We start from the raw sequence: 55,424 nt of genomic DNA on the forward strand, positions 1-55,424 counted from the left end.
AGTTGGTAGAGCAGTTGACTTTTAATCAATTGGTCGCAGGTTCGAATCCTGCACGACCCACCAGTTTTATACTGGTGACGAGTGAAGAAGAATTCAGACAGTACCCGAGCGGGTCGTTAGCTCAGTTGGTAGAGCAGTTGACTTTTAATCAATTGGTCGCAGGTTCGAATCCTGCACGACCCACCAGTTTTATACTGGTGACGAGTGAAGAAGAATTCAGGTAGTACCCGAGCGGGTCGTTAGCTCAGTTGGTAGAGCAGTTGACTTTTAATCAATTGGTCGCAGGTTCGAATCCTGCACGACCCACCAATGTAAAAAAGCGCCCTAAAGGCGCTTTTTTGCTATCCACGGGGGACAAAATTCGCACCTGCAGCAGGTTCGGGTCGAACGTAGTGAGACAACGGAGCCGCTTGCGGCGACGGCCCGTAGGGCGAGGCGAAGCCGGGTCATCCTGCACGACCCACCAATGTAAAAAAGCGCCCTAAAGGCGCTTTTTTGCTATCCACGGGGTACAAAATTCGCACCTGCAGCAGGTTCGGGTCTCACGTAGTGAGACAACGGAGCCCTTGCGGCGACGGCCCGTAGGGCGAGGTGAAGTCGGGTCATCCTGCACGACCCCATGGAGGATGCCGCTTTTTGCTATCCGCTGTTTTTCCACCACAAAAATAGCTCCCTCTTTCTTTGGCTTCATTCAGGTATAAATTCCTCACGACAATTTCTGTACAATCGGCTATCTTGTTTAGCATATAAAACATCATGACCGTTATGATGCCCTGTGTGGGCATATTTACGGTTTTTGAGTTAAGCCAGTAAAACGAGATTGCATGATGAGCGTAATGTTTGACCCTGAAACGGCGATTTATCCATTCCCGCCTAAGCCATTGCCCTTAAGTCGCGATGAAAAGCACTTTTATCGGGAAAAGATTAAACGTCTGCTGCGTGAGCGCGATGCGGTGATGGTCGCCCACTACTATACCGATCCTGAAATTCAGCAACTGGCAGAAGAGACCGGCGGCTGTATTGCGGACTCTCTGGAAATGGCTCGTTTCGGCGCTCGCCACACGGCATCAACATTGCTGGTTGCCGGGGTCCGCTTTATGGGAGAAACGGCAAAAATCCTCAGCCCGGAAAAAACGATCCTGATGCCCACGCTAAACGCCGAGTGCTCTTTGGATCTGGGCTGTCCAGTTGATGAATTCAATGCTTTTTGCGATGCGCATCCCGATCGCACCGTGGTGGTCTATGCCAATACCTCGGCGGCGGTAAAAGCGCGCGCTGACTGGGTTGTTACCTCCAGTATCGCTGTTGAACTTATCGAACATCTGGATAGCCTGGGCGAAAAAATTCTTTGGGCGCCGGATCGTCATTTAGGGCGTTACGTGCAGCGACAAACCGGCGCGGACGTACTCTGCTGGCAAGGGGCCTGTATTGTCCACGATGAGTTTAAAACTCAGGCGCTGACGCGAATGAAGGCGCTGTATCCCGATGCTGCCATACTGGTGCATCCTGAGTCGCCACAGTCGATCGTTGAGATGGCCGATGCGGTCGGCTCGACCAGCCAGCTGATTGCCGCCGCCAGAACGTTGCCTCAGCGCCAGCTTATTGTCGCCACCGATCGGGGGATCTTCTACAAAATGCAGCAGGCGGTGCCGGAAAAAGAGCTGCTGGAAGCGCCGACGGCGGGAGAAGGGGCGACCTGCCGCAGCTGCGCCCACTGTCCGTGGATGGCGATGAACGGCCTGAAGGCCATCGCTGAAGGGCTGGAGCACGGAGGCCTTGAACACGAAATCCAGGTGGATACCCAGCTGCGCACCGGGGCATTAATTCCGCTTAACAGAATGCTGGATTTTGCAGCTACACTACGGGGATAACTGACAAACGGCGTCATCATACGCTCTGGGGAAAATATGGATTTTTTTAGTACACAGAACATTTTGGTACATATACCCATTGGGGCCGGGGGATACGACTTATCATGGATTGAGGCGGTCGGCACCCTTGCCGGGCTGTTGTGTATCTGGCTGGCGAGTCTGGAAAAGATCGGCAACTATGCTTTTGGGCTGATCAACGTGACGCTGTTCGCCATCATTTTCTTTCAGATTCAGCTCTATGCCAGCCTGCTGCTCCAGGTATTTTTCTTTGCCGCTAATGTTTATGGCTGGTACGCATGGTCGCGGCAAACCAGCGACCATGAGGCCGAGCTGCAAATTCGCTGGCTACCTTTGCCCTGGGCGCTCGGCTGGCTGACGGCTTGCGTGGTGGCGATTGCGCTGATGACGGTGTTCATCAACCCGGTCTTCGCATTCCTGACCCAGATTGCGGTGACGGTGATGCAGGGCCTGGGGCTGCAGGTGACGATGCCGGAGCTCCAGCCGGATGCGTTCCCGTTCTGGGACTCCTGCATGATGGTGCTGTCGATCGCGGCGATGATTCTGATGACCCGCAAATATGTCGAAAACTGGCTGCTGTGGGTGATTATCAACGTCATCAGCGTGGTGATTTTCGCCCTTCAGGGGGTGTACGCGATGGCGCTGGAATATCTGCTGTTGACCTTTATTGCCCTCAACGGCAGCCGCATGTGGATGAACAGCGCGCGTGAGCGAGGTTCTCACGCGTTATCTCGTTAATGATGGTGCTGATGGCCATGCCCGGCGTGCGTCAGGTTAAGACGGCATTCCGGGCCGCTACAGGGCTGATACTCCATCTGCACGGTGACATGTTCAATAGCATATTTATGCTGCAGAAAGGTTTGAATACGATTCAGCAGGCCGTCGTGATCGTACGGCGGTACCACCTGAACATGCAATGTCATCACCGTTTTTTCGCCGACCAGCCAGACGTGAACATGATGGACATCGCGAACCTCCGCAACGGAGCGATGCAAATCGCGTTTTAGCCCCTCGACATCTAACGAGCGCGGGGCCCCTTCCAGCAGCTCGTTCATGCTTTCCTGCAACAACCGCCAGGCGCTACGTAACACCAGGCATGACACCAGTACCGACAAAATCGGGTCAATCGGCGTCCAGCCGGTGGTCAGAATCACTATCGCGGCAATAATTGCCCCAACCGAGCCCAACAGGTCGCCGAGGACATGCAGCGCGGCGGCGCGAACGTTGAGGTTCCGCTCCGCGCTGCCGCGGTGCAGGATCCAGAACGCCAGGATATTGGCCAGCAAACCGGCAACGGCAATGACCATCATCGTGGCGCCGGCGACAGGTTGGGGATGGTTAAAGCGTTGCACCGCTTCCCAGACGATAAGAATGGTGATCGCCACCAGCGCAATCGCGTTGACGAAAGCCGCCAGCGTTGTCAGACGCAGCCAGCCGAAGGTATGGCGGGTGTTGGGCGGGCGGTTGGCGAAGCGGACCGCCAGCAGGGCGAACAGCAGGGCGGCTGAATCGGTCAGCATATGGCCGGCATCGGCCAGCAGCGCCAGCGAGCCAGAGAGTACTCCGCCGATGGCTTCAACCAGCATAAAACCGGCGGTGACGATGAAAGCCTGCAGCAGCCGGCGGGCATTATTATCTTCCGACGGTGAAGGAGAAGTATGAGAGTGCGCGTGGGCCATGGTGCCATCCCCTGATAATTATCATTATTACTGTATGACATCATACCGCTTTTCGGTTAACAAAATGAAAAAGGAGAGCCGTAGCTCTCCTGATGTTAAACCTGGGGGTTACTGGGTAGTACCGTCGGTTTTGCTGCTGTCGCCCTGGGGACTATCCGGGCAGCGGCCGTCTTTGCACATCGAGTTTTTATGCGCTTCGTCGCTGGTCATCCCGCCGCTATTGGCAGGTGAATCTTCGGAATGGAGCATCGTCCCGCCGGAGTTGATTTTATTGTTATCAACGTTATTCGGCGCTACGTTTTCACGGGCATCGGGGGCGACCTGCCCGGCATCGGCGGCGGCGTTTGCCTGCCCGTTATTGGATTGCGCGCCGCTATCTGCCGCCAGGGCAGCGCCACTGGCCAGAGTGAGGGCGGAGGCTAAAAAGAGGGTGGTGAGTTTGGTCATTTTCATCGGATGCTCCTGTTATGGTCGAATTGTCGGATAACCGCTTCCAACAGTGCATTTGCCTGAGTGGTGACACGCTCTGGTTAAAGACCCTACATCAAAGAGTTACACCAGCATGGAATACTAATTATTTGCGTAAAATATGGCTTTAACAGTTAAAAATTATAGCTTAAGGATTATTATTCGCTACTTTATGGCGTTTTTAACCCTATTTCCAGGATTAATCTGTCGCGACTGTAAAATCATGTTTACACTTTTTCGGCGAAGAGATAGATTGGAGGGATTGCATTTAAATAGATAAGATGGCAACGCTGGAAAGAACATGAATTATCAGAACGACGATTTACGTATTAAAGAGATCAACGAATTATTACCTCCCGTTGCGCTCCTGGAAAAATTCCCCGCTACCGAAAACGCCGCAAATACCGTGGCTCATGCGCGTAAAGCGATCCATCAGATCCTCAAAGGCAACGACGATCGTCTGCTGGTGGTGATTGGCCCGTGCTCAATTCACGATCCTGCGGCGGCAAAAGAGTACGCCGGGCGTCTTCTGGCGCTGCGTGAAGAGCTGAAAGGGGAACTGGAAGTGGTGATGCGCGTCTATTTTGAAAAACCGCGTACCACCGTCGGCTGGAAAGGGCTGATTAACGATCCGCACATGGATAATAGCTTCCGCATCAATGACGGTTTGCGTATTGCGCGTAAGCTGCTGCTGGAGATTAACGACAGCGGGCTGCCTGCGGCGGGTGAATTCCTCGATATGATTACCCCACAGTATGTTGCCGACCTGATGAGCTGGGGAGCTATCGGCGCGCGTACCACGGAATCGCAGGTGCATCGTGAACTCTCTTCCGGCCTCTCTTGCCCGGTGGGCTTTAAAAACGGCACTGACGGGACCATTAAAGTGGCTATCGATGCGATCAACGCCGCCGGCGCGCCGCACTGCTTCCTGTCAGTGACCAAATGGGGCCATTCGGCGATTGTGAACACCAGCGGTAACAGCGATTGTCATATCATTCTGCGCGGCGGTAAAGAGCCGAACTACAGCGCGAAGCACGTCGCGGAAGTGAAGGTCGGTCTGGCGAAAGCGGGCCTGCCGGCGCAAATCATGATCGACTTCAGCCATGCCAACTCCAGCAAGCAGTTTAAAAAGCAGATGGAAGTAGGGGCGGACGTTTGCCAGCAGATTGCCGGCGGTGAGCAGGCGATTATGGGGGTGATGATTGAAAGTCACCTGGTGGAAGGGAATCAGAATCTGGAAAGCGGCGAGCCGCTGACCTACGGTAAGAGCGTGACCGATGCCTGTATCGGTTGGGAAGATACCGATCTCATCCTGCGCCAGCTGGCGGACGCGGTGAAAGCCCGCCGCGGCTAATGCGTTGCGTCGCCCGGCCCGGCGTCGCGACGCCGGGCTGAGGGCAATAAAAAAGCGTGGACGACTCCACGCTTTTTTTATGGCTGGCGAAAATTACTTCGCTTTACCCTGGTTGGCTACCGCTGCGGCTTTGGCGGCGATTTCATCCGCGTTGCCCAGGTAGTAGTGTTTGATCGGTTTGAAGTTTTCATCGAACTCATAAACCAGCGGCACGCCGGTCGGGATGTTCAGTTCGAGGATTTCATCTTCGCCCATGTTGTCCAGGTATTTCACCAGCGCGCGCAGGGAGTTACCGTGAGCGGCGATAATCACGCGCTCACCGCTTTTCAGGCGCGGCAGAATGGTTTCGTTCCAGTAAGGCACAACGCGCTCAATGGTCAGCGCCAGGCTTTCGGTAAGCGGCAGCTCTTTGTCGGTCAGTTTTGCATAACGCGGATCGTGACCCGGATAGCGCTCGTCATCTTTGGTCAGCTCCGGCGGGGTAATGGCAAAACCACGACGCCACTGTTTTACCTGCTCGTCACCATATTTTTCCGCAGTTTCCGCTTTGTTCAGACCCTGCAATGCACCGTAGTGACGCTCGTTCAGCTTCCACGATTTTTCTACCGGCAGCCACGCTTGATCCAGTTCGTCCAGCACGTTCCACAGAGTGTGGATGGCACGTTTCAGCACAGAGGTATAAGCAAAGTCGAAGCTGAAGCCTTCGTCTTTCAGCAGTTTACCTGCCGCTTTTGCTTCACCAACGCCTTTCTCGGACAGATCGACGTCGTACCAACCGGTGAAACGGTTTTCATTGTTCCATTGGCTTTCGCCATGACGGACCAGTACCAGCTTAGTTACAGCCATTCTCTCACTCCTCAATACACGCCATCTTCCGCGCTGCCTCAACGCTGGCAACCGGTGCGCTCCAGGATGGCATAGATGTCTATGCTCCCAGGAATTCACCCGGCTGCCGGCCCGACGCAACCCGAATGCTGTGGTGTATGCGTTTTATTGATTGATTACTATTCTCATTATATTGCCGTAATTTGAGCCACGGCAACGCTTATCCCTAACCATAGCGAAAATAGTGGCTCAGTGTAAGATGCTTGTAAATCGGCGGTTATCTTTTTGTCTGTAAGCGGCGTAATTTGCAGCAAAATGGCGAAAAAAAGCCCTCCGACAGGAGGGCTGGGGCATTATCCGGCGATGAACTGGTATTCAGTCAGGCTGACGTATTCCTCGCCGGGGCGCAATACGCAGTCTGGCTGTGGCCATTCCGGGTGATTGGGAGAATCCGGCAGGAATTCGCTTTCCAGCGCCAGACCCTGCCAGTCGGCATAAGGCCGATCCGTGCGCGACGGGGTGCCGCCGAGATAGTTACCGGAATAAAACTGCAGGGCGGGGGCGGAGGTATAGACCGTCATCTGCAGTTTTTCATCCTGCGACCAGACATGGGCGGCCGCCTGGCGAACATCGCCTTTGGCCTGCAGCAGGAATGCATGATCATACCCTTTCACTTTCTGCTGATCGTCATCGCGGAGGAAGTCGTCCGCCAGCACTTTCGGCGTGCGGAAATCAAAGCCGGTCAGCGTGACGTTTTGCAGCTCGCCGCCCGGGATGCCATCGCTTTCGACCGGCAGATATTGGTCGGCGAAAATTTGCAGCCGATGATTGCGGACATCGCTCAGCTGACCATCCAGATTGAAGTACACGTGGTTGGTCAGATTGACCGGGCAAGGCCGATCGACGGTGGCACGATACTCAATGGCGATGCGATTATCTTCGGTCAGACGATAGTGCGCTGTGGCGTTGAGGCTGCCCGGAAAGCCCTGATCGCCATCAGCGGATGCGAGGGCAAACAGCGCCTGATGTTCGTCCGCGCGGACAATCTGCCAGCGGCGTTTATCAAAGCCATCCGGCCCGCCGTGCAGCTGGTGGCCGGCTTCGCTCGTGGGCGTCAGGGCGATAGTCTGGCCATCCAGCGTGAAGCGGCTGTTGGCAATTCGGTTGGCATACCGGCCCACCGAGGCGCCGAGATAGGCCGCCTGATGGTTATACTGTTCCAGGGTCGCGCAGCCGAGCAGCGCTTCGCGAACCTCGCCATCGGCCAGCGTTATGCGGGCCGATAACAGCGTGGCGCCCCAGTCCATTAGCGTCACTTCCATCCCGGCGTCATTACGCAGGGTGATCAGATTCCACGGCTGGCCGTCCGGCGCGCGTTCGTTGGTTTGATTCAGCACTGGCCAGCCCCCTGTGACGGTTTGCAGACGTAGAAGGTCTCTTTAATGCCGGTTTCCGCTTCATACCGGGCCGCGACGGCCTGCTGAACGGTATCCACCAGCGCTTCCGGTACCAGCGCCACAACACAGCCGCCGAAGCCGCCGCCGGTCATGCGAACGCCGCCTTTATCGCCAATGGCGGCTTTGACAATCTCGACCAGGGTATCAATTTGCGGGACGGTAATTTCGAAATCATCGCGCATTGAGGCGTGAGACTCGGCCATCAGCTCCCCCATACGCTTCAGGTCGCCTTTCTCCAGCGCGCTGGCGGCTTCGACGGTGCGGGCGTTTTCGGTCAGTACGTGACGAACGCGTTTCGCTACCACCGGGTCCAGCTCATGGGCAACGGCGTTGAACTCGGCAATTTTGACATCGCGCAGCGCCGGCTGCTGGAAGAAACGCGCGCCGGTTTCGCACTGTTCACGGCGGGTATTGTATTCGCTGCCGACCAGGGTACGTTTAAAATTACTGTTGATGATCACCACCGCGACGCCCCTGGGCATCGATACGGCTTTGGTACCTAAAGTACGGCAGTCAAGCAGCAGCGCATGATCTTTCTTACCCAGTGCAGAGATCAGCTGGTCCATGATGCCGCAGTTACAGCCCACGAACTGGTTTTCCGCCTCCTGACCGATGAGGGCGATTTGCGTCCCGTCCAGCGGCAGATGGTACAGCTGCTGGAAAACGGTACCGACCGCCACTTCCAGCGAGGCGGAGGAGCTTAAACCGGCACCCTGCGGCACGTTGCCGCTGATCACCAGATCCGCGCCGCCAAAATGGTTATGGCGTTTTTGCAGATGTTTCACCACGCCGCGCACATAGTTTGACCACTGCTGGGTGTCGTGGCTGACAATCGGCTTATCCAGGGAGAATTCATCGCTCTGATTTTGGTAGTCAGCGGCAATCACCCGCACGATACGGTCAGCCCGCGGCGCGCAGCTGATGACCGTCTGATAATCGATCGCGCAAGGGAGTACGAAGCCGTCGTTATAGTCGGTATGCTCACCGATCAGATTGACGCGACCCGGTGCCTGAATAACATGGCTGGCGGGGTAGCCGAATTTTTCAGCAAACAGGGTTTGGGTTTTCTCTTTCAGACTCATTGTTATTCTCCGGATTCGCGAAAATGAACGTCGCTGACGGCCCGCAGGCGCCCGGCGGCTTGTTCCGCCGTCAGATCGCGCTGGGTTTCGGCCAGCATTTCGTAGCCGACCATAAATTTGCGCACCGTCGCGGAACGCAGCAGCGGCGGATAAAAGTGGGCATGTAGCTGCCAGTGATTATTGTCTTCGCCATTAAACGGCGCGCCGTGCCAGCCCATGGAGTAGGGGAATGAGCACTGGAACAGGTTGTCGTAACGGCTGGTCAGCTTTTTCAGCGCCAGCGCAAGGTCGCTGCGCTGCGCTGCGGTTAAATCGGTAAGACGTTGCACGTGCGCTTTCGGCAGCAGCAGCGTCTCAAATGGCCACGCCGCCCAGTAAGGCACAACGGCCAGCCAATGTTCAGTTTCGACCACCGTCCGGCTGCCGTCGGCTAATTCACGCTGCACGTAAGCCACCAGCATTGGCGAACCCTGTTCGGCGAACCAGGCTTTTTGCAGGCGATCTTCGCGTTCGGCTTCATTGGGCAGGAAGCTGTTGGCCCATACCTGGCCGTGCGGGTGCGGGTTGGAGCAGCCCATCGCCGCTCCTTTATTCTCAAAAACCTGCACCCACGGGTAGGTTGCGCCCAGATCGGCGGTCTGCTCCTGCCACGTTTTAACCACCTCTTCCAGCGCTTCGACGCTCAGCTCGGGCAGCGTTTTGCTGTGATCTGGCGAGAAGCAGATGACCCGACTGGTGCCGCGCGCGCTCTGGCAGCGCATCAGCGGATCGTCGCTTTCCGGAGCATCGGGGGTATCGGTCATCAGTGCCGCGAAGTCGTTGGTAAACACGTAGGTCCCGGTGTAGTTCGGGTTGGTGTCTCCCGTGACGCGGGTATTACCCGGGCACAGGAAGCAATCCGGATCGTGCGCCGGCAGGGTTGACCTGGCCGGCGTTTCCTGCGCCCCCTGCCAGGGGCGTTTGGCGCGATGCGGTGAAACCAGAATCCACTGCCCGGTTAACGGGTTATAACGACGATGCGGATGGTCGACGGGGTTAAATACGTTCATGACGGTTCCTTAGTCTGGATAACCCTGCGGATGACGAGACTGCCAGTGCCAGGTGTCCTGCGCCATTTCGTCAAGGTTGCGGGTCACGCGCCAGTTCAACTGCTGGTCAGCTTTTTGGGCGTCGGCCCAGTAGGCCGGGAGATCGCCATCGCGACGCGGAGCGAAATGGTAGTTTACGGGTTTGCCACAGGCTTTGCTGAAGGCATTAATGACGTCAAGGACGCTGCTGCCAACGCCTGCGCCGAGGTTATAGATATGTACGCCAGCTTTGCCAGCCAGTTTTTCCATCGCCGCGACGTGGCCGTCGGCGAGGTCCATGACGTGGATATAGTCGCGTACGCCGGTACCATCAGGGGTGGGGTAATCATTGCCGAAGACGGCCAGCGATTCGCGACGGCCCACGGCCACCTGGGCAATGTAGGGCATCAGGTTGTTCGGAATACCCTGCGGGTCTTCACCCATGTCGCCTGATGGATGCGCGCCGACCGGGTTGAAGTAGCGCAGCAGCGCAATGCTCCAGTCGGGCTGGGCTTTTTGCAGGTCGGTGAGGATTTGCTCAACCATCAGTTTGCTTTTGCCATATGGGCTTTGCGGCGTACCGGTGGGGAAACTTTCGACGTAAGGGATCTGCGGCTGATCGCCGTAGACGGTTGCCGAGGAGCTGAAAATAAAGTTCTTCACGCCGGCGGCGCGCATGGCGGAGACTAATTTTAGTGTGCCGGTTACGTTATTGTCGTAGTATTCCAGTGGTTTGGCGACGGATTCGCCGACGGCCTTCAGGCCGGCGAAGTGGATCACTGCTTCTATCGCGTGATCGTGCAGGATTTCCGTCATCAACGCTTCGTTACGAATATCGCCTTCGATAAAGGTGGTTTTAGCCCCGCCGAGACGCTCCATGACCGGTAATACGCTGCGCTTACTGTTGCAGAGATTATCGAGAATAATCACTTCATGCCCCTGCTGTAACAGTTGCACACAGGTATGACTTCCAATGTAACCGCTACCACCCGTAACCAGTACTTTCATGATTCGCTCCAATAGGCTTATCGTATGTGAAGAAGATAGCATACCAAAGAAGTCAAAAGTGTGACACAGGGCAAATTGGTGGAATCGTTTACACAAGGGTGAGAAACAGAAGGTTTATGAGTATTTTTGTTTTAAAACATTACTTTATGCGGTGTTCCTGACATTTTTCTGAAAAAAACAGGGAGCCGCGGACCCCCTGTTTTGCTTTAGTGCACGAGTGGACCGACCTGATAAGTGTAACCGTCTCCACTCTTCACAAACTCCAGACGATGGGTAATGCAGTCCGGCGCGTCTTCCGCATGATGGGAGACAAACAGCAGCTGGGTGGCCCCTTCGCTAATCAGCACATCGACAAAACGGCGCACCAGCTGTCGGTTGAGCGGGTCCAGACCCTGCAACGGTTCGTCAAGAATCAATAGCGTCGGGTGTTTGACCAGCGCCCGGACGATCAGCGCCAGCCGCTGCTGCCCCCAGGAGAGGCTGTGGAATGGCGCATCGGCGGTACGCTTGTCGATACCGAGGATATCCAGCCAGTTTTGCACCAGATGGCGTTGCTTATCGGAAACGGCCTGATAAATGCCGATAGAGTCGAAATAGCCCGACAGAATCACGTTGCGCACCGTGGTGCTGACGCGGTATTCAAGGTGCAGGCTGCTGCTGACGTAGCCAATATGCTTTTTGATATCCCAGATGGTTTCACCGCTGCCGCGACGGCGGCCAAACAGGGTGAGATCGTTACTATACCCCTGCGGATGATCGCCGGTGACCAGGCTAAGCAGGGTCGATTTTCCGGCGCCGTTGGGGCCGACGATCTGCCAGTGCTCGCCGGGATTAACCGTCCAGCTCAGGTGCTCAATGATCGGCCGATCGTTATACGACACCACGCCGTCATTGAGGACGATGCGCGGCGCGTCGGCTTCAAGAGCGTGGCGGGCGGCGGGGGCATCCGGCTCCGGCAGGGTCATGCCGTCGAGTTTTTCGCTGTGCGCCAGCTGGGCAATCAGCGCCTGTTGCAGCAGCGCCTGCTTTTCACCGGTTTCGCTCAGGGTGCAATCCGCCAGTACTCCGGCAAACTGAACAAATGGCGGTATTTCATCGAACCGATTGAGCACCAGCACCAGCGTGATGCCCGCGTCGTGCAGCGTTTCAAGCAGCCCGGCAAGCTGTTGACGGGAGGCGACATCAAGGCCGTCAAAGGGTTCGTCGAGGATCAGCAAATCCGGCTGCGCCATCAGCGCCTGGCATAGCAGCGTTTTACGCGTCTCGCCGGTAGAGAGATATTTAAAGCGACGCTGGAGCAGGCTGGTAATGCCAAACAGTTCGGCGAGGCGTGCGCAACGGGCGGCGTCTTTGCACTCATCCTGGATGATCTCTTCCGTTGTGCGGCCGGTGTCTTCTTCGCCGGGACTGAGCAAATCCGTATTGTTGCGCTGCCACTCGTCGCTGACCAGCTTCTGCAGTTGTTCAAATGAGAGGCGGGTCATGCGGGAAAAGCGGCTTTCACGCTGGCCGGAGAGCAGGGTGAGTTCACCGGACAGCGCGCGGGCCAGCGCGGATTTCCCGCTGCCGTTGCTGCCGACAAAAGCCCAGCTTTCGCCAGCGCCAACGGCGAGGTGTTCAATCGTTAACGTTTTTGTGTCGCTCAGGCGAAACGTGCCTTGCGAAATTTGCAATGATGACATTGTGTATCCCACTTTTTGCAGCGATTTACCACAGGGATACGACGTCACGCGCGGGTTGTCAATCCCGTCAGCATAACGTGGCGAGAATGATGCGATCCGCATTGAAATATGCTATCGCCTCAGCACCTTCTGCCAGATCACGGGTCTGATCCACGGGTAAGGTTGCGCACAGGCTCTGACCATCCGGCAGCGCCATCAGGACTTCACACTGTTCAGGCCCATATTCAATATGGCTGATGCGCCCGGCGAGCTGATTGTCGGCTGCTCCGGCGACGGCCGGATCCTGAGTGATGCCCACCCACGGGGCTTTTAGCAGCACCAGCACTTCCTGACCCTCGTCGAGGCCCAGGCGATCGGCGCTTTGGGCGGTGATGGCAACTTTGAAGCGGGTCTGGCGATCGGCGAGTAGCACTTCGACATGCTGCTGCACCTGCTGGTGGTCGCGGCCGGTGATGGTGCCGAACCACTGGTTACGCGCGCTGGTTTGCAAAGAGAAGCGCGAGATGGCGGCCAGCAGGCTGTCGAGGGGCAGGGCGTCGTCATCGCTCAGCACGTCGAAGGCTTTCTGTTGAATTTGCGCCAGCAGATCGTAAAGCTGAATCAGCCGCTGGCCGTAACGGGTCAGCACCGCGCCGCCGCCGCCTTTACCGCCGGTGGCGCGCTCGACCAGCGTCTGCTCGCTGAGCTGATTCATTTCATTGATCGCATCCCATGCGCTTTTATAGCTGATGCCCGCGTTTTTCGCCCCCTGGCTAATGGAGCCGGTACCATCGATCTGCTTTAGCAGGGCGATGCGACGGGGATCGGCGAACAGGCGCTGCTGTAACTTAAGGGTCAGAAGAATTTCGGCCTGCATAATAATATCCTGGCAAAAAAGGGTATTGTGACCGATAGCGGTCATCTTGCAAGATACATCTGTCGCCCGGCTCCGCCGGCCACCGCACAAATGGGGCGTGTTTTTCCAGCTGAAACGGTTACAATAAACTATTCGTACTTTCTGGAGCCCATTATGTTAGAGCTATTGAAAAGTCTGGTTTTTGCCGTTGTCATGGTCCCTGTGGTGATGGCGATCATCCTGGGCCTGATTTACGGTCTGGGCGAAGTGTTCAACATCTTCTCCGGCGTCGGTCACAAAGATCGCGGCCAGCACAACAACTGATTTCCCAACGCCCGGTTTTACCGGGCGTTTTTATATATCCCGCTCTTTTGATCCTCCTCTACTTACCACCAATTCGCGCTGGGAAAACCCTTGTCTTATCGTTATATTAGCCCCTACATAACGCACTCACAGGAGTTTCAGATGGCACGTCAATGGTTACGCTTGTTTGCCGGAGCGACATTAACGCTCTCCGTTGCTGGTCACGCGCTGGCGGAAGAAGGAAAGATCACCGTTTTTGCCGCGGCATCGTTAACGAATGCAATGCAGGACATTGCCAAAGAGTATAAGAAAGAAAAAAACGTCGAGGTGGTCTCCTCGTTCGCCTCTTCATCGACGCTGGCCCGGCAAATCGAAGCGGGGGCGCCTGCTGACCTGTTTATCTCTGCTGACCAGAAATGGATGGACTACGCGGTCGAGAAAAAAGCGATTGATACCGCCTCGCGTGAAACGCTGCTCGGCAATAGCCTGGTGGTGGTGGCGCCTAAAGCCAGCGCTCAGGGAGAGATCGCCATCGACAACAAAACCGACTGGACCAGCCTGCTGAAAGGCGGCCGCCTGGCGGTTGGCGATCCGGAACACGTCCCGGCGGGCATCTACGCTAAAGAAGCGCTGCAAAAACTGGGCGCCTGGGAAACGTTGTCGCCTAAACTGGCTCCGGCGGAAGACGTACGCGGCGCGCTGGCGCTGGTTGAACGTAACGAAGCGCCATTGGGGATTGTTTACGGCTCCGATGCGGTTGCCAGCAAAGGGGTGAAAGTGGTGGGGACCTTCCCGGAAGATTCGCATCAGAAAGTGGAATATCCGCTGGCTATCGTCGATGGGCATAAAAATGCGACGGTGAGCGCGTTTTATGACTATCTGAAAGGGCCGCAGGCGGCAGCTATCTTCAAACAATACGGATTTACGACCCGCTAATGTTCTTAAGCGATCCCGAATGGCAGGCGGTATTGCTCAGCCTGAAAGTCTCCTCCCTGGCGGTGGTATTAAGCCTACCTTTTGGGATCTTTATCTCCTGGCTGCTGGTCAGGCGTAATTTCCCCGGCAAAGCGCTGCTCGACAGCGTTATCCACCTGCCGCTGGTGCTACCGCCGGTGGTGGTGGGCTATCTGTTATTGATTGCAATGGGGCGGCGCGGGTTTATCGGCAGCTGGCTGTACGACTGGTTCGGTCTGACCTTTGCCTTTAGCTGGCGCGGCGCGGTACTGGCGGCGGCGGTGATGTCGTTTCCGCTGATGGTGCGGGCCATTCGTCTGGCGCTGGAAGGCGTCGACGTTAAGCTCGAGCAGGCGGCGCGAACCCTGGGCGCCGGGCGCTGGCGGGTGTTTTTCACCATTACGCTACCGCTGACGCTGCCGGGCATTATCGTCGGTACGGTGCTGGCCTTCGCCCGTTCGCTGGGGGAATTCGGCGCCACTATTACCTTTGTCTCCAATATTCCCGGTGAAACGCGGACCATCCCTTCGGCGATGTATACCCTGATTCAAACCCCGGGCGGTGAAAGCGCCGCCGCGCGTTTATGTCTGATTTCGATTGTGCTGGCGCTGATTTCGCTGCTGGTTTCTGAATGGCTGGCCCGTCTCAGCCGGACGCGGACGGGGAAATAGCGATGCTTGAACTCAATTTTACCCAGACGCTGGGCAACCACTGCCTGAGGATCAATGAAACGCTGCCCACCAGCGGGATTACCGCCGTTTTCGGCGTTTCCGGAGCGGGAAAAACCTCGTTGATTAATGCCATCAGCGGCCTGACCCGCCCGCAGCAGGGGCGGATTGTACTCAACGGCAGGGTGCTCAATGATGTCGATAAGCGTATCTGCCTGGCGCCGGAAAAACGGCGTATCGGCTATGTTTTTCAGGATGCGCGCCTGTTCCCACACTATAAGGTTCGCGGCAATCTGCAGTACGGCATGGCGAAAAGCATGGCAAGCCAGTTTGATAAGCTGGTGGCGCTGCTGGGGATTGAGCATCTGCTTGAACGCCTGCCCGGCGGGCTTTCCGGCGGTGAAAAGCAGCGGGTCGCCATCGGCCGGGCGCTATTAACCGCCCCCGAGCTGCTGCTGCTCGATGAGCCGCTGGCATCGCTCGATATTCCGCGCAAACGTGAACTGCTGCCATACCTTCAGCGCCTGGCGCGTGAAATCCATATCCCGATGCTTTACGTCAGCCACTCGCTGGACGAGATTCAGCATCTGGCGGATAACGTGCTGGTGCTGGAAGGGGGCGTGGTGAAAGCTTTTGGCGACCTTGAGGCGGTGTGGGGCAGCAGCGTGATGCATCCCTGGCTGCCGCAGGAGCAGCAGAGCACGATTCTCAACGTCTCGGTTGCCGCCCGGCATCCGCACTATGCGATGACCGCGCTGGCGCTCGGCGAGCAGCAGCTGTGGGTCAATCACCTTGACCGGCCGATCGGCGAGGCGGTGCGCATTCGTATTCAGGCGTCCGATGTATCGCTGGTCCTGCGGCCGCCGCAGCAGACCAGCATTCGCAATATCCTACCGGCGCAGGTGGTGCAGTGCATGGAAACGCACGGGCAGATCGAGGTACAGCTGAACGTCAGCGGCCGTACGCTATGGGCGCGCATCAGCCCGTGGGCCAGAGATGACCTGGGGATTACGCCAGGCCAATCGCTGTATGCGCAGATTAAAAGCGTGTCGATTACCGCCTGATCACAGCAGATGGCGGTTGATAAAATCGGCAATACTGTTGCTTTCGTTGTCGCCGATGACGACGTTGGCGCGGGCTTTGACTTCGTCAACCGCATTGCCCATCGCCACCCCGGTACCGGCGGCTTCCAGCATGCTGAGGTCATTATAGTTATCGCCGAAGGCCACCACCTCCTGCATCGACAGCCCCTGAGCTTCCACCCACTGCGCCAGGCGCTTGCCTTTACTGTTGCCGGCGCGGGCGATATCGACCTGATCGTGCCACGACCATTCGCACTCCAGACCCAGCGTCTGCCCCACCTGCAGGGCGAACCGCTGCAGTTTAGGAATGTCCTCATCGGTGAGGGCAAACTTCCATACCGCCTTGACGTCGCGTGCGGCCTGCGCCAGCGAATCGACCTGGGTAAACCCCGGGCGTTGCTCGGCGGGCAGCGACTGCGCCCAGCGGGTCGTGCGAATAACGTGCCCGGTCGGGCGTTCATACAGCATCGCGTCGTCAACGTACATCAGGCCGTGAATATCGTGCTCGGCCAGCATCCCGGTCAGGCTCAGCGCTTTATCTACCGGCATCGGATCGGACTGCAGAACCTTTTTTGCCTGATAATCATACAAATAAGTGCCATTACAGCAAATTGCAGGTGTATCCAGAGCCAGTGCCTGATAAAAAGGATGGATAGCGACGTGATGTCGGCCAGTGACGACGATCGCCTGGAACCCTGCCGCTCTGGCGCGCGCCAGCGCTTCCAGCGAGGCGGGCAGGATCGTTTTGTTGGAGGTGAGCAGGGTGCCGTCTAAATCCAGTGCAATCACGCGTGGGGTCATGTGTTGTTTCCGGTTAATGGTGAAAAAATTGCCTGGCATGATGGTACACCGCTCTCTCTCAGGGGCAAATTTTTCAGCATCTACCGTTAAAAGAGTCTATACATTGCATCAAAGAAGCAGCTTGATGAATGAAATGTATACGTTTTTCCATGTGCAGTGAGGAAAGGAGCAGTCATGAAACAAACCGTTTATACCGCCAGCCCGGAAAGCCAGCAGATTCATGTCTGGAGCCTGGATCTTGAAGGGCAGCTCAAACTTGTGCAGGTTGTTGACGCCCCAGGCCAGGTTCAGCCGATGGTGGTGAGCCCGAATAAAGAGTATCTCTACGTCGGCGTGCGTCCGGAGTTTCGCGTCCTGGCTTACCGCATTGCGCCAGATAACGGCGCGTTGACCTTCGCCGGCGAGGCGGCGCTGCCGGGCAGCCCGACGCATATTTCAACCGACCATCAGGGGCGTTTCGTGTTCAGCGCCTCCTACAACGCTGGTTGCGTGAGCGTGACGCCGCTGATTGATGGCCTGCCGGGGGAAACGGTGACCGTTGTTGAAGGGCTGGAAGGCTGCCACTCGGCCAATATTTCCCCGGATAATCGTACCCTGTGGGTACCGGCGCTGAAGCAGGATCGCATCTGTCTGTTTAACCTCAGCGATGACGGTTTCCTGTCCGCGCAAGACCCGGCGGAAGTGACCACCGTTGAGGGGGCTGGCCCACGTCATATGGTGTTCCATCCCAATCAGCAGTACGGTTACTGTGTGAACGAACTGAACAGCTCCGTCGACGTGTGGGAGCTGAAAGATCCGAATGGCAATATTGCGCGTGTACAAACGCTGGATATGATGCCTGCTGATTTTACCGATGTACGCTGGGCGGCGGATATTCACCTGACGCCGGATGGCCGCCATCTTTATGCCTGCGACCGTACCGCCAGCATTATTACCGTCTTCAGCGTATCCGAAGATGGCAGCGTGTTGTCGGTTGAAGGCTATCAGCCGACCGAAGCGCAACCGCGCGGTTTTAACCTCGATCACAGCGGTAAATACCTGATCGCCGCCGGGCAGAAATCGCATCATATCGCGGTCTATGAGATTAGCGCAGAGCAGGGGCTGCTGACCGAGAAAGGGCGTTACGCCGTGGGCCAGGGGCCAATGTGGGTGGTGGTTAACGCTTATTAAGCCGCGCCTCGCCGTGGCTAATGCTGGTCACTTAAGGTGGCCAGCAGGTTTTTGGCGTGATGCCGGTAAACGGCGGTTTGGGCGAAGTGCGTTTGTCGTTCGTGCTGTGGAATATTCCACCGCCCGAGTGATGAGACCGTGCTTTCGCCTCCTAAAAAGAAAGCCTTGCGGCATGCTATGAACATGGCGGATGGCCCGACCGGACATCGTTGCTGAACGTGCAGATAACGTCAAAAAATTATCTCCGTAGCGGCGACCCGCCACCGAAAACGCGTCTACTCCAGCGCCACCCAGCGCCTGCCGACAATGACCGTCAGCGCCACAATCGTCGCTATCGCCGCCAGATGCGTGACAAAATCCAGCGCATGCAGATGTACCGGATGGCAAAACGCCAGCAGGCTGACCGCCAGACAGGCAATTCCCAGCCCCGCCATCGCCAGGCTACGCACCGGATGCAGCGACCGGCTACGACGCAGGCTGGCGATCATCAGCGCCATCATCGGCGTACTGACCACCAGTAAAAAGATAAAGCAGGGCACGCTGTCATTATCCGCCGTCAGCGGTGGCTGATGCGGGATGCTGCTGATACTCAACCCCAGCCACATCACCCCAATGGGGAGCAGGGCTTTCCAGCTGAGGTGGCGGCGGCCGGCAATACTCATATTGAAGGCGCTGAGAATGGCCAGCGTGCCGAGTAAAAAAGCCAGCAGCAGCTGGACCACCGCCCACGGGGCGCCGGGCTGCGACCAGTCGGTCGGGCTGCGTTGGACCAGAAAACTGGCGGCGATGGCGCAGGGAAGCGCGGCGGCCAGCCATGCCAGCACGCGCCAGCCGGTAGGGCGCAGCCGTTTTACCGGCCGCATGCCGCGCCCCAGTTTTTCAATCAACAGGTCATGATCGGTCATGATGAGCTCCAAAGCGGCGCAGATTTTTCAGCGCCCGATGCAGCAGCGATTTCACCGCTGCGACACTCAGATTGTGATGCGCGGCGGCCTCCGTCAGGCTCATTTCGCGCAGATGAACATGCTCCACGATAGCTTTCTGGCGAGAGGGGAGCTGGTTCAGGTACCCCGCCAGTTCCTCCCGACTATCCCACCGCGGCGGTTCCGGGGCCGTCGCCGTTTCCGGCAGCGTCTCTTCAGGGATTTCCCAATGCTGATAGCGCCCGCGGCGGCGCAGCGCATCAATGGCGCGCGCCGCGATAATCGCCATCAGCCAGGGTAAAAAAGGGAAGGCCGGATCGTAGGTATGGCGCACCCGATGCACCGTCAGCAGGACATCCTGAATCACGTCTTCGACTAAGGCCTCATCGGCGATGCGTTTACGTATCTGCGAACGAATCACCGGCACCAGCGCCTTAAGTAACCGGGTGTAGGCGCGCTGATCGCCCGCCTGTGCCTGTGCCATTAGCGCGGGCCAGCTTTCGCGCGCGCTATCGTTGGTTTCCATAATCCGCCTTGTTGCGTTTACACCTTTTTGCTGGTCGCCTGATTCAACGCGTTTACGACGATGCCCGGCGTCAGGACCTGCGGCAGTACTTTGGGCGGCCCGCCGTCGGCCGGATAAACCACGTACAGCGGCAGACCGCCCTGGCCAAACTGATTCAGCGCATCATCGACATCCGGGTTAAATTTAGTCGAATCTGCGATCATATACAGCGTGCCGGTTTTTGCCAGCACCTCTTTGACCGCCTGAGTCGAGAGCGAGGTTTTCTCGTTTACCTGACAGGTGATGCACCACGAGGCGGTGAAGTTAACAAAGATAGCCTGGCCGTGGCCGCGCCGGGACTCAACCGCCTGCGGCGTCCATTTTTCCGCGGCGACGTCGGCGCTAGTCCGGGCGCCCGGCTGCGCTGAGTCCGGATCAATCAGGCCGACCAGCGGGGCGATGACCGCCAGCGCGAGCGCCGCCGTGACGCCAAACAGAACCTTATGCCCTTTGCCCTGATAGCGCCGCTGCTGCGCGATACCGTATAGCCAGGCGGCAAAGCTTAGCACCACGGATGCCGCCAGCAGCGTGGCCAGCGCGCCGCTCCCGGCCTGCTGCGCCAGAACCCATACCAGCCAGGCGTACGCGCTAAACATCGGAAACGCCAGCACGCGTTTGAGTATATCCATCCACGCGCCCGGACGCGGCAGGAGAGTGGCCAGCGCCGGAAACAGCGAGACCAGGGTGAACGGTGCGGAAAAACCCAGCGCCAGAGCGAAGAACACCGCTAATGCCGTGGCCGGGGGCTGCACCAGCGCGTAGCCGATGGCGCTGGCCATAAACGGTGCCGCACACGGGGTGGCGACGATAATGGCCAGCGCGCCGGTTAACGCCGAGCGGATAAAGGCGCCGCGTCCCATCTCCAGGGCGCCAACGCGCTGTGCCGCCAGCCCGACCTCGAACACGCCGAGCAGGTTGAGCGCCGCACCGAGGATCACCAGCGCAAGCAGGGCAATCACCAGCGGAGACTGCAGCTGGAACCCCCAGCCGACGGCGAGGCCCCCGGCGCGGGCCGCCAGCAGAATACCCGCCAGCGCCATCATGGTGATCATCACGCCAAGTAAAAATGCCAGCCCTTCGCGACGGGCGCTGGCGGCATTATCCGGGTGACGCAGGAGCCCGAGCGCTTTCAGGGAGATGACCGGAAAAACGCAGGGCATAAAGTTGAGTATAATGCCGCCCATAAAGGCGGCCAGCATGGCGGTTATCATCGCTGGCCTCTTCGCTTAATGAGTTTGCGGATGTGCAGCGTCGTACTGTTTCACCGCCGCCAGGGTTTTCTCGATATGAGTCTCCGGGTTTCGGTCCGTGTAGCTGAGCAGAATGTTGCCATCGGGGGCAATCACGTACGAGGTCCGGTCGGACAGGGTCTTGCCTTTCATCTCCATCAGCGTTTGATACTGTGCCGCCACTTTGGCGCCCGGGTCTGCGGCGACCGCGAACTTATCGCGGCACTCCAGTTTCGAGAAATCACTCACCTGGTCGGTGTTACCGGCGGTCACGCCAATCACGGTGGCCCCCATTTTTGTAAAGTCATCGGTGGCTTCGGCAAAATCATGAGCTTCAATGGTGCAGCCCGCGCTGAAGGCGGCCGGGAAGAAATAGAGCACCACCGGACCTTTTTGTAATGCCTGCTGCAATGAGAAAGTGATCGGTTTACCGGCTAAGGCGCCCTGCAGTTCGAAAGCGGGGGCCTTGGCGCCGACGGGCAGCGCCGCAGCGGCGTTGAACGCGGTGGCGGACAGGCCCAGCGCGACGGTCATGGTCAGAGTACGAGCGAGGTTTTTCATACGTTTCATTATCAGCTCCTGCGATGTAAGGGAGTTCCGGTTGGGTGACTCCACTATTCAGTTCGCCGCAGTGAGGGGAAAAGTTTCGCTGGGGAAAAAATATTTAGCAGGTCACCGGGAGGGCGGGTTACGCCAGCAGACGCTGTAACTGGCGCGCGTTCGTGTGCAATTGCGCGCCAGGGTTGCGGCCAAGCAATACGAACTGATACCCCCGGTTGCGCCACCAGGCGATATTCATCCCGTGCCGCTGCTCAGCGTTAATCGCCGCGCTGCTCTGCTGACGATCCGGCGAGATACACAGCGCCATCGGGCCATATTCGGCGTGAATCCACGCAATTTGCGTAATGGTGGTGCTGTCATAGCGCAACATGCGAACCATTTTCAGCTCCGCGCCCGGCAGGGTGAGCTGCTGCTCGCTGAGAGTTAAACCGATGTCCTCGGTGGTACGCGCCAGGCCTCGTTGCAACACTGCGGGTGAACTGTCCATGTCGAGCAGCGTTTCCGTGCTGTAGAGCGACATGTAGCGGGCTTCAAGATCGCGAATATTTTCACTGTCGTCAGGCGCGCTCGCGCCTGGCCGCGCCAGGTAGCCTAATCCGCTGCCGATCAGCAAAAAACTGAGCGAGGCGGCAATCATGGCGCGGCGGCTAAACTGCGGATGGGCAACGCCGCCATCCGCGGCGGGCAGCGCCGCCAGCTGCGCGTCGAGCCGGCTCTGCATCCGTGCCACCGGGGCTTCATCGAGCAAGGGGGCAAAGGCCTGCGGGTAATGTTGATTGTTGCCCATCAGCTCGGCGATGCGCCCGGCCAGCAGCGGGTCGTCCCGGAATGCGGCTTCGAACCGGCGCGCATCGGCCTCACTCATTTCGCCATCCAGCCAGGCGACGATCGCTTCATCGCCGTAAGGCGGGGTAAAACATAACGATTTCAAGAGGGTATCTCCTTGGCTGAGGGTGGGGCCGCGACCGTTTTTGCCAGCGTAGCGCGCGCCGCCGCCAGCCGGCTCATCACCGTGCCGATGGGGACTGACAGCGTGTCCGCCGTCTCCTGATAGGTAAATCCTTCAACATACACTAAGAATACGGTATTGCGCTGCGCCTCAGGGAGTGCGGCGACCCGTTGCATAATCTGCTGATAATACAGGCGATCCTCGCTCATTTCGCGGCTGTCGGGCGCCGTCAGCTCTTCACTATCCACAAATCCCTGCCCCATGCGTACGTGGCGCGCGCGTAGCTCTGAGATCCAGATGGAGTGCAAAATGGAGAATAACCACCTGTCTATACGCGTCCCGGGGGTAAACTGCGCGCTCTTTTCGAGCGCGCGTACGCAGGTCGACTGAACCAGCTCTTCAGCAATATCGCGGTTGCGAGAGAGGATCAGTCCATAGCGCCAAAGGCGCGACAGATGAGCGGCAAGCTGTGAGCGAACTTCACTGGTTGTAATTTTCTTACCCTCGCGGCGCTATTCAGGATTCAGGATGTCCGTCGATCGCGGCGCGTAAATCCCGGTACTCCTCGCAGCCCTGTCCGCAAATTCCGGCGATGACCTGCAGCTGTTCCTGCGCCAGATCCCGGCGGCCTTTAATCATCCAGGCCTCGCCAAGATATTCGCGCGCTTTCGCGTAATTGGGCGCCAGCGCCAGCGAACGCTGATAATAGCCGATACCTTCATCCGTACGTCCAAGCTTGCGGGTCGCATAGCCGCGGTAGTTCCAGGCCTCGGCCGTATTGCGGTTCTTCAGGGAATCCAGCAGGTTTAACGCCGCCTGATATTCGCCTTTTTTAGCCAGGTGGTAGGCGTAGTTGGTCTTATCCTGATCGCTAAGGCTGCTGGTTTTTGCCGGTACGCATTTTTTACTGACGCTGTCGTAAATCTGTCCATTGGGGCAGTCCGGGGTTTTGCTCTCGGTGCTATTATCGCCCATGGCAAAGGTCTGCGATGCATAGAATAAACATAGCAGTGCCGGGACCATTAAGCGGCGTGCTGTGGGCAGGAAGGGGGAATATAGGGTGTTCATCTTCGTCTCCGTGGCGGCGAAACAGGGAGCCAGGCCACATCCGGCGTAATACGGCGAATGAGGGCGACAGGCCATGATGTTCTGACAATGCGTAAACGTATGAGCGGGGATTTTTATTCGTTCACCCGCAGTTTTTTTTGCAGCCAGCAGAGAAGAGGGGGCGGCAGGCCAGGCGGTCGCCGCTGGAGGAAGCCAAGGGGGAGTGCCTCCCCCTTGATCAAACGTTACTGCCTGGGCTCAGCAACAATGACGCTGCCCACGCCGCGGTTATTGTATTCCCACATGCGGTTGAAGCTGGCGTCGTTGAGGTTACGCTGCGGATTGCCTTTTTCATCCGCGGTGCCGGTATTAGCGCTGAACGCGCGGTTAGAGACCGCCGCATCGGCCCACGGCTTAGCCACATTGAAGCCTTCATTGATGACGCTATCGCGGATCACGACCTGACCATTGGTCGCGCTGTCGACATCCAAAGAGCGCCCCAGCTGCGCAACGCCATCGCCGGAAGCGGTAAAGCGGCTGTTCACCGCCAGGAAACCGTAGGTGACGCTTTTCAACGTCGCCGGTGCGAAGACATAGCCTTCTTTCTGCGTGCGGGAATTCACCACCCGGAAATCGGTGTTATCAAATACGACGGCGCCGCGGCCGGCAACGATATCGACGTCGCCTTCAATATAGCTGTTGCTCACCAGGGTTCGGGTCTGGCGATCGTTCTGCAGACGGTTCTGTACGCCGCTGTTGGTGACGAAGAAGGTGTTCTGACGTCCCAGGATGTTGACGTTGTTAATCTGTACCTTGTCGCCATCGCTGCGTAGCGCCACGGCCTGGTGCGTTCCGGCATCCACGCTATCGCCGAGGTTGTTGGCGATGGTCAGGTTCTGCAGCTGCAGGCCGTTATTCTGCGACCAGAATACCGCCGAGCACATGACGCCCACGGTGGCGGTACGTTTGCTCTGGCAGCTATCGAACATATACCACGCAGGTTTACCCGGCATGTATTTCCCGGCCGGGTTCACCAGGTGGCGCCAGGTGTTGGTATCCATCTCGGAATCAATGGCCTGGCTAATTTTGACATCCAGCGGTTTTTCGCCGGTACCGTACAGCGTTATCGCTCCGGGCGCAGCCGGCACATAGACGGTACCGGTATATTCCCCGGGCTGAATGGCAATAAACTGGCGACGGTCGGAGTGACGCGCGATGGCCGCATCGACGGCTGCCTGAATCGTGGTGTGGGTCACGCCCTGGCCGCCCGCCGGGCCGACAACGAAGTCAGGCTGGGCTGGCGGGCTAATGGCTGCCGGAGTCCACGCCGCGGCGTTGGGATCCAGAGACTGGAAATAGCTGGCGGCGGTGAAATTTTTGGCTTCATCGGCCGTTAACACAGGGCGAGAGGCGGTGCCCGGCGCAGTCTGCGTGGAGGGCTGTTGATCGGCAGGGGTTGAACTACAGGCGGACAACGTCACGCCGAAGGCCAGTGCCAGCGTCAGGCGGGAAACTGAGAATGTGTTCATGTTGCTCCGGGCAAGAATCAATTAACAAGACCTGTGATACTCCGGGTTGCCTCTGCGTTCGCGCGTTCATGGCTATTCACCGCGCAGCAACCCGAATTATGTGGGGTGTAATTATACAAAAATCATTCCCGCAGCGTGAACCTTGCAAGGAATGAACGGCGTGTATAAGTCCTTTAAAACCTGCTTTTTATACTAAGTTGAGCGAAACGGGAAGACGCTGAGCGAAAAAGTTGCCGCAATTGTGGCAGGCGCTGGCTCCAGCCCTCGCGTTCAGTCACAAAAAAATAACAATTACGCCAGCTGGTGTTGACATTCAGTGCGTAATGAAAATAAATGTCTATACAACCCATGACAAGTTAACTGCTATGACTGAAGCCATTTCCGATCGCGTTATCTGGCGAAATGCCCGCCTTGCCACCCTGACTCCGCATGACTCGCGGCCTTATGGCCTGCTGGATAAACATGCGCTGCTGGTCCGCCACGGCCGTATTGAAGGTATTGTGCCTGAAAACGATGCCCCTGCCGGGCGCAGCGTTGATCTTGGCGGCAGACTGCTGACGCCGGGGCTGATTGACTGTCATACCCATCTGGTTTTCGGCGGCAGCCGGGCCCAGGAGTGGGAGCAGCGTCTGAACGGCGTTTCCTATCAGACGATTAGCGCCAGCGGCGGCGGGATTAACTCAACGGTACGCGCCACCCGCGAGAGCAGCGAAGCGCAGCTGTTGGCGCTGGCCCAACAGCGGCTGGATCGCCTGCTGCGTGAAGGCGTCACCACGCTGGAAATTAAGTCCGGCTATGGCCTGGATCTGGAGAACGAGCGCAAAATGCTGCGGGTGGCGCGTCGCCTGGCGGAGAACAATGCGCTAGAACTGTCGCCGACGCTGCTGTCCGCCCATGCCACGCCGCCGGAATATAAAGACGATCCGGACGCTTATATTACGCTGGTCTGTGAAACCCTGCTGCCGGTGCTGTGGCAGGAGGGGCTATTCGAAAGCGTCGATGTATTCTGTGAAAACGTCGGCTTCAGCCCGCAGCAAACCGAACGCGTGTTTCAGGCCGCTCAGGCCCGCGGGATCCCGATCAAGGGGCACGTCGAGCAGCTTTCGTCCCTCGGCGGCGCGCAGCTGGTGAGCCGCTATCATGGCCTTTCCGCCGACCATATCGAATATCTGACGGAAGAGGGGGTGGCCGCGATGAGCCGCAGCGCCACGGTGGCGGTTCTGCTGCCCGGCGCGTTCTATTTCCTGAATGAGACCCGTAAACCGCCGGTCGATCTGCTGCGGCAATACCAGGTCCCGATGGCTGTCGCCACGGATTACAACCCGGGCACCAGCCCGTTCGCCAGCCTGCATCTGGCGATGAACATGGCCTGCGTCAAATTTGGCTTAACCCCGGAAGAGGCGTGGGCGGGGGTTACCCGGCATGCCGCGCAGGCGCTGGGGCGTCAGCACAGCCACGGTCAGCTGGCGAGCGGGTTTGTCGCTGATTTTGCTATCTGGGATGCAGAGCATCCGGTTGAAATGGTGTATGAGCCGGGACGTAGCCCGCTCTGGCGCCGCGTGGTGCGAGGAGAAATGCAATGACGTTGTGGCAACCTACGCCCGCCGATATCTGGCAAGGGCGTGACGACAGCGCGGAAGCCGCCAACGCGCTGCGCCTGTTCCAGACCATGGCGCGGGCCGAGCGCTTTGCGCCCGCGGCGCAGCCGGGAGACATCGCCCTGTTGGGATTCGCCTGTGACGAAGGCGTGCGGCGCAATCGCGGGCGCGCCGGGGCCGAAAAGGGGCCTGAGATCTTACGCCGGGTGCTGGCGAATATGGCCAGCCACAGCGGGCACGATCGCTGTGTGGATATGGGTAACATCGTGGTCGTCGGCGAAGCGCTGGAGGAGGCTCAGCAGGCGCTGCGTGATGCGGTGGCGGCCTGCCAGCGCGCGGGCAAACGTACGCTGGTGCTTGGCGGCGGACATGAAACGGCCTTTGGCCATGGCGCGGGGGTGCTTGATGCCTTCCCCGATGAGAAGGTCGGAATTATCAACCTCGATGCCCACCTCGATTTACGCATTGCCGGGCAGGCGAGCTCAGGAACGCCGTTCCGCCAGCTGGCGCTGGAGTGCGACGCGCAGCGGCGCGGTTTTCATTATACCTGCTTCGGGGCCAGCTGCGCGGCGAATACCCAGGCGCTGTGGGATGAAGCCGCGCGCCGTCAGGTGCGGGTGATTGAAGATCTGGACGTTATCGAGGCTTTCGAATTACGCGTAATGCCGGAAATCGCCCGCAATATCGCCCTGTACGATCGGCTCTATCTGACCATCGATCTGGACGTGCTGCCGGGGCGCGACATGCCGGCGGTGTCAGCGCCAGCGGCGTTGGGCGTGCCGCTGGCGACATTGCTGCGCATCGTCGAGCCGCTGTGCCGCAGCGGCAAGCTGCAGGCGGTCGACCTGGTGGAGTTTAATCCGCAGTTTGACATTGATAGTCAGGGCGCCCGCGCAGCGGCCCGGCTGGCATGGCAAATCGCCCATTGGTGGCGCTGACGATTCAGTATATTCTGATCGTTTCGCCGCCCATTGAGTATAAGGAAAGCCAGGCTATGTTTTCACAGCAACCTCGATCTGCGCCTGCACCGTTCTATGAAAAGGTGAAGCAGGCGATCAGCGAAAAGATTCAGCGCGGCGTCTGGCGTCCGCATGACCGCATTCCTTCTGAGGCGGAACTGGTGGCGCAATTTGGCTTTAGCCGGATGACCATCAACCGGGCGCTGCGTGAACTCACGGATGAGGGCTTACTGGTGCGTTTGCAGGGCGTGGGCACGTTTGTGGCGGAGCCGAAAGGGCAGTCGGCGCTGTTTGAAGTTCGCAGCATCGCCGACGAGATTCTCTCCCGCCACCACCAGCACCGCTGCGAGGTATTGCTGCTGGAGGAGACCGAAGCCGACCTTATCCAGTCGGCCGCGCTGAACGTCGCCGAGGGGACGCGGATTTTCCACTCCCTGATGGTGCATTTTGAAAACGACATTCCGGTACAGATTGAAGATCGCTGCGTCAACGCGACGGTGGTGCCGGACTATCTGCGCCAGGACTATACCGTGACCACGCCGCACGATTATCTGTCGCTGATTGCGCCGTTAACCGAAGGCGAGCATATCGTGGAGGCGGTGCAGGCGAGCGCCAAAGAGTGCGAGCTGCTGCAGATCCACGCCCATGACCCATGTTTGCTGATTCGCCGCCGTACCTGGTCAACCACGCATATCGTTTCCCACGCCCGTCTGCTGTTCCCGGGTAGCCGCTACCGGCTGCAGGGCCACTTTGCCTCCTGACCATCCCTCGCGTCAGCAAAAGCGTGATTGCTGACGCAATATAACAAAATTGTATCATTTCTGTTAAATCCTGGCTTGCGTAGAGTTGTATAGACAAGTATATGTATCTACGTAAACAACGTTAATTGTCAGGAGAAACCCCGATGTCGCAAAGCAAATATCGCCAGCAGGACGTACGTGCGCCGCGAGGCACGACGCTGAATGCGAAGAGCTGGTTGACCGAAGCCCCGCTGCGTATGTTAATGAATAACCTCGATCCCGATGTGGCCGAGAACCCCCATGAGTTGGTGGTCTATGGCGGTATCGGGCGCGCGGCGCGTAACTGGGAATGCTATGACGCTATCGTGAAGGCGCTGAAAAACCTGGAAAGCGACGAAACTCTGCTGGTGCAGTCCGGTAAACCGGTGGGCGTGTTTAAAACCCATGAAAACTCACCGCGGGTGCTGATCGCTAACTCCAACCTGGTCCCGCACTGGGCAACCTGGGAGCATTTCAACGAGCTGGACGCGAAAGGGCTGGCGATGTATGGCCAGATGACCGCCGGCAGCTGGATCTATATCGGTAGTCAGGGCATCGTGCAGGGCACCTACGAAACCTTCGTCGAAGCCGGACGTCAGCACTATCAGGGCAGCCTGAAGGGCCGTTGGGTATTAACCGCCGGTCTGGGCGGTATGGGCGGCGCGCAGCCGCTGGCGGCTACTCTGGCAGGAGCCTGCTCGCTGAACATCGAATGTCAGCAGAGCCGGATCGATTTCCGCCTGCGGACCCGCTACGTTGACGAACAGGCCACCTCGCTGGACGACGCGCTGGCCCGCATCAAGAAATACACTGCGGAAGGCCGGGCAATCTCTATCGCTCTGTGCGGCAACGCCGCCGATATCGTGCCGGAGATGGTCAAACGCGGCGTGCGCCCGGATATGGTCACCGACCAGACCAGCGCCCACGACCCGCTGCATGGCTATTTGCCGAAGGGCTGGAGCTGGGAAGAGTATCAGGCCAAAGCGGAGTCCGATCCGCAGGGGACGATCCTGGCCGCCAAACGCTCCATGGCCGACCACGTCCAGGCGATGCTGGCCTTCCACGAAATGGGGGTCCCGACCTTCGACTACGGCAACAATATTCGCCAGATGGCGCAGGAGATGGGGGTCGGCAACGCGTTCGATTTCCCGGGCTTTGTCCCGGCCTATATTCGCCCGCTGTTCTGCCGCGGCATCGGCCCGTTCCGCTGGGTGGCGCTCTCCGGCGATCCGCAGGATATCTATAAAACCGACGCTAAAGTTAAAGAGATCATCAAAGATGATACGCACCTGCACCACTGGCTGGATATGGCGCGCGAGCGCATCAGCTTCCAGGGGCTGCCGGCGCGTATTTGCTGGGTGGGTCTGGAGTGGCGCCAGAAGCTGGGGCTGGCGTTTAACGAAATGGTCCGCAGCGGCGAAGTTTCCGCGCCGATCGTTATCGGTCGCGACCACCTTGATTCCGGCTCCGTCGCCAGCCCGAATCGTGAAACCGAAGCGATGCGCGACGGTTCCGATGCGGTTTCCGACTGGCCGTTGCTGAACGCCTTGCTGAATACCGCCAGCGGCGCGACATGGGTGTCGCTGCATCACGGCGGCGGCGTGGGTATGGGCTTCTCCCAGCACTCCGGGATGGTTATCGTCTGTGACGGTACCGACGAAGCGGCGGCGCGTATCGCTCGCGTCCTGCATAACGACCCGGCGACCGGGGTGATGCGTCACGCCGATGCCGGCTACGACATCGCGATCGAGTGCGCGGCAGAACAAGGACTGAATCTTCCTATGGTGGCAGCAACGCAGGGGCAACGCTGAAATGAAAAGCTTAACACTTATTCCTGGTCAACTGACTCTGGCGCAGCTGCGCGAGGTATATCATCACCCGCTGAGCATCACCCTCGACGAGCGCGCTTTTCCGGCGATTGACGAGAGCGTGGCCTGCGTCAACGCGATTCTGGCGGAAGGGCGTACCGCTTACGGTATTAACACCGGTTTTGGCCTGCTGGCGCAAACGCGCATCTCTACCGACGATCTGGAAAATCTGCAGCGTTCTCTGGTGCTCTCCCATGCCGCAGGCATTGGCGAGCCGCTGGACGAGGCGATGGCGCGCCTGATTATGGTGCTGAAGATTAACAGCCTCTCCCGCGGCTTCTCCGGTATTCGTCTGAGCGTGATTCAGGCGTTGATTCAGCTGGTGAACAAAGGCGTGACGCCGTGGATCCCGGCCAAGGGTTCGGTCGGCGCGTCCGGCGATCTGGCGCCGCTGGCGCACATGTCGCTGACGCTGCTGGGCGAGGGGAAAGCGCGCGTCGACGGCGAGTGGATGCCGGCGGGGCAGGCGCTGAAAAAAGTCGGTCTCGAGCCGATTACGCTGGCGGCGAAAGAGGGGCTGGCGCTGCTCAACGGCACGCAGGCATCGACGGCGTTTGCCCTGCGCGGCCTGTTTGAGGCGGAAGATCTGTTTGCATCTGCGGTGGTGTGCGGGGCCTTAACCACCGAAGCGGCGCTGGGCTCGCGTCGGCCGTTTGATCCGCGTATTCATGATGCCCGCGGCCAGCGTGGTCAAATTGATGCCGCCGCGCTGTACCGCCATGTGCTGACCGACGACAGCGCGATTTCGCAATCGCATCACAACTGTAGCAAAGTGCAGGATCCGTATTCTCTGCGCTGTCAGCCGCAGGTGATGGGGGCCTGTCTGACCCAGATTCGTCAGGCGGCCGACGTGCTGCTGATTGAAGCCAACGCGGTATCGGATAATCCGCTGGTCTTCGCCAGCGAGAACGAGGTGATTTCCGGCGGTAACTTCCATGCCGAGCCGGTGGCGATGGCGGCGGATAATCTCGCCCTGGCGATTGCCGAAATCGGCTCGCTGTCAGAGCGGCGGATTGCGCTGATGATGGACAGCCATATGTCGCAGCTGCCGCCTTTCCTCGTGAAAAACGGCGGCGTTAACTCCGGTTTTATGATTGCTCAGGTCACCGCGGCGGCATTGGCCAGCGAGAATAAGGCGCTGTCGCATCCGCACAGCGTTGACAGCCTGCCGACTTCGGCAAACCAGGAGGATCACGTCTCGATGGCGCCAGCCGCCGGTCGTCGCCTGTGGGCGATGGCGGACAACACCCGCGGCGTGCTGGCCGTAGAGTGGCTGGCCGCCGTCCAGGGGCTGGATATGCGCGAAGGCCTGGCCAGCAGCCCGCTGCTGGAGGAGGCGCGTCATCTGCTGCGCGAACGGGTCTCGCATTACACCCAGGATCGTTTCTTCGCCCCGGATATTGATAACGCTATTGCGCTTCTGGCGGCGCGTCACCTGACGCGACTGCTACCTGCCGTATTACCCAGTCAGCTCTGATCATCGCTGTTTTCTGTACCTGCGTCGGGGGGATATCTTCCCCCCGGCCGTCCTACGCGCATATTTGTCGTCATACAAAAATTATCAGGACACTCGCATATGCAACAACAACCCTCAAAGCCACACCTGCTGCGCGGGCTGAACGCCCGCCATATTCGTTTCATCGCGCTCGGTTCCGCCATCGGTACCGGGTTGTTTTATGGGTCGGCCGCCGCCATCAAGGCCGCGGGACCGGCGGTTCTGTTAGCCTACCTGATTGGCGGCGCGGCGGTATTTATCGTCATGCGCGCGCTGGGGGAAATGGCGGTGCGCAACCCCGTTTCCGGCTCCTTCGGCAGCTATGCCCGTCAGTATCTCGGACCGCTGGCCGGGTTTATCACCGGCTGGACCTACACCTTTGAAATGGTGATTGTCGCTCTGGCCGACGTCACCGCGTTTGGCATCTATATGGGGCTGTGGTACCCCGACGTCCCGCGCTGGATTTGGGTGCTGAGCATCATCTTTTTCATCGGCGCGATGAATCTGTGCCACGTACGCATTTTCGGCGAGATGGAGTTCTGGCTGTCGCTGATTAAAGTGGTGGCGATTATTGCGATGATCGTCGCCGGCGGCGGCATCATCTTCTTTGGCTTTGGCCATGCGTTCCCGGCGACAGGGCTGGAGAACTTGTGGCATCACGGCGGTTTTGCTCCGAACGGCTGGCAGGGGATTATCGCTTCGCTTGGGATAGTGATGTTCGCCTTTGGCGGGGTGGAAATTATCGGCGTTACCGCGGCTGAAGCGCAGAATCCCAGGAAAGTGATCCCGCAGGCGATCAACACCATCCCCCTGCGCATCGTGCTGTTCTATGTCTGCACGCTGGCGATTCTGATGGCGATTTTCCCGTGGAACAGTTTTGGCGAGCAGGGCAGCCCGTTTGTGCTGATTTTTAGCGGTCTGGGTATTCCGGCTGCGGCGACAATCCTCAATATTATCGTTATCAGCGCCAGTATTTCGGCCATTAACAGCGATATTTTTGGCGCCGGACGCATGATGTACGGCATGGCGAAAGAGGGCATGGCGCCGAAAAGCTTCCAGCGGATTGCCAGCAACGGCGTGCCGTGGATGACGGTGGTGGTGATGGGAGTGGCGCTGCTGGTGGCGGTGGTGCTGAACTATCTGATGCCGGAGCAGGTCTTCGTGCTGATTGCCTCCCTGGCAGCGTTTGCCACGGTGTGGGTGTGGCTGATGATCCTGCTGGCCCATTTCGCCATGCGGCGCGGTCTGTCGGCAGAAGAGCGCCGACAGATTGAGTTCCCGGTGCCGTTCTGGCCGGTCGCGCCGCTGCTGACCCTGCTGTTTATGGGGCTGGTGATTGCGGTGCTGGGGATGGTCGAAGAGACGCGCATTGCGCTGATCGCCGGACTGGTCTGGCTGGCGCTGCTGACGGTGGTGTGGTACGCGAAAGTCAAAAAAAGCGCGGCGCTGCCGGTGGCTGAGCAGTCATCTTCGAGCTGAAGGACTCCCCGGTGGCGCTGCGCTTACCGGGGCGACAAAGGTATTGTCACATCGCCCGGGTAAGGCGTAAGCCGCTACCCGGGGAAGGGCTGACGAGAAAAGGTCAGATAAACAGGGCGGTGATGGATGCGCTGCCCAGGGAATGGAAATGGACGTTAAAGCCCACCATCGCGCCGCTTGCGCCCTCATCCACATCGATCTTGTCGACATCCAGCGCATGTACGGTAAAGATATAGCGATGGCTTTCCCCCTTCGGCGGCGCTGCGCCGCCATAGCCGGCCTGGCCGAAGTCGGTGCGGGTCTGGATGGCGGTTGCTGGCAGCGGCGCCAGACCGGAGCCGGCACCCTGCGGCAGTTCGCGCGTTTCCGCCGGCAGATTGGCGACCACCCAGTGCCACCAGCCGGAACCGGTCGGTGCGTCGGGATCGTAACAGGTCACCACAAAGCTTTTGGTGCCGGCGGGAACTTCGTCCCACGCCAGATGCGGCGAAATATTGTCGCCGTCGTAGCCCATGCCGTTAAAAACCTGACGATGGGGCAATTTGCCGCCATCCTGCAGGTCGTGACTGATTAATTTCATACCGTCTCCTCAGGGATAATCTACTGATTAGCAAAGAAGTGTAGTCCGGTTGACGGCCAATTTCCGCTGCTTATTCGCTAAAAAATGTTTCTTCCTGCACCGCCGCGTTGACCGCCTGGGTCAGGCGCGTCAGCTGCTGCGCGGTGATGACATAGGGCGGCATCAGATAAATCAGGCGGCCGAACGGACGGATCCATACTCCCTGCTCAACGAAGAAACGCTGCAGCGCGGCCATATTCACCGGACGACGCGTTTCCACCACGCCAATGGCGCCCAGTACGCGAACATCGGCCACCTGAGGAGATTCCCGCGCCGGCGCCAGTTCGGCGTTAAGCTGCGCTTCAATGGCCGCCACCTGGCGTTGCCATTCCCCGCTCTCCAGCAGGCGCAGGCTTTCTGTCGCCACCGCGCAGGCCAGCGGATTGCCCATAAAGGTCGGGCCGTGCATAAAGCAGCCCGCAGCGCCATCGCTGATGGTCTCCGCGACCCGTCGGGTGGTGAGGGTGGCCGACAGGGTCATAGTCCCACCGGTCAGGGCTTTACCGAGACAGAGAATATCCGCCGTAATCCCCGCATGTTCACAGGCAAACAGCTTGCCGGTCCGGCCAAATCCGGTGGCAATCTCATCGGCAATCAGCAGGATGCCTTCCCGGTCGCACATCTTGCGAATGCGCTTCAGCCACTCGGGGTGGTACATCCGCATTCCGCCCGCCCCCTGCACAATCGGTTCGAGAATCACCGCCGCGATCTCCTGGCGATGGGCTGCCATCAGCCGGGCAAACGACACCATATCCCGCTCATCCCATTCGCCGCCAAAGCGGCTTTGCGGCGCCGGGGAGAACAGGTTATCCGGCAGATAGCCCTGCCACAGGCTGTGCATCGAGTTATCCGGATCGCAAACCGACATCGCGCCGAAAGTATCGCCATGATAGCCGTTGCGGAAGGTGAGAAACCGCCGGCGCGGTTCGCCTTTTGCCTGCCAGTACTGCAGAGCCATTTTCATCGCCACTTCCACCGCGACCGAACCGGAGTCGGCGAGGAATACGCACTCCAGCGATGCCGGCGTCATCGCCACCAGCTGGCGGCAGAGCGCGACCGCCGGAGGGTGGGTGATGCCGCCAAACATCACGTGCGACATCTGGTCAATCTGCGCTTTCATCGCCGCGTTTAACCGCGGGTGATTGTAGCCGTGAATCGCCGCCCACCACGAAGACATGCCGTCGATTAACTGCTCGCCGCTGGCGAGGGACAGCTCGCAGCCGTGGGCGGCAACCACCGGGTATACCGGCAGCGGGGAAGTCATGGAAGTGTAGGGGTGCCAGATGTGGCACCGATCGAAGGCGAGATCGTCCGTTGTCATAAGTGACTTGTAAACCATTTTGAAAAGTTTTAGGTTTACGAGTATAAACCGAACCGACAATTAACAAAACCCTTTGGAGAGGCCAATGGCTCACCACGCACGCTGGACAATGTCGCAAGTTACTGAGTTGTTTAATAAACCGTTGTTAGACCTGCTGTTTGAAGCCCAGCAGACGCACCGCCAGCACTTTGATCCGCGCCAGGTCCAGGTCAGCACGCTGCTGTCGATTAAAACCGGCGCCTGCCCGGAAGACTGCAAATACTGCCCGCAAAGCGCGCGCTATAAAACCGGTCTGGAATCGGAGCGCCTGATGGAAGTGGAACAGGTGCTGGAGTCGGCGCGGCAGGCGAAAAATGCCGGTTCAACCCGCTTCTGCATGGGGGCGGCATGGAAAAACCCCAACGATCGCGACATGCCGTACCTGGAACAAATGGTCAAAGGCGTCAAAGCGTTGGGGCTGGAGTCCTGTATGACGCTCGGGACCTTGACCGACAGCCAGGCGCAGCGCCTGGCGGGAGCCGGACTGGACTACTACAACCATAACCTGGACACCTCGCCGGAATTCTACGGCAATATCATCACCACCCGCACCTACCAGGAGCGGCTGGATACCCTCGACAAGGTGCGTGACGCCGGGATCAAGGTCTGCTCGGGCGGGATCGTCGGCTTAGGCGAAACCGAGAAAGATCGCGCCGGCCTGCTGCTGCAGCTGGCTAACCTGCCGACGCCGCCGGAGAGCGTGCCGATCAACATGCTGGTCAAAGTGAAAGGCACGCCGCTGGCCGATAACGATGACGTCGACGCCTTTGATTTTATCCGCACCATCGCGGTGGCGCGGATTATGATGCCGACATCGTACGTGCGTCTTTCCGCCGGGCGCGAGCAGATGAACGAACAGACGCAGGCGATGTGCTTTATGGCCGGGGCGAACTCGATTTTCTACGGCTGCAAGCTGCTGACCACGCCGAACCCGGAAGAGGACAAAGACCTGCAGCTGTTCCGCAAGCTGGGCCTTAACCCGCAGCAGACGGCGGTGCTGGAAGGGGATAACGAACAGCAGCAGCGTCTGGAACAGGCGCTGCTCAACCCGGATACCGAGGAATATTACAACGCGGCGGCGCTATGAGCTGGCAGCAACGGATCGAGCGGGCGCTTGGCGAACGGCGGGAGGCGGACGCGTTTCGCCAGCGCCAGCCGGTCACCCAGGGGGCCGGGCGGTGGCTCGCCCGCGAAGGCCAGCGCTGGCTGAATTTCTCCAGCAATGACTATCTCGGGCTGAGCCAGCATCCGAAGATTATCGCCGCCTGGCAGCAGGGGGCGGCGCGTTATGGCGTCGGCAGCGGCGGCTCCGGCCACGTCAGCGGCTACAGCGAGGCGCATCGCGAGCTGGAAGAGGCGCTGGCTGACTGGCTGGGCTACCCGCGCGCGCTGCTGTTTATTTCCGGATTTGCCGCCAATCAGGCGCTGATTGCCGCGCTGCTTGCAAAGGACGATCGCATCGTCGCGGACCGGCTGAGCCACGCTTCGTTGCTTGAGGCGGCCAGCCTCAGCCCGGCGCAGCTCAGGCGTTTTGCGCACAACGACGTGCAGCAACTCGGCGATCTGTTGGCAAAGCCCCTGACCGGCCAGCAGCTGGTGGTAACCGAAGGGGTATTCAGCATGGATGGCGACAGCGCGCCGCTCGGCGATATCGCCCGTACCACCCGGGCGGCTGACGGCTGGCTGCTGGTGGATGACGCGCACGGTATCGGGGTGATGGGCGATGAGGGACGCGGCAGCTGTCATGCCCGGAACGTCCGCCCGGAACTGCTGGTGGTGACCTTTGGCAAAGCCTTTGGCGCCAGCGGGGCGGCGGTACTCTGCGACGATGCGCTGGCGGACTACCTGCTGCAGTTCGCCCGCCATCTGATTTACAGCACCGCCATGCCCCCGGCCCAGGCGCTGGCGCTGAGCGCGGCGCTGGCGGTTATCCGCAGCGATGACGGCCAGCAGCGTCGGGAAAAACTGGCCAGCCACGTGGCGCAATTTCGCGCCGGCATGGCCAGCTTCCCCGGCGAGCTCAGCGCCTCAACCAGCGCGATTCAGCCGCTGATCGTCGGCGACAATACGCGGGCGTTGCGACTGGCGGCAAGCCTGCGCGAGCAGGGCTGCTGGGCGACGGCGATCCGCCCGCCGACGGTGCCGGCCGGCAGCGCGCGGCTGCGCCTGACGCTCACCGCGGCGCATGAGTCCACCGATATCGCCCGTCTGCTGGAGGTGCTGCATGGCGGCGGTGAATAAACGCGCGGTGGCCGCGGCCTTTGGCCGGGCGGCCACCCACTATACGCAGCACGATGAGCTGCAGCGGTACAGCGCGGAGCTGCTGCTGCGCCGGCTGGCAAGCCGGGCCTTTGCCGAGGTGCTGGATGCCGGCTGCGGCCCCGGCAGTATGAGCCGCTACTGGCGCGATGCCGGAAGCCACGTCACGGCGCTGGACCTCTCGGTCGAGATGCTGGCGCAGGCGCAGCGTGGGGGGGGCGCCCACCGCTACGTGGCGGGCGATATTGAGTCGCTCCCGCTGGCGGATGGCTGTGTCGATCTGGCGTGGAGCAACCTGGCGGTCCAGTGGTGTGACAGTCTGGCGCGGGCGGTGGATGAACTCTGTCGGGTGGTGCGTCCCGGCGGCAGGGTGGCGTTCACCACGCTGCTGGCCGGTTCGCTGCCGGAACTTAATCAGGCCTGGCAGGCGATTGATGCCCGCCCGCACGCCAACCGCTTTCTCAGTGAGCAGGCGGTGCGCGAGGCGCTGGCCGGACGACGGGTTAGCGGACAGGTTCACGCCGTCAGCCTGCCGTTCGCCGATGCGCTGAGCGCGATGCGTTCGCTAAAAGGCATCGGCGCGACTCATCTGCATCAGGGACGCAGCGCCGCGCCGTTAAGTCGGGGCAAACTGCGCGAGCTCCAGCTTGCCTGGCCAAAACAGCAGGGGCTGTGCCCGCTGACGTACTATCTTTTTACAGGAGTCATTGCACGTGACTAAACGTTTTTTCGTCACCGGAACCGACACTGAAGTCGGGAAAACCGTCGCCAGCTGCGCCTTACTGCAGGCGGCTAATCTATCCGGGCTGCAGAGCGCGGGCTATAAGCCGGTGGCCTCCGGAAGTGAAGATACGCCGCAGGGGCTGCGCAACGACGATGCGCTGGCCTTGCAACGTAACAGCAGCGTGGCGCTGAGCTACGCCCAGGTTAACCCCTGTACCTTCGCTGAACCGACCTCTCCGCATATTGCGAGCGCCGATGAAGGCCGCCCGATTAGCGGGGCCGCGCTCTCCGCCGGGCTGCGCGAGCTGGAAAAGCTGGCCGGGTGGGTGCTGGTGGAAGGGGCGGGAGGCTGGTTCACGCCGCTCTCCGATACTCTGACCTTTGCCGACTGGGTGCGGGACGAACGGCTGCCGGTTATTCTGGTGGTGGGCATCAAACTGGGCTGCATCAACCATGCGCTGCTGACGGCCCAGGCGGTGCGTCAGGCGGGGCTGCCGCTGGCCGGCTGGATCGCGAACGACGTCCAGCCGCCGGGCAAGCGTCATGCCGAGTACCTGGCGACCCTTAAGCGCCTGCTCCCGGCGCCGTTGCTGGGGGAGATCCCGTGGCTGGCGGACGCGCCGCAGCGCGAGGATCTCGGGCAGTATCTGGACCTTAACGCGCTGGATCTGGCGTCATCCACTGCGCCAGCAGCGGCTCATCCAGCTGGATAACGTTGCCCTGCGCCACGCTGCGGCCGCGATGAAGCAGGCAGAACCGGTCCGCCACCCGGCGAATAAACGGCAGGTGCTGTTCGGCAAGCAGCACCGTTAACCCGATATCGCGATTCAGCCGCACCAGCAGGTCCCCCAGCTTTTGCATGAAGTGATGCCCGCTGCCGCGCGAAGGCTCATCAAGGATCAGCAGGCGCGGTTGAACAATCAGCGCCCGGGCCAGCGCCAGCTGGTACTGGTCATCTTCCGAGAGCATCGCCCCTTTGTGCTGGCGCAGAGCGTACAATTCGGGAAATAAATCGTAAATCTCGCCCTTCACCGCGGCGCCGGGGTTCCCCCCGGCCGCCAGCGCAATATGCAGATTCTCCTCCACGCTCAGCTGGGAAAAGATGCGCTTGTCCTGCGGGACGTAGCCGATGCCAATAATCGAGCGGGAGTGGGCGGAAAGCGGCGTGAGATCGCAAGGCGGGGCCCCGATGTCATGCCAGGTCATCGTGCCGCTGGCGACCGGGAGATGCCCGGTAATGCAGTTTACCAACGTGGTTTTCCCCATCCCCTGCAGCCCCATCACGCAGGTGCACTCCCCTGGCCGGAGTTCAAGGTCGACATTCCATAGCGTGTGCTGACTTCCGTAGTACTGATTAACTGCGTGTAGACTCAACATAGACGTTTTCTCCTTTTTGGGGATAGCGAGCGACATGAAGATTCTGCAAATCTCTTGCCAGGAAAAAGATGTTTCGGTGTTTTCTCGCAAAGACAGGGGGCGCAGGGCATCACAGCGGCGGGTTAACGAGGCGGTTGCACTTTCCCGGTGCCAAAGCGCATGAAATTTGGTGCAGAAAGCAACAAAAAGGTGGCCGTCCTTAGCTGATAAATATCAAAAATAATTCGATAATTTTTTTTAGCCGGCCGATTTTTGCCGGCGGGCGATTTCTGCCGGGTGGCAGACCTCATGGCCTGCAGAGACTTATCCACTATTCCTGTGGATAACCTTGTGCATTAGAGTTAGAGAACTTGCGGTAAGCTAGAGATTACGCGGCCTGCGGCTGAATTGGCGCGAAACCCATCTTTTGTTTAATTTCATTTAATATCAATTAGTTGAATAAAAGCAATGGCTGTAAGGAAAGTGTCACCTGCTGCCATAAAAGATTCATTACCCTGCTTGACAAATGTTAAATCCTAAATCTTTCTGGGGATAACCCCACTGACTGGCGGATTATTCCGCAAGGCGGCCTGTTTTTAGCCCAAAACGATGGGTCGCTCGCCGGTATGGCGTATAGACAATAATGCGATACTGGTTTTATATCCAGTGTTATTTATTGGCAAAAGCTGGCGTGGAGGGTAGAATTAAACACCTGCCGCATACGGCCAGGCGCGTCATCCTTCTTCAGGGCCAGAGATATGAGTAAAACGTTCACGCTGCATTCCGCATTCCGTCCCTCTGGCGATCAGCCAGAAGCTATTCGCCGCCTCGAAGAGGGGCTGGAAGATGGCCTGGCGCATCAAACGCTGCTGGGGGTAACCGGTTCAGGTAAAACCTTTACCATCGCTAACGTCATTGCCGACCTGCAGCGTCCGACGATGGTGCTGGCGCCGAACAAAACGCTGGCGGCCCAGCTGTACGGTGAGATGAAAGAGTTCTTCCCGGACAACGCGGTGGAATATTTCGTCTCCTACTACGACTACTATCAGCCTGAAGCCTATGTCCCGAGCTCGGACACCTTCATCGAGAAAGACGCCTCGGTGAACGAACATATCGAGCAGATGCGTTTGTCGGCGACCAAAGCGCTGCTGGAACGGCGTGATGTGGTGGTGGTGGCCTCGGTGTCGGCGATTTACGGCCTCGGCGATCCCGACCTCTATCTGAAAATGATGTTGCACCTGACGACCGGTATGCTGATTGACCAGCGGGCGATTTTGCGCCGTCTGGCGGAGCTGCAATACACCCGTAACGATCAGGCCTTCCAGCGCGGTACTTTCCGCGTGCGGGGGGAAGTCATCGACGTCTTCCCGGCTGAGTCTGACGATATCGCGCTGCGTATCGAGCTGTTCGATGAAGAAGTTGAGCGTCTGTCGCTCTTTGATCCGCTCACCGGGCAGGTGGAATCAACCATTCCGCGCTATACCATCTATCCGAAAACGCACTACGTTACGCCGCGCGAGCGGATCGTGCAGGCGATGGAAGAGATTAAAGTCGAACTCGCCGACAGGCGGAAGGTGCTGCTGGAGAACAACAAGCTGCTGGAAGAGCAGCGTCTGACCCAGCGTACTCAGTTCGACCTCGAAATGATGAACGAGCTCGGCTACTGCTCCGGTATCGAAAACTACTCGCGCTATCTTTCCGGGCGCGGGCCGGGCGAGCCGCCGCCGACGCTGTTTGACTACCTGCCGGCGGATGGGCTGCTGGTGATCGACGAATCCCACGTCACGATCCCACAAATCGGCGGGATGTACCGCGGCGACCGGGCGCGTAAAGAGACGTTGGTCGAGTACGGCTTCCGTCTGCCATCGGCGCTGGATAACCGCCCGATGAAGTTTGAAGAGTTTGAGGCTCTGGCGCCGCAGACGATTTACGTCTCGGCTACCCCCGGGCCCTATGAGCTGGATAAATCCGGCGATGAGGTGGTCGACCAGGTGGTGCGCCCGACCGGGCTGCTTGACCCGCTGATCGAGGTGCGCCCGGTGGCGACCCAGGTCGATGACCTGCTCTCGGAAATTCGCATCCGCGTCGCGATCAACGAGCGCGTGCTGGTCACCACCTTGACCAAAAGGATGGCGGAGGACTTAACCGAGTACCTTGAAGAGCACGGCGAGCGCGTGCGCTATCTGCACTCGGATATCGATACCGTTGAACGTATGGAGATTATCCGCGACCTGCGCCTTGGCGAGTTTGACGTGCTGGTGGGGATTAACCTGCTGCGTGAAGGGCTGGATATGCCGGAGGTGTCGCTGGTGGCGATTCTGGACGCCGACAAAGAAGGCTTCCTGCGTTCAGAACGTTCTCTGATTCAGACGATTGGCCGTGCGGCGCGTAACATCAACGGCAAAGCGATTCTTTACGGCGATAAGATCACCGCCTCGATGGCGAAAGCCATCAGTGAGACCGAGCGTCGTCGTGAGAAACAGCAGCGTTATAACGAAGAGCACGGTATCACCCCGCAGGGTCTGAATAAGAAAGTGGTCGATATTCTGCAGTTGGGCAGCAACCTGGCGAAAACCAAAGCGAAAGGGCGCGGTAAATCACGCTCGCCGGTTGAAGCGGATGCTCCGGCGGCACTGACGCCGAAGGCGCTGCAGCAGAGAATTCACGAGCTGGAAGCGCAGATGATGCAGCATGCGCAGAATCTGGAGTTTGAAGAGGCCGCGCAAATCCGTGACCAGCTGCACCAGCTTCGCGAGCTGTTTATCGCCGCATCGTAGCGGCAGGCCGCGGAGAGGCGGTTCCGGGGCGGCCAGCGCCGGGTGATGGCGGTAAGATTTTGCCTTATCGTTGCGTTTGATGGCAGGCTTAGAGCCTATCCCATTAGGGCTATTTTACTTGCCATTTTGACGCTGGGCAGTGCTCGAAATCCTCACGTACTACGTGTACGCTTCGGTTTCTCCGCGCTGTCCGTGGTCAAACTGCCTGCGACAATAACGGCTACTGATAGGCTCTTAATGTCTGCTTAATCTTGCCAGGCGACACTGTCCTCATTCTGCTGAGGATAGTGTTATGCAAAAATTAAACTTCCGTGAGTATCTCGGCGTTGCCTGCGCCTTTGTGGTGGTTGTCGCCTTTTTCCATCAATGGGTGCTGACTTTCTAACGCGAAGGTTTAGGAAACAGAATCCAGCCCCGGACTCCGGGGCCCGGCTGGCGGTTATGTAAAAAGAACTGCGCCTCGTGTAGCTGAACGATGCGGGTGACGATACTTAACCCGAGGCCAATTCCGCCATAGCGGCTGTCCATGCGGACAAAGGCTTTGCTTAATTCGCCGCTTTTCGCTTCATCAATCCCCGGCCCTTCATCTTCCACGGCCATCACCGGCGCCGAACCTGCCTGTATCGAGATCTTCACCGTCGACCCCGTCGGGCTATAGCGGTGCGCGTTCTCCACCAGATTGCGCAGCACCACGCGCAGCAGCGTGGCATCGCCGGAGACGATAACCTCTTCATCGGGACAGGAGAGCGCCAGCTTTTGCTGGCGCTGCTCCAGCATCGTTTCCAGCTCGTTCTGCAGCGGCTCGACCACATCCTCCAGCAGGGGCACGCGCTGATAGCTCCCGGCGGAAAATGACTGGCCGACGCGGGCAAGCTGTAGCAGCTGAGAGATACTGTTGGTCATCTGGTCCAGACGCTGGATCAGCGGCGTGACCTCGACGCTGTGCACTTTCGCCAGCAGCTCGAGATGCAGGCGGAGCCCGGCTAACGGCGTACGCAGCTCATGGGCGACGTCGGCGGTGAACAGACGCTCGCGATCGAGCGTCATATTCAGACGGGAAACCAGCTGATTAATGGCCGTCGTCACCGCCGTGACCTCCGGAACGGAGTCCGTCAGCGTAATTGGCTGCAGGTTATCCGGGGTTCGGCTTTCCAGCTCGCTTTGCAGATTCGACAGCGGGCGGGTGATTTTTTTCACCGCCAGCAGGCTGATATACAGCGCCAGGCCGATGATTAACAGGCTGGGTACCAGCAGGCTGGCCACCGCCTCGCGCACTTCGTGCTCGACGTGCTTTTGATTGTTATGCCCTTCTATGGCGCTCGCCACCAGCAGCTGTATCTGCTCTTTACTTTCATGCCATAGCCAGAAGACGCTGATCAGCTGACAGACCACCAGAATGGCGCCAATGGTCAACAACAGCCGGTGACGCATCGTCCATGTTTCACTTGCGAACAGAGCCATAGCGTTCTTCCGTTTCTGAGTTTTTCACCAGCATATAGCCAAACCCCCTGACGGTACGAATTCGGGCTTTGCCGACTTTTTCACGCAGGTTGTGGATATGCACCTCCAGGGTGTTGGTAGCCGGTTCATTATCCCAGCTATAGATATCGTTGTAGAGAATTTCCCGGTGCACCGGACTGCCCGCTTTCATCATCAGACGAGAGAGCAGGGCGTACTCTTTTGGCGTCAAATCCAGCGCCTCTTCGCCGAGCCAGACCTGGCGTCGGCTGATGTTCAGGCGCAGGTCGCCGACGGCCATTTCGTTATCCCCCTGATTGTTATGCCGGCGCAGCAGGGCGCGGATGCGGGCATTCAGCTCTTCCAGCGCGAAAGGTTTCACCAGATAGTCATCGGCGCCGGTATCAAGACCGCTGATGCGGTCTTCGAGAGTATCGCGGGCGGTGAGGATCAGCACCGGCTGGCTGAATTTCTCCCGGCGCATACGCGCCAGGAAGTGCAGCCCGTCCTCATCCGGCAGACCCAGATCTAAGACAATCAGGCTGTAGTGATTGCCGGCGAGGGACAGGGCGGCCTCGTGCGCGCTGGCGACGCCATCACAGACGTACCCTTCGCTTTGCATCGCCAGAATAAGTCCTTGTAACAGGAGTGCGTCGTCCTCAATGACTAAGATTTTCATCTGTCTGCCTCGCTTCTGCATGGCGTTAAAATATCGTCTGTTGCCCGGTACTGCTGGGTATTCACCCCGAATAGCCCGAGCAGAGTGGAGAACAAATTATCCTGCGAATAGGGCTCCGTTTTGGCACGCTGCTGCAGGCACCGGCTGGAAACGCCGTAGCGCTGCTGATAATCCGGCGACAGCCAGATCAGCATCGGGACGTGTTTTTGCGTCACGGGGGCGATTGACCACGGTAGCCCGTGCAAATAGACCCCATCCTCGCCCAGCGACTCGCCATGATCAGAGAGATAAACCAGGCTGGTGGTAAATTTATCCTGCTTTGACTGCAGTATTTTTATAGCTTTATCAACTATATAATCGACATACAGTAGCGTATTGTCGTAGGTATTCGTAAGCTGTTGCTGCGTACAGCTCTGGATTTCGTTGGTCTCGCAGGTCGGCGTGAACTTTTTGAATTCAGGCGGATAGCGGTTGTAGTAGGTCGGACCATGGCTACCGATAGTGTGCAGAACGATAATGCCGTCGTGCTGCAAATTATCGATGTAATGTTCCAGATTATGGAACAGGACCTCATCGTAGCATTCCCCTTCGATGCACTGTCCACTCAGGTGCAGATCGGTGACGTTCTGGTGCGGAACGCGATCGCAGGCCCCCTTACAGCCGCCGTCGTTTTCGTTCCACAGTACCTGAATACCGGCCCGTTGCAGAATATCCAGCACCCCTTCCTGATGGTGCGCCAGCTCTTCATCATAATGCGCGCGCGGCATGTTGGAGAACATGCAGGGTACCGATACCGCCGTCGCGGTACCGCAAGAGGTGGTATGGGCGAAGTAAATCACCCCATCTTGCTGCAACCGCGGGTTGGTATCGCGCTCGTAGCCGCCCAGGGAAAAGTTCTGCGCGCGCGACGTTTCGCCCAGCACCAGAATGGTCAGATTCTTGCGCGCGCCGCTACCCATTTCCGGCTTCTGTACGGCATCTTCGCCGATTTTCACCAGCGGCAGGTTGTCCATCTTGTTGTGCGCGTACCACGAGTTGATCGCCACGATGCTGTTCGACGGGCTGAGGGATTTCACCAGTTCTTTGTTATTGCGAAATACCGAAGCGTAATCTTTATAAAACAGCGCGGCGACCACAACGATCAGTAAAGCCGAGACGGCGATATTCAGCAGGCGCACGGCGACGTCGCGCCACAGGGTGCTGGGTCGGCTGATTTTTATCCACCAGGCTATGGCGACCATCAGGAAGCCGGAAAGTCCCAGCGTCAGCACCATTTTTCCGGACATCAGGGCAAAGCTTTCCGCCGGGGTGGTATCGAGGATATTGGTGATCATCGCGCGGTCGATGATCACCCCGAAGGTCCAGATAAAGTACTGCGCTGAGGCGCTAAGCAGAATAAACAGACTGATGACGATGCGGTCGAGCCTGAGGAACGAGGCCAGCGTAGTGAGGATGTTCATCACGCTGAAGGCCACCACCGGCATGCTGAGAAACACCAGCCAGTTATGCACGCCGTTGACCGGCAGCAGGGTGAACGCCTGGCGATAGAAGGCGAGATTCAGCAGCAGGCCGACATACAGCGCAAAAAGAAGCAGATAAACCGTGCGGCTCATGACCGGCCGACGTAAGGGAAATAGCGACATAGCAAAAATCCTGCGGAAAAGATGTTTGCCATGCTGCCACCGTTATTTTAAGACAACCTTAAGATTTTAAGGAACCCGCCGGATACGCGGCCGACGGCAAGAGATTAAGACTTAACCTAAGATCTGAATCGCCTTTTCCAGCGCGTTGCGTAACAGCATCCGGTCGTGGCGATAGGGGACATCGCTGGCATCCAACGGCGTCTGAACGATCGCCCGGTTTTCAAGACCGGTGATATCGGTTTTCGGCCCGATAACAACGGCGTCAATCACCCGCTTGCCGATATACTGCTCCATAATCCCGACCCGGTCCGCCAGCGTCAGATTGGCCGCCGGACTGTGCTCTTTACCGAGGTTATCGATAAATACCATGGCCGCCGGCGTTCGGCGCAGGGCCTGCGCCATCTCATCAAGCAGCAGTATCGGCAGCAGACTGGTGTAAAAACTGCCCGGGCCAATCAGGATGAGATCGGCTTCGGCGATCGCTTCCACCGCTTCACGGGTGGTGGGGACCGGCGGGGTGAGCATCAGCTCGCGCGGTACGCAGGGGAGCCGATCGATATTCACTTCGCCGTAAACTTCATGGCCTTCGTGGTCAAGTGCCATCAGATCCACCGGCTGTTCCGACATCGGGATCAGGAAAGCGTCCACTTTCAGCAGGTTTCTGATTAAATTTATCGCCTCTAACGGCCTGATGCTTAAGTGATCCAGCGCCTTTAACATCAGATTTCCGAGGTTATGGCCGGAAAGTTCACCATTACCGGCAAAACGGTACTCAAACATCGCCGATGCGATGCTGGGTTCGGCAATAAGTTGATTAATACAGTTGCGCATATCGCCCCAGGCTATGCCGCCCTCCGAGCGACGAATTCGCCCTGTAGAACCGCCGTTGTCGGTGGTGGTGACGATACCGGTCAGACGCGATCCAAGCGATGAGAGTGACGACATCACCCGGCCCAGACCGTGGCCTCCGCCGAGTGCCACAACGCGATCCAGGTCGACGAACGTACGAGTGCGCATACAGATTCCTTATCTCCAGTGAACGAGCTCACAGTAACCGATCTACCCCTAAAAGACGATGCCCGGATCCCGACAAAATGACCGATATCAATGCAAAAGGATGATTTTTAGCTATTCTGTAGCGAAAATGCACGATCGTGTCGATATATACCTGATTATATAACGAAATCGGACATGGCGGAACCGTCATTTCCGCGCTATCATCGGCATAAACCAGTTAACACTCTAGCCTCTGTGCCTGTGTCATAAGATATGGTGCTTTGGCCGTGACAGCCTCGCTTGTCACCAGGGCGTGGGAAGAAATGACCGCGTCTCCCGTACTTGGAAAGGTGTATATGGCCTCACAGCTTACCGATGCATTTGCGCGTAAGTTTTATTACTTGCGCCTGTCGATTACCGACGTGTGTAACTTTCGTTGCACCTACTGCCTGCCGGATGGTTACAAACCCGGCGCCGTCACGAACAAAGGCTTTCTCAGCGTTGATGAAGTGCGCCGCGTCACGCGGGCGTTTTCTGCCCTCGGGACCGAAAAGGTGCGCCTGACCGGCGGCGAGCCTTCGTTGCGCCGCGATTTCGCCGATATCATTGCCGCGGTAAGGGAAAACCGCGCGATCCGCCAGATTGCGGTCACCACCAACGGCTATCGCCTGGCGCGTGACGTCAAGCTCTGGCGCGATGCCGGGCTGACGGCGATCAACGTCAGCGTGGATAGTCTCGACGCCCGTCAGTTTCACGCCATCACCGGGCAGGATAAATTTCAGCAGGTGATGGACGGCATCGACGCCGCCTTCGCCGCGGGCTTTGCGAAGGTGAAGGTCAACACCGTGCTGATGCGCGATGTTAACCATCACCAGCTCGATACCTTCCTCGCGTGGATCAAACCGCGCCCGATTCAACTACGCTTTATCGAACTCATGGAGACCGGCGAGGGCAGCGAGCTGTTCCGCCGCCATCACATTTCCGGCATGGTGCTGCGCGATGAGCTGCTGCGCCGCGGGTGGATCCACCAGCTTCGCCAGCGCAGCGACGGCCCGGCTCAGGTCTTTTGCCACCCGGATTACTCCGGTGAAATTGGCTTAATCATGCCGTATGAGAAAGATTTCTGCGCCACCTGTAACCGGCTTCGCGTCTCGTCTGTCGGCAAACTGCATCTGTGTCTGTTTGGCGACGGCGGCGTGGCGCTGCGCGATCTGCTGGTCGAAGACCAGCAGCAGGCGGCGCTGGAGGCGCGTATTTCCGAAGCGTTAACCCATAAAAAACAAACCCACTTCCTGCACCAGGGCAACACCGGTATTACGCAAAATCTGTCGTATATCGGCGGATAATTTATTCTAAAGGAGCGATCAGATGAGTCAGGCTAGCGCTGAGTTTATCCCGACCCGGATAGCTATTCTTACCGTTTCCAGCCGGCGTGGCGAAGAGGATGACACCTCCGGCCACTGGCTGCGCGATGCGGCGCAGGAAGCGGGCCACCGCGTTGTCGATAAGGCGATTGTGCAAGAGAACCGTTATGCCATCCGCGCCCAGGTATCGGCGTGGATCGCCGGCGACGATGTACAGGTGGTGCTCATTACCGGCGGTACCGGGTTTACCGAGGGCGATCGGGCCCCGGAAGCGCTGCGTCCGCTGTTCGACCGCGAAGTGGAAGGCTTTGGCGAAGTGTTTCGCATGCTCTCCTTCGAGGAGATTGGCACCTCGACGCTGCAATCCCGGGCCATTGCCGGCGTGGCGAACCACACGCTGATTTTCGCCATGCCCGGTTCGACCAAAGCCTGTCGTACCGCGTGGGAGAATATCATTGCCCCGCAGCTCGATGCCCGCACGCGTCCGTGTAACTTTGTTCCCCATCTTAAGAAATAAGCTATGTCACAACTGACCCATATTAACGCCGCCGGCGAGGCGCACATGGTGGATGTCTCCGCCAAGGCGGAGACGGTGCGCGAAGCGCGCGCGGAAGCCTATGTTGCGATGCAGGCGGCGACGCTGGCGATGATTATCGACGGCAGTCACCACAAAGGCGATGTTTTCGCCACTGCCCGTATCGCCGGCATTCAGGCGGCAAAACGCACCTGGGAACTGATCCCGCTGTGTCATCCGCTGATGCTGAGCAAAGTCGAGGTCAATCTGCAGGCCCAGCCGGAACATAACCGGGTACGGATCGAGTCGCTGTGCCGTCTGACCGGGAAAACCGGCGTCGAGATGGAAGCGCTGACCGCCGCCTCCGTGGCGGCGCTAACGATTTACGATATGTGCAAAGCGGTGCAAAAAGATATGGTGATTGGCCCGGTGCGTCTGCTGGCGAAAAGCGGCGGCAAATCCGGTGACTTCAACGCGGATGAGACTCATGATTAAGGTTCTGTTTTTTGCTCAGGTGCGCGAACTGGTCGGCACCGACGCCCTGACCCTTGAGGCGGGCGATCTGGCGACGGTGGAAGCCGTGCGTCGCCAGCTTATCACCCGCGGCGATCGCTGGGCGCTGGCGCTGGAAGAGGGCAAACTGCTGGCGGCGGTAAACCAGACGCTGACCCCCTTTGACCATCCGGTCGTCGCCGGTGATGAAATCGCCTTCTTTCCACCGGTTACGGGAGGCTGAGATGACGGACACTCGCATTGTCGTCAGTCATGAGCGTTTTTGCGTGGGCGACGAGTATCCGTGGCTGGCCGAACGTGATGAAGACGGGGCGGTGGTGACCTTTACCGGTAAAGTGCGTAACCACAATCTTGGCGATAGCGTGAAGGCGCTGACGCTGGAGCACTATCCGGGGATGACGGAAAAGTCGCTGGCGGAAATCGTCGACCTGGCGCGCGAACGCTGGGCATTGGGGCGGGTGACGCTGATTCACCGTATCGGCGAAATGTGGCCAGGCGAAGAGATTGTCTTCGTTGGCGTCACCAGCGCGCACCGCAGCAGCGCCTTTGCGGCCGGGGAATTCATTATGGATTACCTGAAAACCCGCGCGCCGTTCTGGAAGCGCGAAGCGACGGCGGAAGGCGAGCGCTGGGTGGATGCGCGCGATAGCGATCGCCAGGCGGCAGAGCGCTGGTAGTGTGGTACGCTTAGTAAGAGAAAACTTGTTAATCAGGAGATAGTCATGGACAGATTCCCTCGTTCAGATTCCATTGTTCAGGTCCGCGGCGGTTTGCAGACGTATATGGCCCAGGTCTACGGCTGGATGACGGTCGGGCTGCTGCTGACGGCGTTTATTGCCTGGTTTGCCGCCAATACGCCGGCGGTGATGATGTTTGTCTTTTCCAGCAAAATAACCTTTTTCGGCTTGATTATTGCCCAACTGGCGCTGGTATTTGTGCTCTCCGGGATGGTACAACGCCTGAGCGCGGGGATGGCGACCACCCTCTTTATGCTCTATTCGGCGCTGACCGGGCTGACGCTATCCAGTATCTTCATCGCCTACACCTATTCGTCGATTGCCAGCACCTTTGTGGTCAGCGGCGGGATGTTTGGCGCGATGAGCCTCTATGGCTATACCACCAAACGCGATCTCAGCGGCTTTGGTAATATGCTGTTTATGGCGTTGATTGGTATCGTGCTGGCCTCGTTGGTCAACTTCTGGCTGAAGAGCGAAGCGTTGATGTGGGCGGTCACCTACATCGGTGTGGTGGTGTTTGTCGGCCTGACCGCCTATGACACCCAGAAGCTGAAAAACATCGGCGAGCAGATCGATACCCGCGACGGCTCAACGCTGCGTAAATACGCCATTCTTGGCGCGCTGACGCTGTATCTGGACTTTATCAACCTGTTCCTGATGCTGCTGCGTATTTTCGGCAACCGCCGTTAAAACCTCCGGCCCGGGCAGCGGCGGCAACGCCTTGCCCGGGTAACCGTCGTCTCTTCCCGTCACTTATCCATCCGCCAGCTTGCGCTGATTTTTCGCCCGTAACTTCTTCGCCTGACTCTCCAGCAGCAGATAGCCGACGGTGGCGATAAGCAGCGGCAGGAAATAATAGAGCACGCGATACGCCAGAAGGGCGGCAATAATCGCCCCGCGGGCGATCTGCTGATCGCTGAGCATCGCGATAAATACCGCCTCCAGCACGCCGATCCCGGCGGGAATATGCACAATAACCCCGGCAATACTGCTGACCAGCAGCACCCCCAGCACCAGGAAGTAATCGACCTGCTGCGCCATCAGGAGCCAGATAATCGCCGCCATCACCAGCCAGTTTACGACGGAAAGCGTCATCTGCAGCAGCGCGAATCGCCATGAGGGCAGGACCAGCCGCTGACCTTTAATGGTCATATGCCGCCGGGTGGCAAACGCACAGGCCCACAGATAGAGCGCGGCGGCGGCCAGCAGCACGATGCCAATCACCCGCAGCGTGCCCTGGCTGATGTACCAGTGCGCCGGGAGCTGCACCAGACTGGCGGTAAAAATCAATCCGCCCAGCAGAATGTATCCCAGCCAGTTGGTGGTGATGCTCAGGGAGAAAATGCGGGTAATGGTGCCGCCGCTGAGGCCAAGGCGGGAATAGAGCCGGTAGCGCATGCCGATGCCGCCGATCCAGGTACTGAGGGTCAGATTAAAGGCATAACAGATAAACGACACCAGGATCACCTGCCGCTTCGCCAGCTGATGCCCGCAATACGCCCGGCCCAGCAGATCGTAGCAGCCATAAATCAGATAGCTCACGATGGTCAATCCGACGGCGCCGAGCAGCGCGAGGCGGTTGTAGTGGCGGATAACCTTCCATACCTCCTGCCAGTCGACTTTTTGCGCGTAGACCACCAGTAAAACCGTGACGGCGATAAAAAATATCGCGGTGAGGATCTTTTTGACCATCCGCCAGCGAGGATGTGATTTCGCCATCAGGGTTTCACCTCCTGATTTTGCGCATCCAGCTGATCCTGGGTTTCAATTTCCGGCTGTACCGGCGGGCTGACCCGTGACAGATGCGGCGTGTGGGCCGGCAGCCAGCCGACCCATGCCGGGAAGTGGCGCAGGAAGTGGAAGGCCAGCACGCTTTTACCCAGGTTCCACCAGCTGCGTTTTGGCAGCATCGATTTATCCACCTGTTTACAGTCCCGGGTGATTAAGCCGTTGAGGTTGTCGCGCAGGGTCTGGTTGAACTCGCGGTCGTGGATGATCAGGTTGGCCTCCAGGTTTAATGAGAGGCTGAGCGGGTCGAGGTTACTGGATCCGACGGTGGCCCAGTGATCGTCTGCGAGGGCGACTTTGCCATGCAGCGGGCGGCGGCGATACTCAAATATCTGCACCCCTCCTTTGACCAGGTAGTGATACAGCAGGCGGGCGCCGACTTTGACGATGGGGATATCGGGCTCGCCTTGCACAATCAGCTTGACCCGTACCCCGCGTCGGGCGGCGTTGCGCATGGCGTGCAGCATCCGATAGCCAGGGAAAAAGTAGGCGTTGGCGATAATCACCTCGCGGCGCGCGTTGGCCAGCATCTTCAGATGGTGGCGCTCAATGTCGTCGCGATGATCGTGATTATCCCGCCAGATAAACAGCGCCTGCGCTTCACCGGGGCTGTGATTAACCTCCGGTCGGTGGCGACGGCGGGGCCACATACGCCGCGTCGTTTCGCTGGCAGGGAGATTTTCCAGCTCAAATCGCAGAATATCCAGCACCACCGGTCCCTCAACCTGCACGGCATAATCCTGTTTTGCCTCCGGGCCGTAGCTGGTCATGTGTTCGGCAGAGTAATTAATCCCGCCGACGAACGCCGTCGTATCATCGATCACCACGATCTTGCGGTGCATGCGGCGAAAGAGGTTGGTGCGCATGCCAAACAGCCGCGGACGCGGATCGTAGTAGCGGAAGATCACCCCAGCAGCGCTCAGCTGGTGCACGAAACGATCGCTCAGGTCGGGGGAGCCGTAGCCGTCGAGCAGGACTTCGACCTGGATCCCTCGCCGCGCCGCCTTTAGCAGCACCGCATGAAGCTGCCAGCCGACCTCGTCCTCAAACCAGATAAAGGTTTCGAGAATCACTTTGTGCTGCGCGCGCGCAATGGCCGCAAACAGGGCCGGATAATAGTTATCGCCGTTCTCCAGCAGCTGGATCCGGTTTCCTTCCTGCCAGCGACATTTCATAGATGAATCTCCACGCTCAGCGGCGCATGATCCGACAGGTGACGCCATCGATGAAGCTCCAGCGCCGCCGGCTGGCTGGCATGCGCATTTTTCACATAGATACGGTCAAGGCGCAGCAGCGGAAAACGCGCCGGGAAGGTGCGCGCCGGGCGGCCGTATGCGCGGGTGAAGATCTCCTCCAGACCGGCCTGCGCCTTCAGCGGCCGGTTGGCCTGCTGCCGCCAGTCGTTAAAATCACCGGCCACCACCACTGGCTCTCCGGCGGGCAGGTCGTTGACCCGTTCGGCGAGCATCGCCAGCTGGGCCGTTCGCTGCTGCGAACTCAGCCCCAGATGAACACAAAACAGGTGCAGGGTTACGTCGCTTTCCGGCGGCACAATCCGGCAGTAGAGCAGGCCGCGCTTCTCGCTCTCGCCCACGGAAATGTCGAGATTTTCGTAATATTGAATGGGAAAGCGCGAGAGCACGGCGTTGCCGTGGTGCCCCTCCGGGTAGACCGCGTTGCGCCCGTAGGCGTATTCGCTCCACATCGTATCGGCCAGAAACTCATAATGAGTGCTGTCCGGCCAGTTTTCGACATGCAGAGGATGAATTTCATGCGCGCCCATGACCTCCTGCAGACAAACAATGTCGGCGCTGACGCTGCGTACCGCATCACGCAGTTCCGGCAGAATGAAGCGTCGGTTAAACGTCGTAAAGCCTTTATGGGTGTTAATTGTCAGCACGTTTAACGAAAATCGCGGCATTTGTTCAGCCATATTTCTCCAGTCAATGTCACTTTCCTGAATGAAATAGTGTAGTAGGTGTCACAAAAAGATGCGGTGATACGGAATTTTCCGTAAAGTGCGGTACTCTGAGTTACAGATAAAGATCCTTCAGGAGAGAAGCCATGAAGTGGCAACAACGTGTACGCGTCGCAACTGGCCTCAGTTGCTGGCAGATTATGTTGCATCTACTGGTCGTGGCAGTACTGGTGATGGGTTGGATGAGCGGCGCGCTGGTACGCGTCGGATTAGGGTTATGCGTGCTGTATGGCGTCACCTTACTGTCGATGCTGTTTTTACAGCGTCACCATGAAGAGCGCTGGCGTGATGTCGGGGACTTCCTTGAGGAGCTCACCACCACCTGGTACTTTGGCGTGGCGGTTATCGTGCTGTGGCTGCTTTCGCGCGTGCTGCACAATAACCTGCTGCTGGCCGTTGCCGGGCTGGTGATTCTGGCAGGCCCGGCGGTGGTGTCCTTGCTGGCGAAAGATAAGAACCGCTACTCTAAGTTCGGACTGCATCAAGGCGGCAGCGCCGCGAATCCCCCGAAGCATAGATAATAGCTATGTGAGCGGGTGAGCGAGGAAGCCAACGCAGAGGCAGCCCGCACGATGACGGTTATCCCCTAAAGCGTTTGGCTTGCATCAAGGCGGCAACGCAGCGAATCTCCGGGAGCATAGAGAGCTATGTGACCGGGGTGAGCGAGGAAGCCAACGCAGAGGCAGCCCGAACGATGACGGGGATCAGGCAATCTTTCTGCGAAACATCGCATACGCCGCTGAGCCCGTCGTGGCCGCTATGACCAGTAGCGGCCACAAACTCCCCCACACAATTTCCAGACTCGCATCCTTTAAATAAATCTGCTTGGTGATATCGGTAAAGTGGCGAATCGGATTTATCCATGTCACCTCCTGCAACCACTGCGGCATGTTCTCAACCGGCGAGACGTAGCCGGAGAGCAGAATCGCCGGCATCATAAAGACGAAGACGCCGATAAAGGCCTGCTGCTGGGTGGAGCACAGGGAGGAAATCAGCAGTCCGAACCCCACCAGCGACAGCCCGTAAATCACCATCGTCAAGTAAAACAGCAGCAGCGAGCCGGCGAAAGGGATCTGATACGCCCAGATCCCGATGGCCAGCACGATGCTCGCCTGCAGAGTGGCGACAATCAGCGCCGGTATCGCCTTGCCGACGAAAATTTGCCAGGTCGCCAGCGGCGACACCAGCAGCTGATCGAGAGTGCCCTGCTCACGCTCGCGGGCCACCGACAGCGAGGTGACGATCATCACGCCGATGGTGGTGATCATGGCGATCAGCGACGGTACCACGAACCACTTATAGTCGAGGTTGGGGTTATACCAGTTGCGCACCACCAGTTCGCTGTTATTGGGCTG

The 55,424-nt window shown here is 58.7% G+C and carries 55 protein-coding genes, 3 tRNA genes, 1 other RNA gene and 1 riboswitch (2 of these 60 only partly in view); of the genes, 30 read left to right on the plus strand and 29 right to left on the minus strand.

Translation table 11 applies throughout. From position 1 onward, the window contains the following. The 6 genes from ACI2JR_RS05450 to pnuC all read left to right on the plus strand — a co-directional run. Positions 1-63: transfer RNA gene (locus tag ACI2JR_RS05450), tRNA-Lys, on the plus strand; it begins 113 nt to the left of the window's first position. Between the two features lie 47 nt (positions 64-110). Next, positions 111-186: transfer RNA gene (locus ACI2JR_RS05455), tRNA-Lys, on the plus strand. A gap of 47 nt (positions 187-233) precedes the next feature. Continuing rightward, positions 234-309 (plus strand) — tRNA-Lys (locus tag ACI2JR_RS05460). 24 nt (positions 310-333) lie between these two features. Continuing rightward, a non-coding RNA gene (locus ACI2JR_RS05465) (RtT sRNA) lies at positions 334-466 on the plus strand. Positions 467-827: 361 nt separating this feature from the next. Next, positions 828-1,871, plus strand: coding sequence for a quinolinate synthase NadA (gene nadA / locus ACI2JR_RS05470; RefSeq protein WP_132728142.1), 1,044 nt, complete (start codon positions 828-830; stop codon positions 1,869-1,871). Positions 1,872-1,907: 36 nt separating this feature from the next. Further along, positions 1,908-2,627 carry a nicotinamide riboside transporter PnuC gene (gene pnuC / locus ACI2JR_RS05475; protein ID WP_132728016.1) on the plus strand — a complete coding sequence of 240 codons (720 nt, stop codon included), beginning with the start codon at positions 1,908-1,910 and terminating at the stop codon, positions 2,625-2,627. Here the strand turns inward: pnuC and zitB are convergent. Together zitB and ACI2JR_RS05485 are read right to left on the minus strand one after the other, a co-directional pair. After that, entirely contained in the window at positions 2,624-3,568 is a 945-nt protein-coding gene (gene zitB / locus ACI2JR_RS05480) for a CDF family zinc transporter ZitB (RefSeq protein WP_462478062.1), read from the minus strand. The two genes, pnuC and zitB, sit on opposite strands and share 4 nt — an antisense overlap. A gap of 108 nt (positions 3,569-3,676) precedes the next feature. Further along, positions 3,677-4,021, minus strand: a complete 345-nt coding sequence (locus tag ACI2JR_RS05485; protein WP_132728010.1) for a YbgS-like family protein — start codon at positions 4,019-4,021, stop codon at positions 3,677-3,679. 316 nt (positions 4,022-4,337) lie between these two features. On the opposite strand from ACI2JR_RS05485, the gene aroG reads away from it, so the two are divergent. Then, complete coding sequence (gene aroG / locus ACI2JR_RS05490) at positions 4,338-5,390, plus strand: 3-deoxy-7-phosphoheptulonate synthase AroG (protein ID WP_132728007.1); 1,053 nt, start codon at positions 4,338-4,340, stop codon at positions 5,388-5,390. 93 nt (positions 5,391-5,483) lie between these two features. Here aroG and gpmA read toward each other — a convergent pair whose 3' ends face one another. From gpmA to modE, 7 genes are all read right to left on the minus strand, one after another. Next, on the minus strand, positions 5,484-6,236 hold the full coding sequence (gpmA, locus tag ACI2JR_RS05495) for a 2,3-diphosphoglycerate-dependent phosphoglycerate mutase (protein WP_132728004.1): 753 nt from the start codon (positions 6,234-6,236) through the stop codon (positions 5,484-5,486). 332 nt (positions 6,237-6,568) lie between these two features. After that, complete coding sequence (gene galM, locus ACI2JR_RS05500) at positions 6,569-7,612, minus strand: galactose-1-epimerase (protein ID WP_462478063.1); 1,044 nt, start codon at positions 7,610-7,612, stop codon at positions 6,569-6,571. Further along, positions 7,606-8,754, minus strand: a complete 1,149-nt coding sequence (gene galK / locus ACI2JR_RS05505) for a galactokinase (protein ID WP_462478064.1) — start codon at positions 8,752-8,754, stop codon at positions 7,606-7,608. The genes galM and galK overlap by 7 nt, the downstream gene beginning before the upstream one ends. Positions 8,755-8,756: 2 nt before the next feature. Then, positions 8,757-9,803: a galactose-1-phosphate uridylyltransferase gene (galT, locus tag ACI2JR_RS05510; RefSeq protein WP_132727996.1), complete on the minus strand. Its 1,047-nt coding sequence runs from the start codon at positions 9,801-9,803 to the stop codon at positions 8,757-8,759. Positions 9,804-9,812: 9 nt separating this feature from the next. Next, entirely contained in the window at positions 9,813-10,829 is a 1,017-nt protein-coding gene (gene galE, locus ACI2JR_RS05515) for a UDP-glucose 4-epimerase GalE (protein WP_132727993.1), read from the minus strand. A gap of 206 nt (positions 10,830-11,035) precedes the next feature. After that, the gene (gene modF / locus ACI2JR_RS05520; protein WP_462478065.1) at positions 11,036-12,511 is read right to left on the minus strand and encodes a molybdate ABC transporter ATP-binding protein ModF; all 1,476 of its coding nucleotides are present in this window, start codon (positions 12,509-12,511) and stop codon (positions 11,036-11,038) included. 67 nt (positions 12,512-12,578) lie between these two features. Continuing rightward, positions 12,579-13,367: a molybdenum-dependent transcriptional regulator gene (modE, locus tag ACI2JR_RS05525; RefSeq protein WP_462478066.1), complete on the minus strand. Its 789-nt coding sequence runs from the start codon at positions 13,365-13,367 to the stop codon at positions 12,579-12,581. A gap of 153 nt (positions 13,368-13,520) precedes the next feature. Between modE and ACI2JR_RS05530 the strand changes: the two genes are divergently transcribed. From ACI2JR_RS05530 to modC, 4 genes are all read left to right on the plus strand, one after another. Then, the gene (locus ACI2JR_RS05530; RefSeq protein ID WP_132727984.1) at positions 13,521-13,670 is read left to right on the plus strand and encodes an AcrZ family multidrug efflux pump-associated protein; all 150 of its coding nucleotides are present in this window, start codon (positions 13,521-13,523) and stop codon (positions 13,668-13,670) included. Between the two features lie 141 nt (positions 13,671-13,811). Continuing rightward, positions 13,812-14,585 (plus strand): molybdate ABC transporter substrate-binding protein, encoded by a 774-nt coding sequence (gene modA / locus ACI2JR_RS05535; protein ID WP_132727981.1) that lies wholly within the window; start codon positions 13,812-13,814, stop codon positions 14,583-14,585. After that, on the plus strand, positions 14,585-15,274 hold the full coding sequence (modB, locus tag ACI2JR_RS05540; protein ID WP_132727978.1) for a molybdate ABC transporter permease subunit: 690 nt from the start codon (positions 14,585-14,587) through the stop codon (positions 15,272-15,274). The genes modA and modB overlap by 1 nt, the downstream gene beginning before the upstream one ends. A 2-nt stretch (positions 15,275-15,276) precedes the next feature. Further along, positions 15,277-16,335 carry a molybdenum ABC transporter ATP-binding protein ModC gene (modC, locus tag ACI2JR_RS05545; protein WP_132727975.1) on the plus strand — a complete coding sequence of 353 codons (1,059 nt, stop codon included), beginning with the start codon at positions 15,277-15,279 and terminating at the stop codon, positions 16,333-16,335. Here the strand turns inward: modC and ACI2JR_RS05550 are convergent, their stop codons facing one another. Then, a complete protein-coding gene (locus ACI2JR_RS05550) occupies positions 16,336-17,154 on the minus strand; it encodes a pyridoxal phosphatase (RefSeq protein ID WP_462478067.1) in 819 nt (272 codons plus the stop codon). It abuts the gene before it with no gap. Between the two features lie 174 nt (positions 17,155-17,328). Here ACI2JR_RS05550 and pgl point away from each other — a divergent pair, with 174 nt between their 5' ends. After that, a complete protein-coding gene (gene pgl / locus ACI2JR_RS05555) occupies positions 17,329-18,324 on the plus strand; it encodes a 6-phosphogluconolactonase (RefSeq protein WP_132727969.1) in 996 nt (331 codons plus the stop codon). 275 nt (positions 18,325-18,599) lie between these two features. On the opposite strand, the gene ACI2JR_RS05560 is transcribed toward pgl, so the two are convergent. The 8 genes from ACI2JR_RS05560 to ACI2JR_RS05595 form a co-directional block, all read right to left on the minus strand. Continuing rightward, the gene (locus tag ACI2JR_RS05560) at positions 18,600-19,229 is read right to left on the minus strand and encodes an NrsF family protein (RefSeq protein ID WP_132727966.1); all 630 of its coding nucleotides are present in this window, start codon (positions 19,227-19,229) and stop codon (positions 18,600-18,602) included. Beyond that, positions 19,216-19,773, minus strand: coding sequence for a sigma-70 family RNA polymerase sigma factor (locus ACI2JR_RS05565; protein WP_132727963.1), 558 nt, complete (start codon positions 19,771-19,773; stop codon positions 19,216-19,218). Before ACI2JR_RS05565 ends, ACI2JR_RS05560 begins: the two co-directional genes overlap by 14 nt. 17 nt (positions 19,774-19,790) lie before the next feature. Further along, on the minus strand, positions 19,791-21,023 hold the full coding sequence (locus ACI2JR_RS05570) for a protein-disulfide reductase DsbD family protein (protein WP_462478068.1): 1,233 nt from the start codon (positions 21,021-21,023) through the stop codon (positions 19,791-19,793). A gap of 15 nt (positions 21,024-21,038) precedes the next feature. Then, positions 21,039-21,611, minus strand: a complete 573-nt coding sequence (locus ACI2JR_RS05575; protein ID WP_132727957.1) for a peroxiredoxin — start codon at positions 21,609-21,611, stop codon at positions 21,039-21,041. A 118-nt stretch (positions 21,612-21,729) separates the two neighbouring features. After that, positions 21,730-22,533 carry an anti-sigma factor family protein gene (locus tag ACI2JR_RS05580; RefSeq protein WP_462478069.1) on the minus strand — a complete coding sequence of 268 codons (804 nt, stop codon included), beginning with the start codon at positions 22,531-22,533 and terminating at the stop codon, positions 21,730-21,732. Further along, positions 22,530-23,006, minus strand: a complete 477-nt coding sequence (locus tag ACI2JR_RS05585) for a sigma-70 family RNA polymerase sigma factor (RefSeq protein ID WP_462478102.1) — start codon at positions 23,004-23,006, stop codon at positions 22,530-22,532. Before ACI2JR_RS05585 ends, ACI2JR_RS05580 begins: the two co-directional genes overlap by 4 nt. A gap of 61 nt (positions 23,007-23,067) precedes the next feature. Then, the gene (locus tag ACI2JR_RS05590; protein ID WP_132727948.1) at positions 23,068-23,619 is read right to left on the minus strand and encodes a tetratricopeptide repeat protein; all 552 of its coding nucleotides are present in this window, start codon (positions 23,617-23,619) and stop codon (positions 23,068-23,070) included. A gap of 224 nt (positions 23,620-23,843) precedes the next feature. Continuing rightward, on the minus strand, positions 23,844-25,127 hold the full coding sequence (locus ACI2JR_RS05595) for a putative acyl-CoA thioester hydrolase (RefSeq protein WP_132727945.1): 1,284 nt from the start codon (positions 25,125-25,127) through the stop codon (positions 23,844-23,846). Between the two features lie 323 nt (positions 25,128-25,450). Between ACI2JR_RS05595 and hutI the strand changes: the two genes are divergently transcribed. The 6 genes from hutI to ACI2JR_RS05625 all read left to right on the plus strand — a co-directional run bounded on the left by hutI (position 25,451) and on the right by ACI2JR_RS05625 (position 33,305). After that, the gene (hutI, locus tag ACI2JR_RS05600; protein WP_462478070.1) at positions 25,451-26,710 is read left to right on the plus strand and encodes an imidazolonepropionase; all 1,260 of its coding nucleotides are present in this window, start codon (positions 25,451-25,453) and stop codon (positions 26,708-26,710) included. After that, positions 26,707-27,663: a formimidoylglutamase gene (gene hutG / locus ACI2JR_RS05605; protein WP_462478071.1), complete on the plus strand. Its 957-nt coding sequence runs from the start codon at positions 26,707-26,709 to the stop codon at positions 27,661-27,663. The genes hutI and hutG overlap by 4 nt, the downstream gene beginning before the upstream one ends. A 56-nt stretch (positions 27,664-27,719) precedes the next feature. After that, entirely contained in the window at positions 27,720-28,445 is a 726-nt protein-coding gene (locus tag ACI2JR_RS05610; RefSeq protein ID WP_132727936.1) for a histidine utilization repressor, read from the plus strand. Between the two features lie 143 nt (positions 28,446-28,588). Beyond that, positions 28,589-30,274, plus strand: a complete 1,686-nt coding sequence (gene hutU, locus ACI2JR_RS05615) for a urocanate hydratase (RefSeq protein WP_462478072.1) — start codon at positions 28,589-28,591, stop codon at positions 30,272-30,274. A 1-nt stretch (position 30,275) separates the two neighbouring features. Further along, on the plus strand, positions 30,276-31,808 hold the full coding sequence (gene hutH / locus ACI2JR_RS05620) for a histidine ammonia-lyase (RefSeq protein ID WP_462478073.1): 1,533 nt from the start codon (positions 30,276-30,278) through the stop codon (positions 31,806-31,808). 99 nt (positions 31,809-31,907) lie between these two features. Further along, positions 31,908-33,305 carry an amino acid permease gene (locus tag ACI2JR_RS05625; protein ID WP_132727927.1) on the plus strand — a complete coding sequence of 466 codons (1,398 nt, stop codon included), beginning with the start codon at positions 31,908-31,910 and terminating at the stop codon, positions 33,303-33,305. Positions 33,306-33,408: 103 nt separating this feature from the next. Here ACI2JR_RS05625 and ACI2JR_RS05630 read toward each other — a convergent pair whose 3' ends face one another. Next, complete coding sequence (locus tag ACI2JR_RS05630; protein ID WP_132727924.1) at positions 33,409-33,885, minus strand: kinase inhibitor; 477 nt, start codon at positions 33,883-33,885, stop codon at positions 33,409-33,411. Positions 33,886-33,955: 70 nt separating this feature from the next. Then, positions 33,956-35,245, minus strand: a complete 1,290-nt coding sequence (bioA, locus tag ACI2JR_RS05635; protein WP_462478074.1) for an adenosylmethionine--8-amino-7-oxononanoate transaminase — start codon at positions 35,243-35,245, stop codon at positions 33,956-33,958. Between the two features lie 85 nt (positions 35,246-35,330). On the opposite strand from bioA, the gene bioB reads away from it, so the two are divergent. From bioB to bioD, 4 genes are read left to right on the plus strand one after another with little or no spacing between them, the layout of a single operon-like run. Beyond that, the gene (bioB, locus tag ACI2JR_RS05640) at positions 35,331-36,371 is read left to right on the plus strand and encodes a biotin synthase BioB (RefSeq protein WP_049267849.1); all 1,041 of its coding nucleotides are present in this window, start codon (positions 35,331-35,333) and stop codon (positions 36,369-36,371) included. Continuing rightward, positions 36,368-37,525, plus strand: a complete 1,158-nt coding sequence (bioF, locus tag ACI2JR_RS05645; protein ID WP_132727919.1) for an 8-amino-7-oxononanoate synthase — start codon at positions 36,368-36,370, stop codon at positions 37,523-37,525. The genes bioB and bioF overlap by 4 nt, the downstream gene beginning before the upstream one ends. After that, positions 37,509-38,264, plus strand: a complete 756-nt coding sequence (gene bioC, locus ACI2JR_RS05650; protein ID WP_462478075.1) for a malonyl-ACP O-methyltransferase BioC — start codon at positions 37,509-37,511, stop codon at positions 38,262-38,264. Before bioF ends, bioC begins: the two co-directional genes overlap by 17 nt. Then, positions 38,257-38,979 carry a dethiobiotin synthase gene (gene bioD / locus ACI2JR_RS05655; protein WP_132727913.1) on the plus strand — a complete coding sequence of 241 codons (723 nt, stop codon included), beginning with the start codon at positions 38,257-38,259 and terminating at the stop codon, positions 38,977-38,979. The genes bioC and bioD overlap by 8 nt, the downstream gene beginning before the upstream one ends. Here bioD and ACI2JR_RS05660 read toward each other — a convergent pair. Then, positions 38,921-39,643 carry an ABC transporter ATP-binding protein gene (locus ACI2JR_RS05660; protein WP_132728140.1) on the minus strand — a complete coding sequence of 241 codons (723 nt, stop codon included), beginning with the start codon at positions 39,641-39,643 and terminating at the stop codon, positions 38,921-38,923. The genes bioD and ACI2JR_RS05660 overlap by 59 nt on opposite strands. 737 nt (positions 39,644-40,380) lie before the next feature. Between ACI2JR_RS05660 and uvrB the strand changes: the two genes are divergently transcribed. Further along, positions 40,381-42,399 (plus strand): excinuclease ABC subunit UvrB, encoded by a 2,019-nt coding sequence (uvrB, locus tag ACI2JR_RS05665; RefSeq protein WP_132727910.1) that lies wholly within the window; start codon positions 40,381-40,383, stop codon positions 42,397-42,399. Positions 42,400-42,780: 381 nt separating this feature from the next. Here the strand turns inward: uvrB and pmrB are convergent, their stop codons facing one another. From pmrB to yvcK, 4 genes are all read right to left on the minus strand, one after another. Next, complete coding sequence (pmrB, locus tag ACI2JR_RS05670) at positions 42,781-43,860, minus strand: two-component system sensor histidine kinase PmrB (RefSeq protein ID WP_462478076.1); 1,080 nt, start codon at positions 43,858-43,860, stop codon at positions 42,781-42,783. After that, positions 43,841-44,536, minus strand: coding sequence for a two-component system response regulator PmrA (gene pmrA, locus ACI2JR_RS05675; RefSeq protein WP_132727902.1), 696 nt, complete (start codon positions 44,534-44,536; stop codon positions 43,841-43,843). The genes pmrB and pmrA overlap by 20 nt, the downstream gene beginning before the upstream one ends. Further along, entirely contained in the window at positions 44,533-46,179 is a 1,647-nt protein-coding gene (eptA, locus tag ACI2JR_RS05680; protein ID WP_462478077.1) for a phosphoethanolamine transferase EptA, read from the minus strand. The genes pmrA and eptA overlap by 4 nt, the downstream gene beginning before the upstream one ends. A 111-nt stretch (positions 46,180-46,290) precedes the next feature. Then, entirely contained in the window at positions 46,291-47,196 is a 906-nt protein-coding gene (gene yvcK / locus ACI2JR_RS05685) for a uridine diphosphate-N-acetylglucosamine-binding protein YvcK (protein ID WP_462478078.1), read from the minus strand. Between the two features lie 209 nt (positions 47,197-47,405). After that, positions 47,406-47,544: riboswitch (molybdenum cofactor riboswitch) on the plus strand. Here yvcK and moaA point away from each other — a divergent pair. From moaA to ACI2JR_RS05715, 6 genes are all read left to right on the plus strand, one after another. Next, a complete protein-coding gene (gene moaA / locus ACI2JR_RS05690) occupies positions 47,532-48,521 on the plus strand; it encodes a GTP 3',8-cyclase MoaA (RefSeq protein WP_132727893.1) in 990 nt (329 codons plus the stop codon). Its footprint overlaps the riboswitch before it by 13 nt. A 22-nt stretch (positions 48,522-48,543) precedes the next feature. Beyond that, positions 48,544-49,056 (plus strand): molybdenum cofactor biosynthesis protein B, encoded by a 513-nt coding sequence (gene moaB, locus ACI2JR_RS05695; protein WP_132727890.1) that lies wholly within the window; start codon positions 48,544-48,546, stop codon positions 49,054-49,056. A gap of 3 nt (positions 49,057-49,059) precedes the next feature. Then, positions 49,060-49,548 (plus strand): cyclic pyranopterin monophosphate synthase MoaC, encoded by a 489-nt coding sequence (moaC, locus tag ACI2JR_RS05700; protein ID WP_132727887.1) that lies wholly within the window; start codon positions 49,060-49,062, stop codon positions 49,546-49,548. Further along, a complete protein-coding gene (gene moaD, locus ACI2JR_RS05705) occupies positions 49,541-49,789 on the plus strand; it encodes a molybdopterin synthase sulfur carrier subunit (RefSeq protein ID WP_132727884.1) in 249 nt (82 codons plus the stop codon). The genes moaC and moaD overlap by 8 nt, the downstream gene beginning before the upstream one ends. 1 nt (position 49,790) lies before the next feature. Next, positions 49,791-50,243, plus strand: coding sequence for a molybdopterin synthase catalytic subunit MoaE (moaE, locus tag ACI2JR_RS05710; RefSeq protein ID WP_132727881.1), 453 nt, complete (start codon positions 49,791-49,793; stop codon positions 50,241-50,243). A gap of 45 nt (positions 50,244-50,288) precedes the next feature. After that, complete coding sequence (locus tag ACI2JR_RS05715) at positions 50,289-50,993, plus strand: Bax inhibitor-1/YccA family protein (protein WP_132727878.1); 705 nt, start codon at positions 50,289-50,291, stop codon at positions 50,991-50,993. Positions 50,994-51,056: 63 nt separating this feature from the next. Here ACI2JR_RS05715 and ACI2JR_RS05720 read toward each other — a convergent pair whose 3' ends face one another. Genes ACI2JR_RS05720 through ACI2JR_RS05730 form a run of 3 tightly spaced genes read right to left on the minus strand, consistent with a single transcriptional unit; the run spans position 51,057 to position 54,024 of the window. After that, positions 51,057-52,022, minus strand: coding sequence for a lysylphosphatidylglycerol synthase domain-containing protein (locus tag ACI2JR_RS05720; RefSeq protein WP_132727875.1), 966 nt, complete (start codon positions 52,020-52,022; stop codon positions 51,057-51,059). Next, positions 52,022-53,266: a cardiolipin synthase ClsB gene (gene clsB, locus ACI2JR_RS05725; protein ID WP_462478079.1), complete on the minus strand. Its 1,245-nt coding sequence runs from the start codon at positions 53,264-53,266 to the stop codon at positions 52,022-52,024. Before clsB ends, ACI2JR_RS05720 begins: the two co-directional genes overlap by 1 nt. Next, the gene (locus tag ACI2JR_RS05730) at positions 53,263-54,024 is read right to left on the minus strand and encodes an endonuclease/exonuclease/phosphatase family protein (RefSeq protein ID WP_132727869.1); all 762 of its coding nucleotides are present in this window, start codon (positions 54,022-54,024) and stop codon (positions 53,263-53,265) included. Before ACI2JR_RS05730 ends, clsB begins: the two co-directional genes overlap by 4 nt. A 131-nt stretch (positions 54,025-54,155) precedes the next feature. Here ACI2JR_RS05730 and ACI2JR_RS05735 point away from each other — a divergent pair, with 131 nt between their 5' ends. Further along, complete coding sequence (locus ACI2JR_RS05735; protein WP_132727866.1) at positions 54,156-54,590, plus strand: YbhQ family protein; 435 nt, start codon at positions 54,156-54,158, stop codon at positions 54,588-54,590. A 183-nt stretch (positions 54,591-54,773) separates the two neighbouring features. Here the strand turns inward: ACI2JR_RS05735 and ACI2JR_RS05740 are convergent, their stop codons facing one another. After that, on the minus strand, positions 54,774-55,424 hold the 3' portion of the coding sequence (locus tag ACI2JR_RS05740; protein ID WP_132728138.1) for an ABC transporter permease. Its footprint extends 456 nt past the window's final position; 651 of the gene's 1,107 nt are visible here — the last part of the coding sequence; its start codon lies off the right edge, out of view — the gene reads right to left on this strand; its stop codon occupies positions 54,774-54,776.

It is taken from the genome of Klebsiella sp. NPDC088457, from assembly GCF_044900465.1.
Lineage (GTDB): Bacteria > Pseudomonadota > Gammaproteobacteria > Enterobacterales > Enterobacteriaceae > Klebsiella.

What these genes read in the sequence shown, in the direction of transcription:
- ACI2JR_RS05735 (WP_132727866.1), top strand. Translation starts at nt 54,156, where the DNA reads ATGAAGTGGCAACAACGTGTACGCGTCGCAACTGGCCTCAGTTGCTGG.
- modA (WP_132727981.1), top strand. Translation starts at nt 13,812, where the DNA reads ATGGCACGTCAATGGTTACGCTTGTTTGCCGGAGCGACATTAACGCTC.
- ACI2JR_RS05730 (WP_132727869.1), bottom strand. Translation starts at nt 54,024, where the DNA reads ATGGCTGAACAAATGCCGCGATTTTCGTTAAACGTGCTGACAATTAAC.
- gpmA (WP_132728004.1), bottom strand. Translation starts at nt 6,236, where the DNA reads ATGGCTGTAACTAAGCTGGTACTGGTCCGTCATGGCGAAAGCCAATGG.
- moaC (WP_132727887.1), top strand. Translation starts at nt 49,060, where the DNA reads ATGTCACAACTGACCCATATTAACGCCGCCGGCGAGGCGCACATGGTG.
- hutH (WP_462478073.1), top strand. Translation starts at nt 30,276, where the DNA reads ATGAAAAGCTTAACACTTATTCCTGGTCAACTGACTCTGGCGCAGCTG.
- moaE (WP_132727881.1), top strand. Translation starts at nt 49,791, where the DNA reads ATGACGGACACTCGCATTGTCGTCAGTCATGAGCGTTTTTGCGTGGGC.
- ACI2JR_RS05530 (WP_132727984.1), top strand. Translation starts at nt 13,521, where the DNA reads ATGTTAGAGCTATTGAAAAGTCTGGTTTTTGCCGTTGTCATGGTCCCT.
- ACI2JR_RS05590 (WP_132727948.1), bottom strand. Translation starts at nt 23,619, where the DNA reads ATGAACACCCTATATTCCCCCTTCCTGCCCACAGCACGCCGCTTAATG.
- galT (WP_132727996.1), bottom strand. Translation starts at nt 9,803, where the DNA reads ATGAACGTATTTAACCCCGTCGACCATCCGCATCGTCGTTATAACCCG.
- pmrA (WP_132727902.1), bottom strand. Translation starts at nt 44,536, where the DNA reads ATGAAAATCTTAGTCATTGAGGACGACGCACTCCTGTTACAAGGACTT.
- ACI2JR_RS05485 (WP_132728010.1), bottom strand. Translation starts at nt 4,021, where the DNA reads ATGAAAATGACCAAACTCACCACCCTCTTTTTAGCCTCCGCCCTCACT.
- ACI2JR_RS05595 (WP_132727945.1), bottom strand. Translation starts at nt 25,127, where the DNA reads ATGAACACATTCTCAGTTTCCCGCCTGACGCTGGCACTGGCCTTCGGC.
- uvrB (WP_132727910.1), top strand. Translation starts at nt 40,381, where the DNA reads ATGAGTAAAACGTTCACGCTGCATTCCGCATTCCGTCCCTCTGGCGAT.
- modF (WP_462478065.1), bottom strand. Translation starts at nt 12,511, where the DNA reads ATGTCATCATTGCAAATTTCGCAAGGCACGTTTCGCCTGAGCGACACA.
- ACI2JR_RS05660 (WP_132728140.1), bottom strand. Translation starts at nt 39,643, where the DNA reads ATGTTGAGTCTACACGCAGTTAATCAGTACTACGGAAGTCAGCACACG.
- hutU (WP_462478072.1), top strand. Translation starts at nt 28,589, where the DNA reads ATGTCGCAAAGCAAATATCGCCAGCAGGACGTACGTGCGCCGCGAGGC.
- ACI2JR_RS05550 (WP_462478067.1), bottom strand. Translation starts at nt 17,154, where the DNA reads ATGACCCCACGCGTGATTGCACTGGATTTAGACGGCACCCTGCTCACC.
- pmrB (WP_462478076.1), bottom strand. Translation starts at nt 43,860, where the DNA reads ATGGCTCTGTTCGCAAGTGAAACATGGACGATGCGTCACCGGCTGTTG.
- moaA (WP_132727893.1), top strand. Translation starts at nt 47,532, where the DNA reads ATGGCCTCACAGCTTACCGATGCATTTGCGCGTAAGTTTTATTACTTG.
- modC (WP_132727975.1), top strand. Translation starts at nt 15,277, where the DNA reads ATGCTTGAACTCAATTTTACCCAGACGCTGGGCAACCACTGCCTGAGG.
- moaD (WP_132727884.1), top strand. Translation starts at nt 49,541, where the DNA reads ATGATTAAGGTTCTGTTTTTTGCTCAGGTGCGCGAACTGGTCGGCACC.
- nadA (WP_132728142.1), top strand. Translation starts at nt 828, where the DNA reads ATGAGCGTAATGTTTGACCCTGAAACGGCGATTTATCCATTCCCGCCT.
- eptA (WP_462478077.1), bottom strand. Translation starts at nt 46,179, where the DNA reads ATGTCGCTATTTCCCTTACGTCGGCCGGTCATGAGCCGCACGGTTTAT.
- galK (WP_462478064.1), bottom strand. Translation starts at nt 8,754, where the DNA reads ATGAGTCTGAAAGAGAAAACCCAAACCCTGTTTGCTGAAAAATTCGGC.
- ACI2JR_RS05625 (WP_132727927.1), top strand. Translation starts at nt 31,908, where the DNA reads ATGCAACAACAACCCTCAAAGCCACACCTGCTGCGCGGGCTGAACGCC.
- hutG (WP_462478071.1), top strand. Translation starts at nt 26,707, where the DNA reads ATGACGTTGTGGCAACCTACGCCCGCCGATATCTGGCAAGGGCGTGAC.
- ACI2JR_RS05630 (WP_132727924.1), bottom strand. Translation starts at nt 33,885, where the DNA reads ATGAAATTAATCAGTCACGACCTGCAGGATGGCGGCAAATTGCCCCAT.
- ACI2JR_RS05715 (WP_132727878.1), top strand. Translation starts at nt 50,289, where the DNA reads ATGGACAGATTCCCTCGTTCAGATTCCATTGTTCAGGTCCGCGGCGGT.
- bioA (WP_462478074.1), bottom strand. Translation starts at nt 35,245, where the DNA reads ATGACAACGGACGATCTCGCCTTCGATCGGTGCCACATCTGGCACCCC.
- ACI2JR_RS05575 (WP_132727957.1), bottom strand. Translation starts at nt 21,611, where the DNA reads ATGAAACGTATGAAAAACCTCGCTCGTACTCTGACCATGACCGTCGCG.
- pgl (WP_132727969.1), top strand. Translation starts at nt 17,329, where the DNA reads ATGAAACAAACCGTTTATACCGCCAGCCCGGAAAGCCAGCAGATTCAT.
- modB (WP_132727978.1), top strand. Translation starts at nt 14,585, where the DNA reads ATGTTCTTAAGCGATCCCGAATGGCAGGCGGTATTGCTCAGCCTGAAA.
- hutI (WP_462478070.1), top strand. Translation starts at nt 25,451, where the DNA reads ATGAAAATAAATGTCTATACAACCCATGACAAGTTAACTGCTATGACT.
- ACI2JR_RS05570 (WP_462478068.1), bottom strand. Translation starts at nt 21,023, where the DNA reads ATGATAACCGCCATGCTGGCCGCCTTTATGGGCGGCATTATACTCAAC.
- pnuC (WP_132728016.1), top strand. Translation starts at nt 1,908, where the DNA reads ATGGATTTTTTTAGTACACAGAACATTTTGGTACATATACCCATTGGG.
- galE (WP_132727993.1), bottom strand. Translation starts at nt 10,829, where the DNA reads ATGAAAGTACTGGTTACGGGTGGTAGCGGTTACATTGGAAGTCATACC.
- zitB (WP_462478062.1), bottom strand. Translation starts at nt 3,568, where the DNA reads ATGGCCCACGCGCACTCTCATACTTCTCCTTCACCGTCGGAAGATAAT.
- aroG (WP_132728007.1), top strand. Translation starts at nt 4,338, where the DNA reads ATGAATTATCAGAACGACGATTTACGTATTAAAGAGATCAACGAATTA.
- modE (WP_462478066.1), bottom strand. Translation starts at nt 13,367, where the DNA reads ATGCAGGCCGAAATTCTTCTGACCCTTAAGTTACAGCAGCGCCTGTTC.
- ACI2JR_RS05565 (WP_132727963.1), bottom strand. Translation starts at nt 19,773, where the DNA reads ATGGAAACCAACGATAGCGCGCGCGAAAGCTGGCCCGCGCTAATGGCA.
- bioC (WP_462478075.1), top strand. Translation starts at nt 37,509, where the DNA reads ATGGCGGCGGTGAATAAACGCGCGGTGGCCGCGGCCTTTGGCCGGGCG.
- yvcK (WP_462478078.1), bottom strand. Translation starts at nt 47,196, where the DNA reads ATGCGCACTCGTACGTTCGTCGACCTGGATCGCGTTGTGGCACTCGGC.
- ACI2JR_RS05720 (WP_132727875.1), bottom strand. Translation starts at nt 52,022, where the DNA reads ATGGCGAAATCACATCCTCGCTGGCGGATGGTCAAAAAGATCCTCACC.
- bioB (WP_049267849.1), top strand. Translation starts at nt 35,331, where the DNA reads ATGGCTCACCACGCACGCTGGACAATGTCGCAAGTTACTGAGTTGTTT.
- moaB (WP_132727890.1), top strand. Translation starts at nt 48,544, where the DNA reads ATGAGTCAGGCTAGCGCTGAGTTTATCCCGACCCGGATAGCTATTCTT.
- bioF (WP_132727919.1), top strand. Translation starts at nt 36,368, where the DNA reads ATGAGCTGGCAGCAACGGATCGAGCGGGCGCTTGGCGAACGGCGGGAG.
- ACI2JR_RS05610 (WP_132727936.1), top strand. Translation starts at nt 27,720, where the DNA reads ATGTTTTCACAGCAACCTCGATCTGCGCCTGCACCGTTCTATGAAAAG.
- clsB (WP_462478079.1), bottom strand. Translation starts at nt 53,266, where the DNA reads ATGAAATGTCGCTGGCAGGAAGGAAACCGGATCCAGCTGCTGGAGAAC.
- ACI2JR_RS05560 (WP_132727966.1), bottom strand. Translation starts at nt 19,229, where the DNA reads ATGACCGATCATGACCTGTTGATTGAAAAACTGGGGCGCGGCATGCGG.